Below are 44,702 nucleotides of genomic sequence, written 5' to 3' on the forward strand. Positions count from 1 at the left end.
GTAAGTTCTTCAGGCTTAACATTTTCACCGATGTTTTGGTTTACTTTAAAAACAACACCTTCAGCTTCCATTTGTTTAACTCGCCGGTCGATGTGGGTTTTTTCCATTTTGAAATCAGGAATACCATAACGAAGAAGTCCGCCAATGCGATCATTTTTTTCATATACAGTCACTGTATGTCCAACGCGAGCGAGCTGTTGTGCTGCTGCCATACCTGCTGGACCGGAACCCACAATGGCAATTTTTTTATTAGTTTTATGTGTTGAAATTAAAGGTTTTACCCAATTATTTTCCCAAGCCTTGTCAATAATGGCATGTTCGATCGATTTAATTCCGACAGCATCATCATTGATATTAAGTGTACATGCAGCTTCGCATGGTGCGGGACAAATACGGCCCGTAAATTCTGGGAAGTTATTTGTAGAATGTAAAACTTCTATCGCTTCTTCCCAATTTTGGTTATAAATTAAATCATTCCAGTCAGGGATGATGTTATTAATTGGGCAGCCTGTTGTGCAAAATGGAATGCCACAATCCATACAGCGCGCGCCTTGTTTTTTAGCTTCGTCATCACTTAGATGGAGAACAAACTCTTTATAGTTTTTTAAACGTTCTTGTGGTGGTATGTTTTGTTCGCTGATGCGATCAAATTCCATGAAGCCAGTGACTTTACCCATTATGCAGCTTCCTTTGTAAGTGACGCATGAAGTTCATTTAATGCACGTTTATATTCGTTTGGCATGACTTTAATAAATTGAGGTCTTACTTTATCCCAGTTATCTAAAATAAATTTAGCACGTTCACTCTCAGTGTATTTGAGATGTTTTTCGATGAGTGTTTTTAAAATGACTTCATCAGGCTGATTTAAATGTTGAGGCACTTTGGGTTGTACTTGTTGTGTCTCTACTTTTTCTAATGACACCATAGATGGATTGCAACGTTTGCTGAACAAACCATCTTCGTCATATACGTAGGCTACTCCTCCTGACATCCCTGCTGCAAAATTTTGTCCGGTATTACCTAAAACTACGACAGTACCTCCTGTCATATATTCGCAACCGTGATTACCAAGGCCTTCTACCACTGCGGAGGCTCCTGAATTTCTCACACAGAATCTTTCCCCTGCCACACCACTAAAATAGCTCTCTCCTGTTGTTGCACCATACATCACAGTGTTACCTACAATAATATTTTCATGTGATTTCGCTTTAAATGCTTTAGGAGGTTTGATCACGACCCTGCCGCCACATAAACCTTTAGCAACATAGTCGTTACCTTCGCCAATCAATTCCATGGAAATGCCTTGTGCCAAGAATGCTGCAAAACTTTGTCCAGCGGTGCCATTTAAAGTAATTTGAATGGTATCTTGCGGTAAACCTTCATGACCAAAACGTTTTGCAATTTCATGGGACAACATGGTGCCCACAGTGCGATTTGTATTGGTAATCGGTAAATTAATCGATACTTTTTGACGTTTATCTAATGCAAGTTTTGATAATTTAATAAGTTCATTATCGAGTGCATGTTCAAGACCATGCGATTGTTCTTCTGTATGACGACGTGAAACTTCTTTTTCAACATTAGGTTGATGGAAAATTTTACTGAAATCAAGTCCTTGAATTTTCCAGTGCTCAATGCCAGCTTGTGTATCAAGCAGATCGGTGCGGCCAATTAGATCATCAAATTTTCTAATGCCAAGTGATGCCATCCACTCACGCACTTCTTCAGCCACAAAGAAGAAATAGTTCACGACATGTTCAGGTTGACCTGTGAAACGTTTACGTAATTCTGGATCTTGAGTTGCCACACCGACTGGGCATGTATTCAAATGACATTTACGCATCATGATGCAACCTTCAACCACAAGCGGTGCTGTCGCAAAACCAAATTCATCTGCACCTAACAGGGCACCGATGACGACATCGCGACCTGTTTTCATTTGCCCGTCGACTTGAACAATGACACGTCCGCGTAAACGATTTAATACTAACGTTTGTTGTGTTTCAGCGAGTCCAATCTCCCAAGGCGTGCCAGCATGTTTAATCGATGAAATAGGCGAGGCTCCTGTACCACCGTCATGGCCTGCAATCACAATATGATCAGATTTGGCTTTTGCAACACCGGCAGCGACAGTTCCTACACCTGTTTCAGATACAAGTTTGACTGAAATACTTGCACTTGGATTTGCATTTTTTAAATCATGAATGAGTTGAGCTAAATCTTCGATCGAATAAATGTCGTGATGCGGTGGTGGTGAAATAAGACCGACACCTGGAACTGAGAAACGAAGTTTTGCAATGTAAGGGCTCACTTTGTGACCTGGTAATTGGCCGCCTTCACCTGGTTTTGCGCCTTGTGCCATCTTGATTTGAATTTGATCGGCTGAACTTAAATATTCTGCAGTCACGCCGAATCGACCGGAAGCGACTTGTTTAATTCGCGAGCGAAGTGAATCCCCTTTTTTAAGTTTAATATCACTTTCAATTAAGTTAAGGCCAATCACATTTGCAACGGTATTGTCTTTATCTAAAGTTAAGAAGCGTTTTGCGTCCTCACCACCTTCGCCGGTATTGGATTTACCACCAATACGATTCATCGCGATCGCTAATGTTGTATGGGCTTCTGTTGAGATTGATCCTAAAGACATCGCCCCCGTTGCAAATCGTTTGACGATTTCTTTCGCCGGTTCTACGTCATCTAAGGAAATTGCTTTGTCATTCGTTTTTAATTTAAATAATCCACGTAAAGTCATTTGACGTTTCGTTTGATCATTAATGAGGGCTGCATATTCTTTATAAGTACTATATTGGTTCGTTCTTGTCGCATGTTGTAATTTTGCAATCGAGTCAGGTGTCCACATATGTTCTTCGCCTCTAACTCTAAAGGCATATTCACCACCTGCATCTAATGCATTAACTAAGACTGGGTCAGCTCCAAAAGCGGATTGATGAATACGCATAGTTTCTTCTGCAATTTCTTCAATACCGATACCTTCGATATTGGTGGCTGTACCTTTAAAGTAAGCATTAATGAGTTGAGAGTTAAGGCCCACTGCTTCAAAAATTTGTGCGCCACAGTAAGATTGGTAGGTTGAAATACCCATCTTAGACATGACTTTGTAAAGACCTTTACCAATCGATTTAATAAAGTTCTTGTGAGCGAGAACATGGTCATTTGTCATGGCATGCATAGATTCATATGCCAACCAAGGACAAATTGCCTCCGCACCATAACCACCTAAAAGAGCAAAGTGATGAACTTCACGAGCAGAACCTGTATCCACCACTAGGCCTGTATTGGTGCGCAAACCTTCGCGCACTAGATGTTGATGTATAGCCGAAGTGGCTAACAATGCTGGGATCGCCATACGATCTTTGGATTGATTGCGATCCGATAAAATCAGAATGTTGTAACCATCCTTCACTGCTTTATAGACATCTTGCCGAAGAGTGTCGATTGCTTTTTTCATACCATACGCGTCGTCTTTTTTAAGACCCTTCACATCGTATGTAATATCAAGTACTAGAGATTTGTATGCATCTTTTGTGAGTTTAGAAATATTTTTTAATTGTTCTAAATCGTCAAGTGTTAAAACAGGCTGACTTGTTTCAAGTCTTGTAGTTGGTTTTGTTTCATCGACTGCTAATAAATTAGGCTTGGGTCCAATAAATGTCACGAGCGACATCACCAACTCTTCACGAATAGGATCGATCGGTGGATTCGTAACTTGTGCAAATAATTGTTTAAAGTAGTTGTAAATAAGTTTTGGTTTTTTTGAGAGTACTGGAAGTGCAGCATCATTGCCCATCGAACCTGAGTTCTCTTCCCCATTTGCCACCATAGGTTGCAAAATAAATTTAATATCTTCTTGTGTGTAACCAAAACTTTGTTGTGTATCGAGTAAGGTCTCTTTAAGTTCAGTCTTACTATTTGTTTTTGGGAAGTCACCCAGGAAGTAACGAGAGCTATCAATCCACTCGCGATAAGGTTTATGTGTTGCGAGTTCTTTTTTCACTTCTTCATCATCAATGATGCGGCCTTTTTCCATATCGATAAGAAGCATTTTGCCTGGTTGCAAACGCCACTTCTTAATAATTTTTTCTTGTGGGAATTGCAGTACACCCATTTCAGATGCCATCATGACGACACCATCGTCGGTCATTAAATAGCGTGCGGGACGTAATCCATTTCGATCTAGGGTGGCACCAATCATACGACCATCGGTAAATGCAACTGCTGCTGGACCATCCCAAGGCTCCATCAATGCAGCGTGATATTCATAGAATGCACGACGATTTTCATCCATCATAGGATTACCTGACCATGCTTCAGGAATTAACATCATCATTGCATGCGGAAGACTGTAACCACCTGCAACTAACAACTCTAAACAATTATCAAAACATGCGGAGTCAGATTGGCCTTCGACAATGAGTGGCCATAACTTTTCTAAGTCATCACCTAATAATGCGGATTGCATACTTTCATGTCTTGCACGCATCCAATTGACATTGCCTTGCACCGTATTAATTTCTCCGTTGTGCGCAATCATTCTAAATGGATGTGCTAAATCCCATGCAGGGAACGTGTTCGTTGAGAAACGTTGATGAACTAAAGCCAATGCCGATGTCACACGCTCGTCTTTTAAGTCTGGGTAGTAAGTATCCACTTCGTTTGCAAGGAGCATGCCCTTATAAACAATGGTGCGACTTGAAAGAGATGGAATATAAAATTGTGCAGGATCGTCAAGCCCTAACTTTTTAACGCTATGTTCAATGCGTTTACGAATGACAAATAGTTTTCGTTCGAAATGGTTTTGATCTTTGATCTCGCGGCCCTGACCAACGATGACTTGTTTGATCTTTGGTTCAAGTGCTTTCGCAGCATCTGCGATATTAGAATTATTGGTAGGTACATCTCGCCAAGCTAAAAATGTTTGGCCTTCTTCTTTGATAATGTCAGTGATGATCTTTTCACATTGAGTGCGATGCGAATTTGATTGTGGGAAAAAAATAAGACCACATGCATATTGACCAGATAGAGGTAAATCAACAGATAATTTTTTAGCCTCATCTCGAATGAGACCATCTGGCATTTGAATGAGGATACCAGCACCATCACCTAATTTTGGATCATAGCCTGTCGCACCACGATGCGTTAGGTTGGTTAAGATCTGAAGACCCTGAGCCACAATGGTGTGACTTTTGGTGCCATGAATGTTAGCCACAAAGCCAACGCCACAGGCGTCATGCTCATTTTTGGGGTTATAGAGACCTTGTTGCTCAGGTCTTTCGAATTGAGTCATAAACTGCATTAAAAAGATTAAACGGAACCTTCAATAATAAAGCCTAACGCCCTGTAATTCAACAATTATTGAGCTTATTTAAGGACTTGAAAGACTTCTTTTGCGGCTTCAACCGTTTGATGAATATCCTGATCTGTATGGGCTATAGATACGAAGCCTGCCTCGAATGCTGATGGGCCAAAGTAAAAACCTGACGTTAACATGTGATGGAAGAATTGATTGAAATGTTCTTTATTACTTTTCATGATTTCATCGAAGCTTGTGGGCGCTTCTTCACTAAAATAAATGCCGAACATACCACCTACAGATTGCGCACTGAATTTAACATCTAAATCATGTGCGGCTTTTGTTAAACCATCCACAAGTAATTTGGTTTTTTTCGTTAAGTCCTCGAAGAAATTTGGGGCTTGTACAAGTTTCAGTGTTACAAGTCCTGCTGCAACTGCCACAGGGTTTCCAGACAATGTGCCCGCTTGGTATACCGCACCTATGGGGGCTAAACATTGCATAATATCGCGTCGTCCGCCAAAAGCACCCACAGGTAAGCCACCACCAATCACTTTACCCAGTGTCGTCAAATCAGGCGTAATGCCATAAAGCGCTTGAGCGCCACCTATATTGACTCTGAAGCCTGTCATCACTTCATCAAAAATGAGTACAGCGCCATGTTTGGTGCATAACTCACGAAGTGTTTTTAAGAATTCCATGTGGGGAATAATGAGATTCATATTGCCTACGACTGGCTCAATAATGACCGTCGCAATCGTGTCGCCTTTTTCTTTAAAGAGCGTTTTTAAGGCTTCGACATCGTTATAAGGTAACGTTAAAGTATGTTTTGCAACATCTTCTGGAACGCCTGCGGAACTTGGTTCTCCAAAGGTTAAGAGTCCTGAACCTGCTTTAACTAATAGCGCATCTGCATGACCGTGATAACACCCTTCGAATTTAACTAAAGTATCTCGCTTGGTAAATCCACGTGCGACACGAATCGCACTCATCGTAGCTTCCGTGCCTGAACTCACGAGTCGCACTTGTTCAATACTGGGAACAAGTTTCACGAGTAATTCCGCCATCTCGAGCTCTCGTTTTGTGGGAGCGCCAAATGACAAACTATCGAAAGAAGCTTCTTGAACTGCTTTTAAAACTTGTGGGTGTGCGTGGCCTAAAATCATAGGGCCCCAAGAATTGATGTAGTCGATATATTCGCGTCCATCTTCATCCCATAATTTGCTACCTAAGCCTTTTTTGAAAAAAATCGGTGTGCCTCCAACCGACTTAAATGCTCGAACGGGAGAATTGACGCCACCTGGAATGACTTTTTGTGAACGTTCAAATAGCGTTTTATTTTGACTCATAACGATTTAATGAAACATCCTTAAAAATGTTTCTGCAGTTTCCTTAATGGTTTTAGCTTCGTAAAGACTGGTAATGACAGCGATCGCGTCGATCCCTGTCTCAATCACATCATGAGCATTATTCACGGTGATGCCCCCAATTGCAACGATAGGAATGTGAATCTCACGCTTTGCTTCTTTTAAAAGCGCTAAAGCAGCTCTCGGAGCATTAGGTTTTGTGGGAGTTGGGAACATTGCCCCAAAAGCAACATAGCTCGCACCCTCTTTTTGGGCCTGTTTTGCACGACTTAATTGGTTATAACATGAGCTTCCAATGATGGCATCTTCGCCTAAAATGTGCCTAACTTCGGCGATATTGTCATCATTTACACCTAAATGAACACCATCTGCCTCCAAATTAAGGCACATCTCCACATCGTCATTCACAATGCATGGCACATCATATTGGCGACAAAGACGTAAAATAGCAGCACATTGCTGCATTTTAACGTCACGATCCTGTATTTTACTGCGATATTGCACCATAAAAGCGCCACCTTCAATGGCTAATTGCGTTTTATGGATAAGTGTATTTAAGTCCGCCATATCTGGAGTGATGGCGTATAAACCTTTAATGATGAATGAATCGCGCATATTCCAATTCATCATCATGAGCCCAAAAGAGTCGATCTGGAATAAATTGGCCCATGCCAGGCTTATACCCATGCTTTAAAGACTGCCAAGTAAAGCGCTGTCCTTCTTGTATCGCCTCTTCTAAGGTGGATCCTAATGCCATACATCCGGCAATTGCTGAAGCCAAAGTACAACCTGAGCCATGATAACTCCCTGCTAATCTTTCCCAGTTATAACTTTTCACTTTGCCGTTCTCATTATATAAAGTGTTAATGACTTCGGTCGTCACTTCATGGGTACCTGTAATTAAAGCCAATTGACAACCCGTATTAAGAAGTCGCTCTGCACATTCATCCAAACTTGCCTCACCAAAATCGTCACCATCTTTAAATGCTAAGCGTCTTGCTTCAATGCTATTTGGTGTAATAAGTGTTGCTTGCGATAGCAACAAGTCTGACATTGCATTAATCATTTCATTGGTGACTAATGCATCACCTCGACCCGAAGCCAATACAGGATCGATGATGAGTGGAATTGTGGGATAGTCCGCCACAATTTCTGCAATCATCGCGATCGTTTCAACACTCCCTAATAAACCCAATTTAAATGCGGAGACTTCCATGTCCTCTAATAAGGTGCGTGCTTGATCATTTACCCAGTCCGCATCAAAAGCCATCATGCTTTCAACGCCTGAAGTATCTTGCACGGTAATGGCTGTAGTGACAGACAAAGGATGACAACCTAAACTGGCTAGCGTTAAAACGTCAGCCTGAAGTCCAGCGCCGCCCGTCGGATCGGTCGCTGAAAATGTCATGACACATGGAGGATTTTTTTTCATGATTTAATGTGTTTTAGAACTTATAGTTTCAGTAGTATTATGAATTAATTAAACGCTCAAAAGTTTAAAGATGAAAATTATTTTCTAAGTTGTGTGTTTTTTATCCTTTGCTACTTTTGCCACATCAAAAATAAATTAAATAATTAATTTAATTCAAAGTTGTTTATAATTTTGCAATAAACTATTTTAAAAGGCCTATTAAAATGAACATCAAATACATTCTAATATTAATTACAGCGATTTTTATATCTGCCTGTAGCTCTATGACATACACAACCAAACAAGAATCATCTGAAAAAAATAAACCGGTAATTCATGAAATTAAATGTGTGACTCTCAGTGGATGTGAAGCAAAAGCTGCTGAATTATGCGCCGATGGGTATAACGTTCTGAGCACATCTGAATCAGTACCATATGTATTAAATAAAATGGAAATTTCATGTAAAACAAAAACACCTCCTGTAGTAGAAAAGAAGGAGGAGTTAGAAAAGAAAGAGGACTCAAAGCTAAATGATGCAATCATCGAAATTGAAAAAGAAATGAAAAAATAAAAATGAAACTTAAATTACATTTTTTTAGTTTCTTTGTACTAATTTTCATTTCTTCATTAGTCATTGCTGCATCAAAAGAAGAAATTGACGCTAAAACTCAGGAAACACTTCAGACTTTTTATAACTTTTCGAGTGCTGGTAAAGTCCTCTCTGATAAAGCCGCTGGTATTTTAATTTTTCCAAGCATTGTGAAAGCTGGTTTCTTTTTTGGTGGTGAATTTGGTGAGGGTGCCTTGATAATTGATGGCAAAGTTTCGGATTATTACAATACAGCCTCTGCATCATTTGGCTATCAATTGGGGGTCCAAGAAAGGTCCCAGGTTATTTTGTTTATGGACAAAACAACGCTAGATAAATTCCGTTCTAGTGATGGATGGGATGCAGGCTTAAATGGCAGTATAGCAATTACAACGCTAGGTGCAGGTAAAGACTTCAGTATTGAAAATATAAAAGAACCGATTATTGCATTTGCATTTTCTCATAAAGGTCTTATGGGCAACATTACGCTCGAAGGCACTAAAATTACAAAAATAAAAAAATAGCTTCTTAAAATTCCAATGGGTCAACATCAACGACCCATTTTACTTTCTGACCTAATTTGTTCTCACGTAAATAAGGCACCCATTCGTCAAGCAATTTTTGTAATGCAACGCGAGAACTTGCTTGTAAGACTAATTGAGCCCGCTCCATGCCCTTTAATCTTTCCATCATAGGTCGCACTGGATTATAAACAGTCACATGGGTACTTAAATTTTGTGCATTGATCATGGCATCATTGAGGAATTGCATCACATGCGTCAATTGATGCGCCTCTCCCTTTAGAAGAACGAGAAATGCAAAAGGACTTAGCTCTGCTAATTCTCTTTCTTTTAAAAGCTCATTCGCAAAATTTTCATAATCATGTGTTTTTAATGCTTCAAATATGGGGTGATTTGGAAATGCAGTTTGTATATAAACTTCGCCTTTTGTCTTTGCGCGTCCTGCACGGCCGCTTACTTGCATCAATTGTGAAAACAAACGCTCACTCGCTCTAAAGTCGGGACTATATAAAGCCTGATCCGTATCCAATACACCAACTAAACTTAAATATGGAAAGTCGTGACCTTTAGATAGCATTTGAGTGCCAATCAAAATATCAATCTCACGATTTTTCATTTTTAAAAATAAATCGTTGAGCGCTTCTTTTGTTTTTGTGGAGTCTCGATCTACTCTTAAAATGCGTGCTTCAGGAAAAAATTCTTTTATTGTTTCTTCAACGCGCTGCGTACCTAATCCGGTTGGATAAAGATCAGTATTGCCGCATGACGGGCATTGCAGTGGCATTTTTTCATCATGGCCACAATGGTGACAACGTAATCGTTTTTGATTTAAATGCACCACTAAGCGGCTGCTGCAACGATGGCAACGGCCTGTCCACTGACATGATGAGCATAAAAGAACCGGTGCGAAGCCTCGCCGATTAATAAAAATAAGGCTCTGTTCTTTTTTGTTTAAACGATCACGAATCGCCTCAACAAGATAAGGTGAGAAACCTTTTGTGACCGTCGACTTCGAAATATCAATACACTTAATTTCAGGGAGTGTTGAATCTAGAACCGCACGCGAAGTTAATTTTAAAAAGCCGAATTTTTTGGCGTCTTTGGTTTTGGTCGCATTAAACCAAGTTTCTAGGGATGGCGTTGCAGTACCCATCACAATGGGAATATTTTCTGATTTTGCCCTAAAGATTGCGACATCCCTTGCGTGATAACGTAAACCTTCTTGTTGCTTAAAGGATGCATCGTGTTCTTCATCAATGATGATAAGAGATAAATGTGGCATGGGTGTAAAAATACTTAAACGTGTCCCAATCACAATTTGAGCCTGGCCCTCTTTAGCAAGTCGCCAATGAGTTAAACGTTCGTTATCTGTTAAGTGACTATGCAGCGTCACAAGCATATATTTTTCAAAACGCGCTCTAAAACGACTCTCAAGTTGCGGTGTTAAATTAATTTCAGGGACGAGCACCAGCACTTGTGCATGTTCTTTTTTTAACGCTTCTTCAATTAAACGAATATAGACTTCGGTTTTGCCGCTTCCTGTAATGCCATAAAGCAACCAAGCTGCAAAAGTTTTATTTGTTTTTGAAATTTCATCGAATGCTTTTTTTTGTTCATCATTCAATGATGGAATAGGCGCTTGTATATAGACTTTATCGTCTAAGGTGATCTCTTCTTTTTCAATCCAACCCATCTCATCCAACGTTTCGATTGATTTTTTCCAAGCGCTACTCATAGAACGAAGACTCGCTTCATCAAGAAGCGTCGCATCAATTAAGGCCATCACAATGCGTTTTAAAGTCGTTTGTCGAGATGGTAATTGATCGACCCCTAGCTCTATAGCCTTGGGCGTTAAACGATATAGATATTTTTTCGCCATCGCCTTTGTATTTATCTTTTTTAATCTAGATGGCACGGCGGACAAAATGGTTTGCCCTAAGGGATAATGATAATACTGACTGCAGAATTGAAAAAGCTTAAAGCTTTGCTCATCAAAAATCACTTCAGGATCTAAACGGATAATAGACTTTAATTTTTTAGATTCAATGGCTGTCGTATCAGAAATACCGACCACGACACCGATCATTTTGCGAGCACCAAAAGGCACCACCACATACTGTCCAATTTGAGTATTGGGTTTATCCGTCCTATAGTCAAACACTCGATCGAGTGGGACATCGAGGGCGACTTTGAGAATATGAAGTGCGTCAGTCATAGTATTAGTTTTTAAGGGGAGTCCATCAATTCTAAGTTAAAATAAACGCTTTAATCCTTACCTATCATTCTAAGACGTGAAATCACATCTTCTACAATTATTGTTGCCCGTCGCACAATCGATATATCCTGAGATTTTAGCGAATTCTATTCAATTAGATCGTCCTAAATCGATCGAACATGGAGATTTTTCAAGCAACTTGGCGATGGCGCTCGCAAAGAGTTTGAAAAAAAATCCGCGTGAATTAGCAGCCCTCATTATTGAAAAGCTACCCGCCTCACCTTTAATTGAAAAAGTTGAAATTGCCGGTGCAGGTTTTATAAATTTCTATTTAAGTCATAAAGCACGTACCTTCATTATCCATGAGATTTTAAAAAGTCCGGATAGCTTCGGACAAAATACTTCGGGGCACAATGAAAAAGGTGAGTCGCAAAAAGTCCAAATTGAGTTTGTATCAGCCAATCCCACAGGCCCGCTTCATGTAGGCCATGGTCGAGGGGCTGCCATTGGGGACTCATTGGCTAGACTTCTAAAATTTAATGGCTGGGATGTGACGCGCGAATTTTATTATAACGATGCGGGTGCGCAAATTGATAATCTTACAAAATCAGTGCATGCCAGGTGTCACAATATGGATCCCTCGGATCCTGCATTTCCTGAAGATGGTTATCGAGGTGAATATATTGTCGAAATAGCCAATGCTTTTTTGAGCAAAAGTAGCATTGAATGTGAAGGTAAAATGATCCATGCGTCTGGCCTAATGGACGACTTAGAATCTATTCGACAATTCAGTGTCGCTTATTTAAGACATGAACAAGATCAAGATTTAAATGCATTCCAAATTAAGTTTGATGTGTTCACTTTAGAATCTTCTTTCTACCAAAATGGGCACATTGAAAAAGTAGTCGCGTCTCTCATCAAAAATGGTTTTACCTATGAAGAAGACAATGCGCTTTGGTTAAAAACGACAGAGTTTGGTGATGACAAAAATCGTGTTATGAAAAAGTCTGATGGGAGCTACACCTATTTTATTCCTGATGTGGCTTATCACTTCAATAAATGGGAACGTGGATTTAAACGCGTCATCAATGAACAAGGTTCAGACCACCACAGCACAATTACTAGGGTCAGAGCAGGGCTTCAAGCTTTAAAAGCTGGCATTCCTGAAACTTATCCTGAGTATGTGTTGCATCAAATGATCACAGTCATGAAGGGCGGGGAAGAAGTTAAGCTTTCTAAGCGCGCAGGAAATTATGTCACATTGCGCGATTTGATTGATGAAGTCGGTTGCGATGCCACACGCTACTTCTTAGTTGCTCGTAAACCTGATTCACAACTCGTCTTTGATATTGATTTAGCTAAAACACAAAATTCGGATAACCCTGTCTATTACATTCAATATGCGCATGCCCGTATTGCAGGCGTTTTAAGACAATGGGGTGGAGATATCAATCAATTAAATCACGTTAATATTGATGATCTTAAATCGACACAAGAACTGATCCTTATTAAACGCTTAAACGAATTTCCAGAAATAGTTTTACATGCCGGTGTTGAATTAGCACCACATACGATTGCAACTTATTTAAAAGACTGTGCGGCCGATCTTCATAGCTATTATAATGACACTAAGTTTTTGGTTGAGAATGAAAATGAAAAGTTAGCGCGCTTAAGTCTCATCCGTGCCACACAAATTGTATTAAAAAATGGTCTATATCTTCTCGGTGTCAACGCTCCGGAAAATATGTAGCTTAAAAGGTAAATATGGAAAAAGGTAAATCAGGTAGCTCTTTTATGAACGGCCTTTTTATGGGCATTCTTGTAGGTATTGGCTTATCTATTGGTATTACCGTTTTTATTACTAATGGTAAAAGTCCTTATGCAAGTAAAGATACGAACGGAGCCTGTATTGAAATTCAGGGCGCTAAACCTGAGGGAGAAAACTCAGCAGATAATGCTATCCAAGATCAACCGACTAAATTTGATTTTTATAATATCCTGCCTAATAACGATAAAGATATCTCAGATCGAGAAGCAACACAGGCTTTAAAAAATCCAGCTAGCATTCCACAAAAAGAAGTGTACTTTTATCAAGTAGGTTCATTTAATACAGATAAAGACGCTGATAATACGAAAGCAAAATTGGCACTTTTAGGATTTGAAGCGGTCGTACTTACAGCGCCTTCACAAAATAATGAAGTAGTCCATAAAGTACGAGTAGGTCCTTTGACAGATGATGCACAAATTATGAAAACAAAAAACGATCTCGTTAAAAATGGCTTTAAACCTATTTTAGTGAGGGCAACACTTAACAATACGAATACAAATAATTAAGGATATTTTATGAAAAAAATCTTAATCACTTTTTTAATGCTTTTTAGTTCACTTTCGTTTGCGATAGAACCTCAAGTGGGAGTCAATTTTGATAAAACAGTACAAGTGGTCCCCACAGATAACAAAGATAAAATTGAAATCACGGAACTCTTTTGGTACGGATGTATTCATTGCTACCAAATGGATCCCATGTTGAGTGACTGGGTAAAAAAATTACCTAAAGATATTTACTTTAAACGTATGCCTGCTATTCCTCGTCCTGATTGGGCGCCGATGGCACGAGCCTTTTACGCCATGGAAACATTAGGTGTAGCTGACAAGCTACACCTAGCTATATTTGATGCAGTTCATAAGGACCGCACACTTAACCCAAGTGACGAAAAAGCGATTCTTCAGTGGGTCACATTAAAATCAGGACTTGATCGTAAAAAAGTAGAGGATGCTTTTAACTCGTTCTCTATGAATGCTTCCTTAAATAAAGCTGCTCAAGTTTTTAGAGCATCAGGTGCTACCGGTGTGCCTACACTCATGATTGATGGTAAATACATTACTTCAAGTACGATGGCAGGTGGCAATAGTGAAGCGCTTCAGATCGCTGATTTCATCATCAACAATGTCAGAAAAGATCGCAATAAAAAATAAAGCTTTAAAAGTTTTTATCACCGGTGCCACAAGTGGTATCGGTGAATCATTAGCTAATCAGTATGCGAAAGAGGGTGCCATCCTAGGATTAGTGGGGCGTCGGCTAGAGCTTCTTAAAAAAATAAAAGCAAAGATTCATGTGCCTTGTGAAATTTATGCAGTGGATGTCTCAGATCAAAAAGGTCTTCAAAAAGCTGCAAATCATTTCATTAAAAAATATGGTTCTCCTGATATTGTGATTGCCAATGCAGGGGTGAGTACTGGGACACTTGCGGGTGAAAAAGAAGATCTTCATACATTTAAGCGTGTCATTGAGATTAATTTATTTGGTGTGATTCACACATTCCTTCCTTTTATTAAGGTTTTTAAAAAACAGAAATCAGGACAACTCGTAGGGATCGCAAGTGTGGCTGGTATTAGAGGCTTACCTGGTTCGGGCGCTTATAGCACTTCAAAAGCGGCTCTCATTAATTATCTAGAAAGTTTACGTATTGAGATGAAGCCTTTTGGTATTCATGTGACAACCATTGCACCAGGCTACATTCATACGCCTATGACAAAACATAATCGCTATACCATGCCTTTTATTTTAGATGCAGACGTGGCGGTGAGTCGCTTTATCAAAGCCATTCAAAATAAAAAAAGCTTTGTGATCATTCCTTGGCAAATGAAAATCGTCGGCATTATCATGAAATTTCTTCCCACGTCCGTTTGGGACTTTTTAGCTAAGGGAGGACCTAAAAAAATTAGGAAAACGATTCAATAGTTGTCCATATCACGTATATCCATTAAACGTAAAATAAATTAAAATGCTACTTATTTACTACATTTTTAATTTATGTCAAACCTAGAATACAACGGTCAAGTGCTTACAAACACGCGTCGCGAACTAAAACTTAAAATAGATGATATCGCAACAGAATTATGTTTATCTGTGCAACAAGTTCAGGCGATCGAGAGCAATCGTGGTACTTTTTTTCATTCAAATAAATTAAAACAAGCAGTCATCAAGCGTTATTGTCGGTTTCTTAACATCGATATAAATGCTGTTATTACTCAATATGAAATAGATACAACTGATAATAATTTTCAAAGAGCTAAAAAGGATAGTTTAGGTAAAAGCTTTAAAAAATATCTTTATATTTTTATGGCAGCATTTATAACAACGCTCGCCTGGAAGTTCTTTGCATAATGCTACAAATGTTAAAGGCAATATTTTTCCGATTTAGGACTAGGCATTTTAAATTTATAGAATTCAGAAAGTCATTGCGTTTTAATACCTCTGGTTACTATCCCTATCAAATTATGGGAATTGGTGAGAGTTTTTTAATTGATAATGCAAATATAGAGGCAATTCATAAAAAACATATAACGATTAATAAAGAGTTAGGTAAAACTTTTTTAGCTAAAATAGAAGCTGATAGTGTCCGAATAACCCGTATTAAATAATAAGGAAAACAAAATGGAATTTGATCAAAAAGAAGAAACGCCTTTTAATATCCCTGAGAAAAAGAAAACAAACAAAAAAACATTAGCGATTTATATTGGCGCGGGATTGATTACGATAAGCTCACTCATTTACGGTTATGCAAGTTATCAGGCGACTTATTTTAAAGATTTAGAAATTAAAAATCTTAAGGCGCAATTAGATGATGCAAGCACTAAATTACAGCGCATTGATATTCTTGAGAATCAAGTCAAAGAACTGGAAGCATCGTTAGTTGCTAAAAGTACTGCTAAACCGTCAGCAATCAAGAAAACAAAGATATTGTCTAAAAAAGAAACTAAAAAAGTAGCTCCTTCGAAAAAGGCGGCTAAGAAAACAAAACCATCTAAAGCTAAAGAAAAGAAGCCGATTAAAAAAGTAAGTTAATCAGTGAAGTTTTTTCTTAATTAATTAGGGGAACACACCTAAGCCCTCTGCAACCCCCACAAATACTGTAAAATATTACTTTCTGGGGGATTAGCTCAGTTGGTATAGCGGCGGACTCTTAAGTATTATGTAATTAAGGATTGTTATGAAGGTTAATGGTGAAGATTTTCAGACAATATGGCTTGATTCAACTGAATCTATAATTCATATTATTGATCAAACGAAGTTACCTCATCATTTCACGACCAAACCCCTTCATTCTCTCGATGAAGTTATCAATGCAATTAAAATTATGGAAGTTCGCGGCGCTCCCTTAATAGGCGTTACCGCAGCATTTGGTATTGCATTCGCTATGAAGAATAATTCTTCAGATGATTCATTGAAAGATGCGTCATCGCGTCTTTTTCAGTCAAGGCCTACCGCTGTTAATCTTCAATGGGCACTCAATCGAATGAATAAAGAACTGATGCCAATCACTTCTGAAAAACGTTTTGAAGCGGCATGGTCTTTATGTCAAACAATATTAGATGAAGACATTAAAACAAATCAATCCATTGGAAAACACGGACTTGATCTTATTGAAAATAATTTCAATAAAAAAACACTGCAAATATTAACGCATTGCAATGCAGGATGGCTTGCAACCGTTGATTATGGCACGGCCCTAAGCCCTCTTTATTATGCATATAATAAAGGAATTGATTTTCATGTGTGGGTTGATGAAACAAGACCACGCAATCAAGGTGCGCATTTAACAGCTTGGGAATTAGGACAACACAAGATTCCCCATACTTTAATTAGCGATAATGCTGGTGGACATTTAATGCAAAAAGGTGAAGTAGATTTTGTGATTGTAGGTGCTGATCGCATTTCTATGCACGGTGATGTATGTAATAAAATTGGTACCTATTTAAAAGCCGTTGCCGCTTTTGAAAATAACATTCCATTTTATGTGGCAGCACCTAAATCTACTATCGATAGGGATGCTACAAAAAACTTTTTTGATATCCCCATAGAATCAAGACATGAAGAAGAAGTTTTAATGATGCAAGGATTAAATAGCAATAATGAATTAACTAATATTCAAATAGCACCAAAAGGCACACGTGCGTTTAATCCAGCGTTTGATATTACCCCTCATAAATACGTCACTAAAATTATTACGGAAGATGGTGTTTATTCGCCGCAAGAATTAAAATCTATTTACTCATGAAAACCTCACAACAACAATTGCTTGAATTAGCATTGCACCTTCAAACATCAGGCTTAAATGAAGGCTCTTCTGGAAACTGCAGTATTCGAGATCGTGATGGATTTTATATCACTCCTTCAGGACTTAATCCTGAAGCAATGTCTATCGATGACATGGTATTTATGGATTTTAAGGGAACGATGCAATCTGCACAAAAACCTAAACGCGAACCATCAAGTGAATGGCGTTTTCATCATGACATTCTAAAGTCTCGCAAGGATATGAATGTGGTGATTCATACACATTCAACTTTTGCCACAACGCTCAGTCTTTTTAGAAAAGATATTCCTGCGTTTCATTATATGATCGCTGTGGCTGGAGGTAATTCAATTCGATGCAGCCCTTATCAGCTCTTTGGCACTCAAGCACTCTCTGATGCAGCCCTTAAAGCATTAATTGAACGTAAGGCTTGTTTGCTTGCTAATCATGGAATGATTGTTATAGGTCGAGATATTGAAGAGGCATTAAATATTACACATGAAGTTGAAAGGCTTTGCGAGCAATACAGTTATGCTCTTCAAATTGGTTCCCCTGTCATTCTGTCTGATAAAGAAATGAATGAAGTTATCGAACGATTTAAATCCTACGGAAACTGGGATAAGCAATAGCTATAACCGTCAAAAGTTTTGATTCTTCTTTAATCTAGGAGTAGATTAAAAAAATTTAATTGGAATATAGGATTATGAAAAAACTATTTATTGATAGCGATAAAAGAAAAAAACCTCTCAAAGTGGGTGGATTTGATATCACAGTTCTTGCGTCAACTCACGATACGATGGGATATGAGATTTTTGTTCAAAAAGGCCAGGAAGGTAAAGGCCCTGGACCCCACTTCCATCCATGGGATGAAACTTTTTATATATTAAATGGCAAACTGCATTGCGGTATAGATGAAGATGAATTTGTAGCTCTTCCCGGTACCCTTGTTCATATTCCGGGAGGTAAGACGCATTGGTTTAAATTTGGTGTAGGTGGGGCTGAATTTTTAGCTATCACTTCAAAAGGCAATGCTTCAGAGATGTTCACCGAATTTGATAAAGGAATTAACTGGGCTAATCCAGATAAAAATAAATTAGTTGAATTAGCAGCGCAATATAATCAGACTGTCATTACAAATAAATGAAGCGTTTAATTTAAATTTATATACCAATTAGAGATTGAATTTTTTGATCCTGAAATTTTTTACGTTCATTTTCTGCTTGAGATGATGAATCAGTAATTGAAAATATGTAAGTCATAAAAAAAGTAACTGTCATTGAAAATAAAGCAGGATATTTATAAGGGAAAAAAGGTTCTGGAAAATGCAACATATCAACCCATACTGTTGAACTAAAAATCACAAGCAGAATGGCAGTTATTAATCCTAAACCTCCACCAATAATCGCTCCTCTTGATGTTAAATTCTTCCAGTAAATTGAAAGTAATAACACAGGAAAATTTGTACTTGCGGCGATTGCAAAAGCAAGACCGACCATAAATGCTACATTTTGATTCTGAAAAAGAATTCCTAGTAATATGGCCAATAAGCCTAAAATTAATGAGGCAATTTTTGATACTCTCATTTCTTTTTTTTCATCTAATGTTTTTTTTGAAACAAAAAGTGGGAACAAATCATGAGAAATAGCAGACGCTCCAGCCAATGTTAGGCCAGAAACTACAGCTAAAATAGTAGCGAATGCCACAGCTGAAATGAAACCCAGAAGCATACTGCCACCAACAGCATGTGACAAATGGACAGCAGCCATATTAATGTCTCCTATTAACTTACCATCTTCAGTCATATAAGTTGGATTATTTGTAAGAAAAATGATTGCTCCAAATCCAATAATAAATGTAAGAATGTAAAAATATGCCATAAAACTTGTGGCGTAGATGACAGACTTCCTTGCATCTTTTGCATTTTTTACTGTGAAAAAACGCATCAGTATATGTGGCAGTCCAGCTGTTCCGAATAAAAGCGCAAGTCCTAAAGATATAGCAGAAATAGGGTCAGTAATAAGCCCACCTGGGCCCATAATTGCAATTTTTTTTGGGTGCAATTGAATTGCTTGATTAAAAAATGCTGTTAAATCAAAGTGAAAATTAAATAATACTAGAAATGCAATTATAGAAGCCCCTAATAAAAGTAAGATTGCTTTTATAATTTGCACCCAGGTTGTGGCGAGCATTCCACCAAAAGTTACATATAGCACCATCATTGAACCCACAATTATTACTGAAAAATTGTAGGGTATGCGAAATAACATCTCTATTAATTTTCCAGCCCCCACCATCTGAGCGATTAAATAAAAAATAATTGTGGTAAGAGCACCGCATGAAGCTAAAATACGTATAGGTTTTTGTTTGAGTCGAAAAGATACACAATCTGCAAAGGTATACTTTCCAAGATTACGAAGTGGCTCTGCTATTAAAAGTAAGACTATCGGCCATCCGACCAGGAAGCCAATGGAATAAATTAATCCATCGAAACCAGCGCTAAATACCAATCCTGAGATACCGAGAAAGGAAGCGGCTGACATAAAATCTCCAGAAATTGCTAATCCATTCTGCAGTCCAGTTATATTTCCACCTGCCGCATAAAAAGTCTTTAAATTTGATGTACGTCTGGCGGCCCAAAAGGTCACTATCAATGTGAGTGATATAAAAATAAAAAACATAAATATAGCCATAGTTTATTTTTGCGATTTCTTAATTAAATAATTTTTATTGGGCTTTCTTAGCTGATTAATAAGAGGTTCAATCAATTTGTTAGTCAAAACTGCATATAACGCCGTCACAAATAAGATAATGAAAATTAAACCTAATCCCAGAACTAAGCCTAAAGAAATAACAGAAGTTCCAAGTGATTGTGAAAGAACTTGTGGCATATATGCGATTAATAATATAAACCCCATGTATGTAGAAATAGTAACAATTAATAAGGGAAGTTTTATATATAAACTTCTCCGAATAAGTTTTCTATAAACAGTCTGTTTTGTAATGTCCATCAATGACAAATAGCTTACTTTCTTAAATTAAGTCTTATCAACCAGTTGTGTTATATACCAGATTTGTGTTGTACCTTTAACGCCTTGCTCAGACATTATGTTCTTTAGATCTTCCGAAAAAAAGCCACTGCTAAGAGTGGCTTTCTATGAAACTAATAAAATATAGGCTTTACTCAGCGTCCTTGAAAACAGCTATAGCACCTATTAACTTACCATCTTTATCAGTAAGTGGTGCTACCTTTGAATCAACTAGCTTACCAAATAACATTAACCTACCGTTATAAGATTTTTTCTTAAGCAATGCCTTGTATCCTGGATAGTTCCGATCCATCTTAGTATTGATTGCAGGATTACCATTTTCATCGATCAAGGTGGTATCAGTACGAATAAAATCTTGGCCGTCAAAAGAAAATATAGAGCTGCCTAATTCTGCAAAACTTAATGTGGAAAAACAAAACAAACAGATAAAGATAATTTTTTTCATGATATTTACCTTAATATATAGAATACAAAAAAGCCACTACAAAGAGTGGCTTTTTTATTTTTTACCTAATTTACTTTCCACCCCATGTAAGCGAATTAAAAATTGTTGTAGATGATGCTTTTGTCACCTTACACTTTTTTAGCCACGCATCAAATTTGGGCCAATCTTTCCAGTCAGGTGTTCTAGCAAAGTGATCTTCAACACCAGCAGGCGATTCATAAATTTCAGATAAGATAAAAACCTTTTTTCCAGTAGTTTTTGATTTCAGATCTGTTGGATTTGAGAGTTCATCCATTTCTGAAACATCATAACTTAAGAGTGCTTTTGGTCCAGAGCGGCTGTGTGTAGACTTCATCCATGTTGCATGTGAAAGAAATAATTGTTTACCTTCCTGCGATAAACTTCCAGGAGCTACGATTGTGAAAGTCAGCTTGGTTTTACCCATAGTATCTTGCTCACCAGCGAAAACTTGGTTCGTAAATGATATGAATAACAAAAACAATAAACTAGTAATTCTTTTCATTTAAATCTCCTTTTTTGATTATTAAATGTAGTATAAATTTTATAAACTAACCCTGAGCACGTTAAGCTGAGGCTATAAATTACTATATACCTATAGTTTTGCATGTCTACAATAATTAGCATTATTTTGACGCTTTACAACACACCCCTATTCCACCCAGGCCAAAAAGCCCACACCTACCCCCTCTACAACGCCCACAATTACTATAAAATATCACTTTCTGGGGGATTAGCTCAGCTGGTAGAGCAGCGGACTCTTAATCCTGTAAATTTAATCAAATTTCAAAAAGAACCTTATGACAATACATGCACTTTATAGTCCATATAATTTAGGCAATTTAACTCTCAATAATCGTTGCGTTATGGCACCATTAACGCGGAATCGTGCTAATGCAGACCGTGAACCTATAGATATGAACGTCACTTATTATGAACAACGTGCAAGTGCTGGTTTAATCATTGCGGAAGCCACACAAATTTGCCCTGAGGGTCAAGGCTATATTTCAACACCTGGTATTTATTCTGAAGGGCAGATTCAAGGCTGGAAAAAAATTACCAACGCCGTACATCAAAAGAATGGGAAGATTTGTTTACAACTTTGGCATGTCGGTCGTATTTCACATAGCGAACTATTACCGAATAACATTGCACCTCAAGCACCTTCAGCGATTAGGGCCAAAGCAAAAACATTTAATAGTAAAGGTTTAGTCGATGTATCAGATCCTAAAGCGTTAGAGGTTAATGAAATTAAATCTTTAACAAAAAAATATGTAGAAGCTGCTTTAAATGCAAAAAAAGCTGGGTTCGATATGATTGAAGTGCATGCGGCAAATGGATATCTGATTGATCAATTTTTAAGAGATAAAACAAATCATCGAACTGATGAATTTGGTGGCTCGATCGAAAATCGTGCGCGCTTTTTGTTAGAAGTGATCGATGAAATTATTAAGGTATATCCAGCCAATTTAATTGGTTGTCGAATTTCACCTGCATCCACATTTAATGACATTGATGATTCAGATCCACAAAGCTTATATAGCTATGTCGTGTCTGAATTAGGTAAACGAAAAATTGCTTATCTCCATATCATTGAAGGTGAAACAGGTGGGCCTCGAGATGCCAATCCGAAAGTTAATTTTGCTGAGTTGAAAAAATTATTTAAATCTCATGGTGGCATGAATATCATGACAAACAATGGTTATCACAAAGCCATGGCTGAAAGTGCGATTGATAATAACGAAGCTGATCTTATTGCTTTTGGTGTGCCTTTTCTTGCAAATCCAGATTTAGTTAATCGGTTGGAGAATAATTATCCGCTTAATAAGCCTGATCAAAAAACATTTTACGGTGGCACAGAAAAAGGTTATACCGATTACCCTTTTTATAGCAGTTAGATAATTTTCTTTTTTGTAGGCGTTTTTTCTGAAGATTTTTTAGGGTCGTTACCTAGATGAAGATCGACGCCTTTGACTAAATTTTTAAACTCGTCTGTATACGTAATTTTTTTATTTTGGGGTTGTCTGCCGTAAAATGAAATCGCAGAAAAAATTAGGGCATATAAAAGAATCACTGTAGCGACCACTGTAGTCTCAAAAAAGTAATCACGCACTAAAATCAAAACAGGGTCTAACCACAACCAGCCATCTTTCACCTGATACTCAAGATTTTCTACCCAAACCGATTGAATGGTATGCAAATATTCAAATAAAGCCGTCATGATGAACTCCTCTTATATAAATCAAATTATAAGTGAAATCCGCATCCATAAAAGACAAGCCTTAAACAAAAGAGGTAAAATATAGCTTTAAATACAACGAATTATTATGAAAATTACAGTTGTTGGGACAGGGTATGTGGGTTTAGTGGGTGCGGCATGTTTAGCCGAGGTGGGTAATCATGTCTTAGGTCTTGACGTAAACGCAGAAAAAATCCGGATTCTAAAAGAAGGTGGCATTCCTATTCACGAACCAGGACTTTTGGAAATTGTGCGTCGTAATGTTGAAAATGGTCGTCTTTCTTTTACCACTAATATCGAAGAAGCTGTTCACTTCGGTGAAGTGCAATTTATAGCCGTTGGAACACCCCCCGATGAAGATGGGTCTGCTGATCTTCAATACGTGACAGAAGCTGCGCGAAATATTGGTCGCTTTATGACTTCAGAAAAAGTGATTGTGGATAAATCAACTGTACCCATTGGTACGGGAGACAAAGTCAGAGCAGCTGTAACAGAAGAATTAAAAAAAAGAAATGTCGATATACATTACAGTGTTGTTTCTAATCCAGAATTCTTAAAAGAAGGGGCTGCAGTTGAAGATTTTATGCGTCCTGACCGAATTGTCATTGGGACTGAAGATCCAAAAGCGATCGAAGTCATGAAACAAGTTTATGCTCCCTTTCAAAGAAATCACGAAAGACTGGTAGTCACTAACCTAAGAAGCGCTGAACTCATTAAGTATGCAGCTAATTCAATGTTAGCTACACGAATTAGTTTTATGAACGAATTAGCTAATTTAGCTGAAATTGTAGGCGCTGACATCGAGATGGTAAGACAAGGCATTGGTTCTGATCCGCGAATTGGCTATCACTTTTTATATCCAGGTTGTGGTTATGGCGGTTCATGTTTTCCAAAAGATGTGAAGGCTTTAATTAAAACCGCTAAAGATGTGGCTGGTTTCGATTTGAAGTTACTTAAAGCCGTTGAAGAAGTGAATGATCTTCAAAAATTTGTATTGCCTAAAAAAATTAAAAAGCAATTTGGTGAAAGTTTAAAAGGCAAACATTTTGCATTATGGGGCTTAGCATTTAAACCGAACACTGATGATATGCGAGAAGCTTCAAGTCGCGTGCTAATTGATGAATTGATTAAAGTAGGGGCTACTATCACAGCCTACGATCCTGTCGCAATGGATGAAGGAAAACGTATTTTTAAAGATGAAAAAAATATAACTTTTGCTGATACACAAGATGAAGCACTTAAAAATGCAGATGCACTCATCATCGTCACAGAGTGGACGGAATTTCGAAGTCCAGATTTTGCTTTAATTAAAGCCTCACTTAAATCTCCCATGATTTTTGATGGTCGCAATCTTTATGATCCAAAAGCCGTTCGTGCACTTGGATTTAACTACTTTCCTATTGGACGTTAAATGAAAATATTGGTGACGGGTGTAGCCGGTTTTATTGGCATGCATAGCGCCAAAAAACTTCTTGATGATGGTCATGAAATTATTGGTATTGATAATCTGAATGATTATTACGATGTCACTTTAAAAAAAGATCGGCTTAAATTATTAGAAAGTTATAAACATTTTCGTTTTATAAAGATTGATATTAAAGATCAAAAAGATGTACTCGAACTTTTTAAAAAAGAAATGCCTCAACGAGTCCTTCATCTTGCAGCACAAGCAGGTGTGCGTTACTCCATTGAAAATCCATATGTATATATTGATTCCAACATTCAAGGATTTATTAATATTTTAGAAGGTTGTCGCACAATTAAACCTGAACATCTTGTATTTGCAAGCAGCTCGAGTGTATATGGCGGAAATGAGAAGGTGCCTTTCAGCGAACATGATAATGTCGATCATCCAATAAGCCTTTATGCTGCGACAAAAAAAGCTAATGAACTCATGGCACATACTTATAGCCATCTTTATCAAATCTCTACAACAGGTTTACGTTTTTTTACGGTGTATGGTCCATGGGGAAGACCGGATATGTCGCCTATGTTATTTACGAAGGCTATTTTAGCTAATGAGCCTATTCAAGTATTTAATCATGGCGATATGATGCGTGACTTTACTTATATTGATGACGTAACAGAGTCTGTCAAAGAAACATTATTCAAGTCTGCAACACCTAATGCCAATTTTGATGCAAAAAATCCCGATCCAGCTTCAAGTCATGCACCTTATCGTATTTTCAATATCGGCAATAGTCAACCTGTCCCATTGATGCAATTCATCGAAACGCTTGAGGAAGCTTTAGGTAAAAAAGCAATTAAGAAAATGATGGATATGCAGGCAGGGGATGTTAAAGAAACTTCAGCAGATACTTCTGAACTTAATCGGTGGGTCAAATTTAAACCTAACACCTCCATTAAAGAAGGCGTTAAGCGATTTGTTGAATGGTATAAAATCTACTACTAAGTTATTTCTTTTTAGAAGCTTTATGTGCTTTATGAGATTTTTTATTCGCCTTAGTTTTAGCTGAAGCTTTTGCTGGTGCAGATGCTTTTGTTTTTGTTGCTAATTTTGCTTCTAAATTTTTTACTTCCGTCTGAAGCGCCTTATTTTGATTGATCAGCTCTTCATTTTGAGCAGCCTGATCGGTTAATACTGCCACTTGATTTTGTAATACTTTAATTTCGCCTGCTTGATCGGTAATTTTATCCTGTGCATTGTAAGCCGTGAATAATGAGCCTACTACAATAACGCCAGCAACTGCATACTGCACAATTGTTTTAGTTTCCATTTAAGTTAATGTCCTTTTTTATGTAAATAAACTTCTAAGTAATATTTTATCCTTTTTACGAAGACCTTTAAATTATTTTTTTGATAGGTATTAGTTTTGTTGAATAAATAAGGGTGCCGGAGATTGAAGGTTATCATTCAACCGTGACAGACTTTGCTAAATTGCGTGGCTTATCTACGTCTGTACCTTTAATAAGAGAAACATGGTAAGCCAATAATTGAACTGGGATAGAGTGGATAATCGGGGACAAAACACCTGTATGTCTTGGGGTTCTTATTACCCGCACACCAGGACTTTCCAAAAAATGACTGTCAGCATCTGCAAATACAAAAATTTCTCCGCCACGCGCCTTGACTTCTTGCATATTAGATTTTACTTTTTCGAGTAAATTATCATTTGGTGCAATGACTACGACTGGCATATCGTTATCTACTAACGCTAAAGGGCCATGCTTTAATTCACCTGCGGGATAAGCTTCTGCATGAATATATGAAATCTCTTTTAATTTTAATGCTCCTTCCATAGCAATGGGGTAATGAATACCTCTGCCTAGAAATAGCGCATGTTTCTTTTTAGCAAATAATTTTGCCCACTCTTTAATTTGTGGTTCTAAATTCAGTGCTTGTTGAATACTGCCTGGTAACTGTCTCAAATTTTCTAGATAGCTTTTTTCCTCTGTTTTATTAATCAGCTTTTTAAAAGAAGCAATCGTGACTGCTAAACTAAAGAGAGATACTAATTGTGTCGTAAAAGCTTTAGTTGATGCCACACCAATTTCAGCCCCCGCTCTGGTATATAAAACAAGCTTCGATGCCCGCGCAATAGCGCTTTCTTGAACATTACAAATTGCTAAACTTAAATGCTGGCCTAAAGATTTGGCATGCTTTAAAGCTTCCATCGTATCTAAGGTTTCGCCAGACTGCGAAACAGTGAGTATCAATTGATTGGGATTAGGCACCGAATCTCGATACCTGTATTCACTTGATATTTCAACGGTGGTTGGTATTTTTGCAATACCTTCTAACCAATACTTAGCTGTGACTCCTGCGTAATAACTTGTCCCTGCCGCCAAAATTAAAATACTATCTATTTTAGAAAATACATCTTTAGCGTCTTGTCCGAACAGACTTACATCAAAATGACCTTCATCAATAATGGCTTCAATTGTATCTGTCAATGCGCGAGGCTGTTCATAAATTTCTTTTTGCATGAAGTGATCATATGGGCCTAGCTCCATGGAAGACAAAGTAACGTCACTGATATGTGTTTTGCGTGTAATCAGTTTTTTTTCTTTGTCGAAAATTTGAATACCATCTTTTTTAACTTGCACAACATCACCGTCTTCAAGATAGATCACTTTTTTAGTGACCGCCAAAAGCGCTGAGATATCAGATGCAATGAAATTCTGTGTATCACCTAATCCAATAATGAGTGGGCAACCTAATCTCGCGCAAATCATTTCATCAGGATTTTTGAGAGAGATCACCGCAATAGCAAAAGCTCCTCTTAATTCGTGACCTAACATTTGCGTTGCTTCTAGAAGAGATTTATTTTTATGTTTAATAAAATAATGAATGAGGTGTGCAATAACTTCAGTATCCGTTTGTGATTCAAACTTATACCCTAGTTTCTTAAGGCGCTCACGCTCTTCCTCATAATTTTCGATAATGCCATTATGAACGACTGCAATTTCTCCTTCAGACACATGAGGATGCGCATTGAGTTCAGTGACGCCTCCATGCGTTGCCCATCTTGTATGGCCTATGCCTAAAAATCCTTCTAACTTTTGATCTTTCACCATAGTTTCAATTTCAGCGACACGGCCTACAGATCGAACACGCTCAATACCGTTTCGCAATACCGCAATACCTGAAGAATCATAACCACGATATTCGAGTCGACTTAATCCTTCGATTAAATTTGGAACGATATTTTTATTTGAGATTGCACCTACAATGCCGCACATATATTTAAGTCTCTTTATTTTTTGTAGGTTTAGTCCAACCAGAAATACTGGTTTGTTTTGAACGAGCCACCGTAAGATCTCCTGGAGGAGCATCTTTAGTGATGGTCGATCCTGCCCCAATCGTGGCGCCCTTACCAATTTTCACTGGGGCCACCAAAGCAGTGTTTGAGCCTATAAAAACATCATCTTCAATCTTAGTGGGATGTTTATTAGCACCATCATAATTACATGTTATGGTCCCGGCACCGATATTCACCGATTTACCTACAAGACTGTCGCCCACATAACTTAAGTGATTGATGTTGGTGTGATCATTAATTTCGCTATTTTTAATTTCAACAAAATTTCCAATGTGCACATGGCTTTGAAGCTTCGTACCGGGTCTCAATCTTGCAAATGGACCAATACGACAATGACTACCCACTTTACTTTCATCAATATGTGAATAAGGTTCAATCGAGGAGTGGTCTCCGATAATGCTATCTTTTATATGTGAGTAGGCTGCAACTTTCACGTGATTACCTAGAACGACCTTGCCTTCAAAAATGCAACCCACATCAATCGTCACATCTTTTCCTGCTGTGACTTCGCCTCTAATATCAATGCGGCTTGGATCTATAATCGTGACACCTTGGTCCATCAATGTTTTTGCTGTCATAAGCTGATAGTCTCTTTCCATGTTTGCTAATTCAGATTTCGAATTAATCCCGGTAATGGATACTTCATTATCCGCAGATTCACTTAATACTTCAATGTTATCTTCAATAGATAGCCCTACAATATCTGTCAAATAATATTCTTTTTGAACATTCTGATTGGTCAGCCTTTTAAGCCAATTTTTTAAGAGATGATTGGGCGCGCACATAATGCCCGTATTAATTTCTTTGATATTTTTTTGTGATTCATCACAATCTTTTTCTTCTACAATTTTTTGTATTCGGTCATCTTTCCTTACAATTCTGCCGTAGCCTTTTGGATCTTTTTTTGAGTAAGTTAGAACAGCTAAATTTTTTTGACCTTTTATTACTAGGCGTTCAATCGTTTTTTGGTCAATTAACGGTACATCGCCATATAAGATGAGTGTATTACCCTCATCTTTGATTAAAGGAGCGGCTTGTTGCACAGCATGACCTGTGCCTAATTGTTCTTTTTGCTCTACCCATTGAATATGGGGAGATGGAAATGTTTTTTTGACGAGATCACCACCATATCCATAAACCACCACAAGCTCTTTGGGCTTGAATGACATAGAAGCATCAATGACATAACCGAGAAGCGGTTTATGAGCAAGCGGTTGCAAGACTTTGGGTAAATCAGAACGCATGCGCGTCCCTTTGCCTGCAGCTAAAATCACAATAGATAAAGACATCTTTGCTATTTTATCGTTTATTTGTCATCACATGACATAAAAAAAGCAGCTTAAAAGCTGCTTTTAATAGTTTTGTAAGTTTTGTACCTTAGTGTTTTTGTCGTAATTTTTGAATCGCTTGAATTTGAGCAATCGCTTCAGCTAATTCAGCTTGTGCTTTTGCATAATCCACATCAGATGATCGATTTTTCATTGCTTCTTCAGCCGCTTTTTTAGCTGCATTCGCTTGCGCCTCATCAAGATCATGTCCACGAATCGCTGTATCCGCTAACACGGTAACTACCCCTGGCTGAACTTCTAAAATACCACCTGAAATATAAATGAGCTGCTCTTCATTTTTATCCGCTAATTTGATGCGAAGCGCGCCGGGTTTAATCGATGTAATCATCGGTGCATGATGCGGATAAATACCCACTTCACCCATTTGTGCCGGTGCCGCGACGAATTCAGCTTCACCTGAAAAAATAGATTCTTCAGCACTTACTACATCAATATGAACCGTTGCAACCATGTCGTTTTTACCTAATCGATTAAGATAATGTTTTTGCTTTTGCTACAGCTTCTTCGATGCTGCCTACCATATAGAACGCTTGTTCTGGTAAGTGATCATATTCACCACTCACGATCGCTTTAAAACCTTTGATCGTATCTTTCAGTGTCACATATTTACCAGGAGCGCCTGTAAAGACTTCAGCGACGTGGAATGGTTGTGATAAGAAACGTTGAATTTTACGTGCACGACTCACTGCTAATTTATCTTCTGGTGATAATTCGTCCATACCAAGAATTGCAATAATGTCGCGTAATTCTTTATAGCGTTGTAATGTCGATTGGACAGAACGAGCCACTTGATAATGTTCTTCGCCAACGACCTGCGGATCAAGCTGACGTGATGTTGAATCTAATGGATCTACCGCTGGATAAATACCAAGGGATGCAATATCACGAGATAACACAACTGTTGAGTCCAAATGTTGGAATGTCGTTGCAGGTGATGGGTCTGTCAAGTCATCGGCTGGCACATACACCGCTTGAATTGAAGTAATTGAACCTGTTTTTGTTGAAGTGATACGTTCTTGTAAACGACCCATTTCGTCAGCGAGTGTTGGTTGATATCCTACCGCTGAAGGCATACGTCCAAGAAGCGCTGATACTTCAGTACCTGCGAGTGTGTATCGATAAATATTGTCTACGAAGAAAAGAACATCACGACCTTCGTCACGGAATTTTTCAGCCATAGTTAAACCTGAAAGCGCTACACGAAGTCGATTGCCTGGTGGTTCGTTCATTTGGCCAAACACCATCGCTACTTTTGATTCTTCCATGTCATCTAATTTAATCACGCCTGCATCTGACATTTCATGATAGAAGTCGTTACCTTCACGTGTTCGCTCCCCCACACCTGCGAATACAGATAGTCCTGAGTGTTGTTTAGCAATGTTGTTGATGAGTTCCAACATGTTCACAGTCTTACCTACACCTGCGCCACCGAAGAGGCCGACTTTACCGCCTTTAGCAAATGGACAAACTAAGTCAATCACCTTAATACCTGTTTCAAGTAGATCGACAGATGGTGATAGATCTTTAAATTCTGGTGCTTTTTGGTGAATGGAACGGAATTCTTTAGATTTAATTGGACCTAATTCGTCAATCGGACGACCAAGCACATCCATGATACGGCCTAGCGTGCCTGTACCCACTGGCACATTGATCGCTGCACCGGTAGATTTAAATGCAGTGCCGCGTGCAAGTCCGTCAGACGAACCCATCGCAATCGTTCTAACAATACCGTCACCTAGCTGTTGTTGCACTTCAAGTGTCAACCCTGCTTCAGCTTGTGAGTCTTTGTCATCTATGATTAATGCATCAAATACTTTTGGCATTTGATCGCGAGGAAACTCGACGTCAACCACCGCTCCGATACATTGCACTACTTTTCCGATTTGTTTGCTAGCCATTTTTTTTCCTTGAAGACTCTAAATAATTAATTCAATGTTATGCAACCGCAGCTGCACCACCCACAATTTCCGAAATTTCTTTTGTAATTGCCGCTTGACGCGCTTTGTTATAAATCAATTTCAATTCGCCAATCACATTCTTCGCATTATCTGAAGCAGACTTCATTGCAACCATTCGTGCGGATTGTTCTGACGCCATATTTTCTGTGACGCCGTGATAAATCAAAGATTCGATATAACGCGTTAATAATTGATCGATCACACTTTGTGCATCCGGCTCATAGATATAATCCCATGGACCTTCTGGACTTCCAATTTTATCCCCTGAGAGTGGTAACAATTGATCCACAACAGGCTCTTGCTTCATCGTATTAATAAATTTGGTATAGCAAATAAAGAGCTGGTCAACTTCACCATTCACATAGGCATCTAACATCACTTTAATTGCACCGATGAGTTTTTCAACATGAGGTGTATCACCTAAGCCTATGATGTGTGATTTCACATTCGCGTTAATACGCGTCATGAAACCTAAGCCTTTATTACCTAATGCACTCACATGTACTTTTTTACCTTGTGATTCCCATTGCTTCATCTGATTGACAGACATTCTTAATACGTTGGTATTAAGTCCGCCACACAAACCTTTATCTGAAGTAACCACAATTAAACCAATATTTTTTACTTGGTCTTTTTTCACAAGGAATGGATGTTTATATTCCGATTGTGCGTAGGACAAATGTGCTGCCACATTTCTGATTTTCTCAGCATAAGGACGAGCTTGACGCATACGCTCTTGCGCTTTACGCATCTTTGACGCTGCGACCATCTCCATCGCTTTGGTGATCTTTCGTGTATTTTCTACACTCTTGATCTTGGTTCTAATTTCTTTACTACCGGCCATAATGACTCTTTATATTAGTAAGCGTTACTTGATTTGAAATCTTCAATAGCTTTTTCAAGTGCTTTTTCATTGTCACCTGATAAGTCAGCTGTTTTTTCGATGTCTTGCATAATCTTTTTGTATTTAGAATTCATAAAGCCATGCAATGCATTTTCAAATGCCAATACTTTAATCGTTGGAACATCATCAAAGTAACCTTTGTTTGCTGCAAATAATGTCACAGCCATTTGCGAAACACTTAAAGGGGCATATTGTGATTGCTTCATAAGCTCTGTAAACATGCGACCGCGGTCAAGTTGTTTACGTGTGGCTTCATCAAGATCAGATGCAAATTGCGCGAACGCTGCTAACTCACGATATTGAGCTAAAGCTAAACGTACACCACCACCTAATTTTTTAATTACTTTAGTTTGCGCAGCACCACCCACGCGAGACACAGAAATACCTGCGTTGATCGCTGGACGAATACCTGCATTAAATAAATCTGTTTCAAGGAAGATCTGACCGTCAGTAATTGAAATTACGTTTGTCGGCACGAATGCTGATACGTCACCTGCGGCTGTTTCAATGATTGGCAATGCAGTAAGTGAACCTGTTTTTCCTTTCACTTTACCTTTTGTAAATTTTTCTACATATTCTTCATTCACACGTGCTGCTCTTTCAAGTAAGCGTGAGTGAATATAAAAGACGTCGCCAGGATAAGCTTCACGGCCTGGTGGACGACGCAAGAGTAATGAGATTTGACGATAAGCAATCGCTTGTTTTGTTAAGTCATCATAAATAATAAGAGCATCTTCGCCACGGTCACGGAAATATTCACCCATCGTGCAACCCGCGTAAGGTGCTAGGAATTGTAATGCTGCTGAATCAGAAGCTGAAGCTGCAACGATAATCGTGTATTCCATCGCGCCGTGTTCTTCAAGTTTTCTAACAACGTTAGCGATGGTTGATGCTTTTTGACCAATCGCCACATAGATACAGGTCATGTTTTGACCTTTTTGATTAATAATTGCATCTGTTGCTACAGCTGTTTTACCTGTTTGACGATCGCCAATAATCAATTCACGTTGGCCTCGTCCGACCGGCACCATAGAGTCCACAGATTTCAAACCTGTTTGAACTGGTTGAGATACAGATTTACGCGCAATCACGCCAGGTGCTACTTTTTCAAGCTTGTCAGTTAGTTTTGTTTTAACTGGGCCTTTACCATCGATGGGTTGGCCAAGAGCATTTACCACGCGACCAATTAATTCTGGGCCTACAGGCACTTCTAAAATACGACCTGTACATTTACATACATCACCTTCAGTAATGTGTTCATAATCACCTAACACCACAGCACCCACAGAATCACGTTCAAGATTCAATGCAAGCCCATATGTGTTTCCTGGGAATTCGATCATTTCACCAGACATCACATTTGATAATCCGTGAATACGAACGATACCGTCAGTCACTGATACGACTGTACCCTGTGTTCTCGCTTCAGCGGTTGTCGAGAAATTCTCTAATCGACTTTTGATGAGTTCACTAATTTCTGATGTTGATAACTGCATTACTATCTCCTGATAATGATTAGCTTACGACTTCAACGCGTAGGCTAAATTTTGTAATTGCTCACGAACTGAAGCATCAATCACGGTGTCGCCCACAATCACTTTAATACCACCAATGATTGCTTCATCAATCGTTACTTTTGCATCAATTTTTTTATTAAATTTCTTTTCTAAGCTTTTCACTAATGTATCGACTTCTTTATCTGTCGGCTTTGATGCAACAATAATTTCAGCATCAAGCGTTCCTTCATCCGTCGCTTTTAATGTTTCAAAAAGCTCACTGATTTGAGGTAACACATTAAGCCTCTTATATTCAATCAAAAGCTTAATAAGATTTTCACCATAAGCATTAAGTTTTTTTTCGGCAATTTTAATGAGTGTCTTTTCACGATCCTCATCTGATACTTTTGAATCATTAATGAAAGCATGCATGCGTTCATCTAAAGATACTTGCGCTAAAAATTCCAACATCTCAGACCACTCTGTAAGAGATTTTTTTTCTTTAGCAAGATTAAATGCTGCAACTGCATAAGGTCTTGCGATGGTTGAAATTTCTGCCATATGGATCCTAAAGTTCTTTCGCTAATTTACTTAACATATCGCTATGTGCTTTTTTATCAATTTCTTTTGATAAGATTTTTTCTGCACCCGCGATAGCAAGTGTTGACACTTGTTCACGTAAAGATTCTTTCGCGCGATTTACTTCTTGATCAATCTCTGCTTTCGCACCTAAGATAATACGATCGCCTTCGGTTTTCGCTTGATGCTTTGCTTCTTCTAAAATTTCTGAGGCTCTTTTTTCAGCTTGAGAAATAATTTCAGATGCTTTCTGTTTGGCTTCGTTAAGTTGTTGTGTTGTTTTTTTTGCAGCCACTTCTAAAGAAGCTTTACCTTCTTGTGCTGCAGCTAAACCGTCGGCAATTTCTTTTTGACGCGTTTCAATTGCATTTAAAAGAGGCGGCCACACATACTTCACGGTAAACCAAATGAGAATCGCAAAAGCAATCGCTTGGGCAATTAACGTAAAATTAATATTCATTTTTGCTCCTGTCTAAGTTCGGTTAAAAGAACCTAAACAATTATTTTGCGATTGCACTTAATAATGGATTTGCAAATGCAAACATCATCACGATACCAACGCTAATAATGAAAGAAGCGTCAATCAAACCTAAAAGTAAGAATACTTTACCTTGTAATTGAGGAATCATTTCAGGTTGTCTTGCTGCGCCTTCTAAGAAACTCGCACACATAATACCGATGCCGATACATGCGCCTAAAGCTGCTAAACCAATCATCAAACCTAGGCCAATTGCTGTGTAAGATTGAATCATTGCTAAATATTGTATATGTTCCATGTTTACTTCCCTTTCAGTTAAAAATACTTAAATAAAAAAACTAATGGCCTTCATGCGCCATCGATAAATACACCACCGTTAACATCATGAAGACAAATGCTTGTAGCCCCACAATTAGAATATGGAATATGGACCAACCTGCGCCCAATAATGCTCCAAAAAATACGCCTGTCACACTCGTTGACGCTAGTAAGCCGAGGAGTAAGAAAATTACTTCTCCTGCGTACATATTTCCGAAAAGTCGGAGTGAGTGAGATAAAGGTTTAGAAATGTATTCGATGATATTAAATAAAAAGTTTGCAGGCCATACCCAAACTTTGCTACCAAAAGGGGCTGTAAACAATTCATGAAGCCAACCACCAAAACCTTTCACTTTAATACCAAAATAAATCATAAGAATCCACACTGCGATCGCAAGTGCAAATGTTGTGTTGATGTCTGAAGTGGGGACGCTGCGCCACTCATGAATGCCTAAAGGTGCATAAATAAAATGTGCCATCACATCAATAGGGAGAAAGTCCATAGAGTTCATCACAAGGACCCAAATAAAAACTGTTAATGCAGCAGGGGCAATAAAAGCATGACGATCGCCATGGAATATATTTTTAACTTGATCGTCAATGAAACCAAACATAAGCTCTACAAATGCCTGGCCTTTTGAAGGAACGCCAGCTGTTGCTTTTCGAGCAACCATCCAGATCAAAGCCATTGAAATAATACCAAGCAAGACACCCATAACAAGTGAGTCAATATTAATTGCCCAGAATGCACCTTCACCAATAGCCTTCGTATTAAAGGTTAAATGGTGGGTAATATATTCACTCGGTGTTAATGTGCCTTCAGTTGCCATAGCTTCCAATATTTCCTAACGACTTTTATTTGTCTTCATTTAATTTTGTAATCGATGCGCCTGAAATAATGGCTGACAATACAAGCCCCGCAATCAGTGCAAATGGCACAAGCGCTGTATAAAACTTAAACGCTGACCAAAGCGATACAAGTACTACAAAAATTTTTACGGCTTCAGCTTTTAATACATTAATAATGATAGCTGCGGGCTCTTTACTCAAAGCCGTTTTGTGAGCAATTTTTGAGGCGAGAAGTACACCGAATATAACGGAGACACTACCGATCAACGCAGAAACACCTGCATGCTTTCCAAATACTGCTGCAACTAAAACCGTTAATATGCCAGCGGCTTTAACCTGCAAACTCAACATTTTTTGAATGATTTGAGGGAATCGCTTCATTCTTTCAGTGATTTCATCAATATCAGACATTTATGCTCACTGAATGCAAAACTTTGAGTTACAAAGGGTTGAATTTTCCCTGTAATTGGCGGTTCCGTCAAGGGTAAAGCGTACTTTATCCTTTGATTTTTTTAAGAATCTCATCCAATTGCTCCAAATTGCGATAATGCACTTTTAAAGTACCCGAACCATTCTTTTTAGCATCAATAGTGACTGACGCGCCCAGGGTTTCTGCTAGAGAGTCCTCAAGCTGACGCACGTCCGCATTCGTCTTTTTCGGGGGGGCTTTTTGAGTATCGGTTTTGTAACTATTCTGTAAGTTTTTAACGAGCGCCTCAACTTCGCGCACAGATAGATTTTTTTGAATCGCTTCTTCGCACAACATAATCTGTTGGCTGCCCTCTAGGCCAATCAGAGCTCTTGCATGGCCCATATCAATTTTTCCACTTAATAGTCGATCTTGAACAGGCTTTGTTAAAGTTAAAAGTCTTAATAAATTAGAAACGGTGACGCGCGATTTGCCAACCGCATCTGCCGCTTCTTCATGCGTCATATCAAACTCATCAATCAAACGCTTAATGCCGATCGCTTCTTCTAATGGATTTAAATCTTCACGTTGAATATTTTCAATCAATGCCATTGCGAGCGCTGATTCATCTGGAATATTTTTGATGATGACAGGCACTTCACTAAGATTTGCCAATTTTGCAGCGCGCCATCTTCTCTCGCCTGCGATGATTTCGTATTGATTGTTCCCCACAGGTCGCACAATAATAGGCTGCATGACGCCTTGTTTTAAAATAGATTGTGAAAGCGCATGTAAAGCTTCTTCTTGCATGATGCTTCGAGGTTGATATTTACCAGGTTGTAATTCACTGATCAATAAAGTCTGAAGTGAGCCTTCGTTTTTTTGAACATCTTCCTCGCCACTTAATAATAATGCATCAAGTCCGCGACCTAATCCTTTAGCTTTAACCATGTGACTTCCTCATTTCTTTTTCTATAATTTCTTCAGCAAGTTTTAAATAAGCAACGGCTCCTCTAGATGATCGGTCATACATTAAGATAGGCATGCCGTGACTTGGCGCTTCTGCCAGTCTTACATTTCTTGGAATAATCGTTTCATATACCTTATCGCCAAAGTGGGCGGTGAGTTGATCCGACACTTGTTGAGCTAACATATTGCGCTTATCAAAGAGCGTTTTTAATAAACCCTCAATTTCAATTTTAGGATTTAAATTACTCCTTACTTTTTTGATCGTGTTAACTAAATCTGATAAACCTTCTAACGCATAATATTCACATTGCATGGGAATTAAAACGGCATCTGCAGCAGTCAATGCATTTACTGTGACTAAATTGAGCGCGGGTGGACAATCTAATAATACATAGTCGTAATCTTTTTTTAAATGTTGCAACGCTTCTTTTAATCGTGTTTCGCGTTTACTTTCATTGACAAGTTCAACTTCAGCACCTGCAAGATTTCGATTTGACGGAGCCAAATCAAAACCACCGCGTTCGCAATGAATCACAATATCTTTAAATGATTTACTTTGAATCAAGACATCATAAATTGATGTTTTAATACTCGATTTATCTATACCTGAGCCTGTCGTTGCATTGCCTTGTGGATCAAGATCAATGAGAAGCACAGATTTATTTTTCGCAGCTAAGCTTGCGGCTAAATTTACCGATGTAGTGGTTTTACCTACGCCGCCTTTTTGATTCGTCACCGCTAATATACGCATAACTAAAAAACTTCTTTCTTCAATTGAACTAAATATCGTTCAGCATTAATAAAGGGCACTTCAAGCGGAACCATTGTGTATTGATTCTTTTCGAATGCTTCCAATTCTTCTTTGACATCTTTTGATTTCATCGCCAACCACATACCATTTTTTTGCAATGTATGTTGTGTAAGTGAGATCATATTTTTTAAATTTGAAAACGCTCTTGACGTCACCGCATCAAAAAGTATTGTCGGCTGATATTCCTCAACGCGACCATTCACTACATTTAAATTGGTAAGTGATAATTCACTTTTCACCTGTTGCATGAATGTCGTTTTTTTATTAACCGAATCCATCACAGTTACTTTCATTTCAGGCTTTACAATTGCCAATACAACGCCTGGGAATCCTGCACCACTTCCGACATCCAACAAATTTTTTACATTGACATAATTTAAAATAGATAAGCTATCGAGAAAATGCAGTTTAATCATTTCATCACGGTCGCGAATCGCAGTTAGGTTGTACACACGATTCCATTTTTCAACTAAGTTTAAATACGCCATCAGCTGATCATTCATTTGATCAGATAAATTTAAGCCCATATGACGTGACCCCTCGATCAACAGATCGCGGTCTTTTTTTATTACCTCATTCATGCCACTTTTTCTGGACGCTTCGTTATTATTTTTTTAGGTTTATTTTTACGCTTAACAAACACTAAAAGTAATGAAATAGTTGCTGGGGTAATACCAGAGATTCGTGATGCTTGTCCTAAATTTTCCGGCTTATGCAAATTTAATTTTTGTTGCGCTTCAACACTCAATCCATGTACTTCTTTGTAATCAAGATCGATAGGTAATGGAATATCTAATTGATCTCGACTTCGATCTACCTCTTCTTGCTGTCTCACAATGTAACCTTTATATTTCGCTGAAATTTCTACTTGCTCTCTGACAGCAGGGTCAATCAAACCTGCATCTTCTTGCATGAGTTCTTTTACGCCCTCAAAACTCACTTCGGGGCGTCTTAATAAATCAAATAAGTTATATTCGTGATCAATCACTTTCCCAATAATGGCTTGTTGTTTTTCAATTGAAATATCTTGTGGCCTTACAAAGAATTTTTTTAATCGTGCTTCTTCTGATTGGATAGTCTCTTTTTTTTGATGAAACATATTCCACCGCTCATCATCGACCAACCCTAAATTGCGGCCTATTTCTGTCAATCTTAAATCGGCGTTATCTTCTCTTAACATCAAGCGGTATTCAGCTCTGCTTGTAAACATTCTGTATGGCTCAGAAACCCCGCGAGTAATAAGGTCATCTACTAAAACACCCAAATATGCCTCATCACGCTTAGGGCACCAAGATTCTTTATCTTGTGTCATTAAAGCGGCATTTGTTCCTGCTAATAATCCTTGAGCCGCAGCCTCTTCGTAACCCGTCGTGCCATTAATTTGTCCTGCAAAGAATAGTCCTTGAACGGATTTCGTTTCCAAGCTGGATTTCAAATTACGTGGATCGAAATAATCATATTCAATCGCATAACCGGGTCTTAAGATGTGTGCATTCTCTAACCCATTGATTGAACGGACTAATTTGTACTGGATATCAAATGGAAGGCTAGTTGAGATACCATTTGGATAAACTTCATTTGTATCTAAACCTTCCGGCTCTAAAAAAATCTGGTGCGAATCTTTGTCTGCAAATCGATGAATCTTGTCTTCAACGGATGGACAATATCGTGGGCCCACACCTTCGATTACCCCGGTATACATAGGGGATCGATCTAAACCGCTTCGAATAATGTCATGCGTAGATTCATTCGTATGTGTAATCCAACAAGACACTTGTTTTGGGTGTGTTGTTTTTTTGCCATAAAAAGAAAAATAAGGGGTCGGACTATCGCCAGGCTGCTCTTGCATCACAGCATAATTAATGGTGCGCCCATCAATTCTTGGCGGTGTTCCGGTTTTGAGTCGGCCTACAGGCAATCCAATTTCTCTTAAACGATGGGCCAAAGAAATGGAAGGTGGATCGCCTGCGCGACCTGCCTGATAATTTTTCAAGCCCACATGAACAAGTCCGCCTAAAAATGTACCAGCGGTTAAAACAACGGTTTTAGATTTAAATTGAATGCCAATTTGCGTAACAACACCAGCTACACGATCCTTGTCCAAAAGAATGTCGTCGACTGCTTGTTGGAAAAGCCAAAGATTGGGTTGATTTTCAAGACGATGTCGAATTGCGGCTTTATATAAAATACGGTCTGCTTGAGCGCGAGTGGCTCTTACTGCAGGACCTTTACTACTATTTAAAATACGAAACTGAATACCAGCTTCATCCGTCGCAATGCCCATGGCACCACCTAAGGCATCAATCTCTTTAACCAAATGCCCTTTGCCAATCCCACCAATAGATGGATTACAAGACATTTGACCTAAGGTTTCAATGTTATGGGTTAAAAGCAAAGTCTTTTGCCCCATGCGAGCGGAAGCTAAGGCTGCCTCTGTACCAGCATGCCCTCCACCCACCACAATGACATCAAAATTATGCGGAAATTCCATGGTTTTACGTCAGTTAGAAAAGGTGTAATTTTACTTTATTCTGGGGTGAATCACTATGAAAACCATTGTTTCACGTGAAACATTTGCTTAAAAAAGAAGAAAAAGTGTTCCACGTGGAACCAAGAATTACTTTCCAATACAAAAGCGACTGAAAATCTCACCCAGAAGGTCGTCTGGAGTAAATTCGCCAGTAATGGAAGCTAATGAAGTTTGTGCTTGTCTTAACTCTTCGGCGACCAATTCAGGGGACTGAATCTGATTCACCGATTCATTTAAATGTTTTGAGACAGTATTAAGTGCATCTAAATGCCTTTGTCTCGCCATAAAAACACCTTGATTTCCGTCCTTACTAAATTCAACACCGGCCATTTTTAATAAAGTCGTTTTAAGCTGAGCCAAACCTTCTCCATTTTTTGCTGAAATAAAAAGATGATGCTCGCCGTCAATCATTTCAGATGAGGCTTTTTTGGATAACAAATCAATTTTATTGTGAACCCACACCTTAAAAACGTCTTTTGGAATGCGATTTAGAATGATTTTCTCGTAATCGGTAATACCCTTGCCAGCATCCACTAAAAATAATGCGATATTGGCCTTTTCTATCGAAATCCATGTTTTTTCGATGCCCATTTTTTCAATTTCATCATGGGTATCTCTTAATCCGGCGGTATCAATCACATGAATCGGGATGCCATCGATTTGAATTTCACTTTTAATAGGGTCACGAGTTGTGCCTGGAATAGAAGTCACGATCGCCTGGTCATTGCCTGACAATTGATTGAGTAAACTCGACTTACCCACATTGGGCTGACCTACCAATACAACGGTCAAACCTTCGCGCAATAAGTGGCCTTGTTTGGCAGATAAAATTACTTCATCCATACGTAACTTTAGACTTAAAAGCTTTTCTTTAACTTTGCCAGTCGTAATAAAATCAATTTCTTCCTCGGGAAAATCTAGACAAGCTTCAATATACATACGTAAATCGATGAGTTCTTTAAGTAAGTCATTGATTTTATTCGAAAAATAACCATTTAAGGAAAGCATAGCGCTTTTTGCAGCCTCAGAGGTTGAAGCATTGATTAAATCTGCAACAGCTTCCGCCTGAGCCAAATCAATTTTGTCATTAAGATAAGCGCGCTCGGTAAATTCTCCAGGCATTGCCAGTCTCGCACCACATTCTATGCATCGCGCCAATAAAAGCTGCATCACAGCAATACCGCCATGGCCTTGAAGCTCTAAAATATCTTCACCAGTATATGAATGGGGGGATTTAAAAAAAAGTGCGATGCCACGATCAATCACTTGACCATTTACATCTAAAAAAGATAGGTAAGACGCTAAACGATTTTCAGGACAAACACCCAAAAGATGTTTCGCAACATCGCTCGCTTTTGGGCCTGATATTCTCACGACCCCAATGCCGCCAGCACCCGAAGGTGTTGCAATGGCGGCAATGGTATCTAAATTATTTGCGAGCTGCATTGCCTTTCTTAGCTAATGCGGCTGCATGAATGGATCGATTGATCATCCATTGTTGAAGAATAGACAATACGTTATTAATCACCCAATAGAGTACTAAGCCTGCGGGAAAGAAAAAGAAAAATACACTAAATACCACCGGCATGATCATCATCAATTTTGCTTGCATCGGATCCGTAGGTGCTGGATTAAGTTTTGTTTGAATGATCATGCTGATGCCCATAATAATAGGCAATACATAGTAAGGGTCTTTTACAGAAAGATCGGTAATCCATAACATGAAAGGTGCGTGTCTTAATTCAACAGCACCCATCAACACCCAATAGAGGGAAATGAAAACAGGGATCTGAATAAGAATAGGTAAACAACCACCCATCGGATTAATTTTTTCTGTGCGATAAAGCTCTAACATAGCTTGCTGAAATTTAGCTTTGTCATCTCCAAATTTTTCTTTCATGCTTTGCAAGCGCGGACTTAATTCACGTAATTGAGCCATTGATTTATAACTTGCAGCTGAGAGCGGATAAAAGAGAATCTTAATTAAGACAGTCAAAAGAATAATTGCACCGCCCCAATTATTTACTAATTTATGAATCCAATGGAGCACCATAAACAATGGTGAAGCAATAAAAGTTAACCAACCATAGTCCACTGTATAACTTAGCCCTGGTGCTGCTTTTTCAAGCTCCTCTTGAATTTGCGGTCCCGAATAAAGTTTAGTTGAAAATTCTTTTTTCTCGCCAGATTGAATAGTTGGAAGCTGAGTCAACACACCTGATGAATAAATATTTTGCGTAACTTCTTTTGTATAAAATTCACGCTTTTGGTTGCCAGGCAAAATCCATGCGCTCGCAAAATAATGTTGCACAACACCAATCCAGCCATCGAGCGAAATCAAAGATAGGTCATGTTTTTTCATATCTTTAAAATTAATTTTTTTAAACTTATCAGCTTCGTTATAGTAAGCGCCGCCAATAAATGTAGGTGTAATTTTACTTTCTTGAGCAGAGCCATCATCATGCACAAGCTGGTAATAAGCTGATGGCGTAATCGCTGATTTACCATGATTCATAATTTCATAACGCACTGCTATTTGATAGCTACCGCGATCAAAAGAAATAATTTTTGAAACTTCAACATCTTGATTTTTGTAATTCAATTTGACATCTAAATGATTTTGTCCATTTTCTAAAACATAATTTGTTTTTTCAGATGTGAATGTTGATTTGTGTGTTGGTAAATCATTACCAATAAGTCCAGTTTGTGCCACATAAAATAATGGCTTTTGTGAGTCATCTAATAACACAAATTTATCTTGCGCATTATCAGCCAAATGATTATTTAAAAGTAAACGGCGAATATCGCCGCCGATCGTATCAATTTCAATCTGGTATAAATCAGTAGCCACTTTGATACGCGAACCTGTTTCTAATTTGAAATTAGAATCGGGTGCAATAGTTTTAGTGTCAATGGAATTTAATTTTTGTGATGACGGAACACTCGCATCTTGTTGGGTTGCAACTTCAGCGACTGGAGTATGTTTGCGTTGCCATGAATCCCACAGCAAAAGAATTGAAAAAGAAAATACAACAAACAGTATTAAACGCTTCGTATCCATAAATTATAAAATTCCAAAATTAAATAACAGGGTCATGACCACCCTTGCACCATGGATGACATTTACCTATTCGTTTCATTGATAAAAAAATACCTTTTATGACACCTTTTTTATCTATCGCATCAATAGTGTATTGCGAACATGTAGGTGTAAAACGACATTGCTGACCAAAAAAAGGGCTTAATAATAATTGATAACATCTGACAAATAAAATTGCGATTGATTTCACTTTTTTAATCTTGCAATCATCTGGTCAACTTCTGTTTCAATCTCAACAAAATCGTTTCGATAAAACGATTTTTGAATGCGTATCACTATATCAAAATTTAAGAGTTGTTCTTGTTTTTTTCGCATTAATTCGCGCAAGACGCGTCTCATATAATTACGCTTCACAGCTAATTTCTGTGTTTTTTTGCCCACGACCATACCCAAACGAAACAAAGACAGAGTATTAGGTTGATAGTGAAAACTGAGGTGCTGAGATGAAAGTCGCTTACGGAAATTAAAAACGGATGAAAATTCATCCGTTTTTGTAAGTTTGGTTAATTTAGTTTGCAAATTATGAAGAATTTGCCAGATGGGTCTCTATAGACCGATACGAGCACGGCCTTTAGCACGGCGGGCTGATATTACAGCGCGTCCTGCACGAGTCTTCATGCGTACTAAAAAACCATGCGTGCGAGCACGTTTTACTTTGGATGGTTGATAGGTACGTTTCATTGTGTTTCTCCAGCTATAATTCGATAAGGATCGCGCAATTTACCGTACATACCGCCCTGTGTCAACGATTATTTGTTTAAGAAGTCTTAAAACGCCTGTGGATAACTTTGACCGGTTCAGTTAAGATGACTTCCGTAAAGCAATCATTCCTAAAAAGCATTTTTACACCAATCCGGTTCTCTAAAATGCTAAACCAAGAAGAAATTGTAATTTTAATACTATATATATTGGATTTTGCCGTTA

General features: G+C 38.3%; 47 protein-coding genes (1 of these 47 only partly in view). 15 read left to right on the forward strand and 32 right to left on the reverse strand.

Annotated elements, in window-relative coordinates:
• The 5 genes from FIT70_RS06640 to thiD form a co-directional block, all read right to left on the reverse strand.
• A protein-coding gene (locus tag FIT70_RS06640; RefSeq protein ID WP_139874945.1) for a glutamate synthase subunit beta crosses the window boundary here: on the reverse strand, window positions 1–677 show its 5' end (the start). 751 nt of this gene lie to the left of the window's left edge; 677 of the gene's 1,428 nt are visible here — the first part of the coding sequence; it begins with the start codon at window positions 675–677; the stop codon falls past the left edge of the window.
• A complete protein-coding gene (locus FIT70_RS06645) occupies window positions 677–5,305 on the reverse strand; it encodes a glutamate synthase-related protein (protein WP_420897683.1) in 4,629 nt (1,542 codons plus the stop codon). The genes FIT70_RS06640 and FIT70_RS06645 overlap by 1 nt, the downstream gene beginning before the upstream one ends.
• Before the next feature lie 74 nt (window positions 5,306–5,379).
• On the reverse strand, window positions 5,380–6,660 hold the full coding sequence (gene hemL, locus FIT70_RS06650) for a glutamate-1-semialdehyde 2,1-aminomutase (protein WP_139931328.1): 1,281 nt from the start codon (window positions 6,658–6,660) through the stop codon (window positions 5,380–5,382).
• 6 nt (window positions 6,661–6,666) lie between these two features.
• Window positions 6,667–7,293 carry a thiamine phosphate synthase gene (gene thiE, locus FIT70_RS06655; RefSeq protein ID WP_139931411.1) on the reverse strand — a complete coding sequence of 209 codons (627 nt, stop codon included), beginning with the start codon at window positions 7,291–7,293 and terminating at the stop codon, window positions 6,667–6,669.
• On the reverse strand, window positions 7,271–8,110 hold the full coding sequence (gene thiD / locus FIT70_RS06660; protein ID WP_139874949.1) for a bifunctional hydroxymethylpyrimidine kinase/phosphomethylpyrimidine kinase: 840 nt from the start codon (window positions 8,108–8,110) through the stop codon (window positions 7,271–7,273). Before thiD ends, thiE begins: the two co-directional genes overlap by 23 nt.
• Window positions 8,111–8,313: 203 nt before the next feature.
• Between thiD and FIT70_RS06665 the strand changes: the two genes are divergently transcribed.
• Window positions 8,314–8,661, forward strand: a complete 348-nt coding sequence (locus tag FIT70_RS06665) for a hypothetical protein (RefSeq protein ID WP_139870782.1) — start codon at window positions 8,314–8,316, stop codon at window positions 8,659–8,661.
• A gap of 2 nt (window positions 8,662–8,663) precedes the next feature.
• Window positions 8,664–9,203, forward strand: coding sequence for a lipid-binding SYLF domain-containing protein (locus tag FIT70_RS06670; protein WP_139870783.1), 540 nt, complete (start codon window positions 8,664–8,666; stop codon window positions 9,201–9,203).
• Window positions 9,204–9,207: 4 nt separating this feature from the next.
• Here FIT70_RS06670 and FIT70_RS06675 read toward each other — a convergent pair whose 3' ends face one another.
• Window positions 9,208–11,415: a primosomal protein N' gene (locus FIT70_RS06675; RefSeq protein ID WP_139931330.1), complete on the reverse strand. Its 2,208-nt coding sequence runs from the start codon at window positions 11,413–11,415 to the stop codon at window positions 9,208–9,210.
• Window positions 11,416–11,491: 76 nt separating this feature from the next.
• Here FIT70_RS06675 and argS point away from each other — a divergent pair, with 76 nt between their 5' ends.
• From argS to FIT70_RS06725, 10 genes are all read left to right on the forward strand, one after another.
• Entirely contained in the window at window positions 11,492–13,165 is a 1,674-nt protein-coding gene (argS, locus tag FIT70_RS06680; protein ID WP_139874953.1) for an arginine--tRNA ligase, read from the forward strand.
• A 14-nt stretch (window positions 13,166–13,179) separates the two neighbouring features.
• A complete protein-coding gene (locus FIT70_RS06685; RefSeq protein ID WP_139931332.1) occupies window positions 13,180–13,749 on the forward strand; it encodes an SPOR domain-containing protein in 570 nt (189 codons plus the stop codon).
• Between the two features lie 9 nt (window positions 13,750–13,758).
• Window positions 13,759–14,391, forward strand: a complete 633-nt coding sequence (locus tag FIT70_RS06690) for a thiol:disulfide interchange protein DsbA/DsbL (protein ID WP_139929250.1) — start codon at window positions 13,759–13,761, stop codon at window positions 14,389–14,391.
• Window positions 14,363–15,157 carry an SDR family oxidoreductase gene (locus FIT70_RS06695; RefSeq protein ID WP_139931334.1) on the forward strand — a complete coding sequence of 265 codons (795 nt, stop codon included), beginning with the start codon at window positions 14,363–14,365 and terminating at the stop codon, window positions 15,155–15,157. The genes FIT70_RS06690 and FIT70_RS06695 overlap by 29 nt, the downstream gene beginning before the upstream one ends.
• 72 nt (window positions 15,158–15,229) lie before the next feature.
• Window positions 15,230–15,583: a helix-turn-helix domain-containing protein gene (locus FIT70_RS06700; RefSeq protein ID WP_139931336.1), complete on the forward strand. Its 354-nt coding sequence runs from the start codon at window positions 15,230–15,232 to the stop codon at window positions 15,581–15,583.
• Complete coding sequence (locus FIT70_RS06705) at window positions 15,583–15,840, forward strand: hypothetical protein (RefSeq protein ID WP_139909555.1); 258 nt, start codon at window positions 15,583–15,585, stop codon at window positions 15,838–15,840. The genes FIT70_RS06700 and FIT70_RS06705 overlap by 1 nt, the downstream gene beginning before the upstream one ends.
• A gap of 13 nt (window positions 15,841–15,853) precedes the next feature.
• Entirely contained in the window at window positions 15,854–16,264 is a 411-nt protein-coding gene (locus FIT70_RS06710; protein WP_139874956.1) for a hypothetical protein, read from the forward strand.
• Window positions 16,265–16,409: 145 nt separating this feature from the next.
• Complete coding sequence (gene mtnA / locus FIT70_RS06715; protein ID WP_139931338.1) at window positions 16,410–17,477, forward strand: S-methyl-5-thioribose-1-phosphate isomerase; 1,068 nt, start codon at window positions 16,410–16,412, stop codon at window positions 17,475–17,477.
• The gene (locus tag FIT70_RS06720; RefSeq protein WP_139931340.1) at window positions 17,474–18,124 is read left to right on the forward strand and encodes a class II aldolase/adducin family protein; all 651 of its coding nucleotides are present in this window, start codon (window positions 17,474–17,476) and stop codon (window positions 18,122–18,124) included. The genes mtnA and FIT70_RS06720 overlap by 4 nt, the downstream gene beginning before the upstream one ends.
• Window positions 18,125–18,198: 74 nt before the next feature.
• A complete protein-coding gene (locus tag FIT70_RS06725) occupies window positions 18,199–18,639 on the forward strand; it encodes a cupin domain-containing protein (RefSeq protein ID WP_223257733.1) in 441 nt (146 codons plus the stop codon).
• A 16-nt stretch (window positions 18,640–18,655) separates the two neighbouring features.
• On the opposite strand, the gene actP is transcribed toward FIT70_RS06725, so the two are convergent.
• From actP to FIT70_RS06745, 4 genes are all read right to left on the reverse strand, one after another.
• Complete coding sequence (actP, locus tag FIT70_RS06730; RefSeq protein ID WP_139931341.1) at window positions 18,656–20,185, reverse strand: cation/acetate symporter ActP; 1,530 nt, start codon at window positions 20,183–20,185, stop codon at window positions 18,656–18,658.
• Window positions 20,186–20,188: 3 nt separating this feature from the next.
• Complete coding sequence (locus FIT70_RS06735; RefSeq protein WP_139931342.1) at window positions 20,189–20,503, reverse strand: DUF485 domain-containing protein; 315 nt, start codon at window positions 20,501–20,503, stop codon at window positions 20,189–20,191.
• A gap of 169 nt (window positions 20,504–20,672) precedes the next feature.
• Window positions 20,673–20,987 (reverse strand): Cache 3/Cache 2 fusion domain-containing protein, encoded by a 315-nt coding sequence (locus tag FIT70_RS06740; RefSeq protein WP_139931344.1) that lies wholly within the window; start codon window positions 20,985–20,987, stop codon window positions 20,673–20,675.
• A 70-nt stretch (window positions 20,988–21,057) separates the two neighbouring features.
• Window positions 21,058–21,510 (reverse strand): hypothetical protein, encoded by a 453-nt coding sequence (locus FIT70_RS06745; protein ID WP_139931346.1) that lies wholly within the window; start codon window positions 21,508–21,510, stop codon window positions 21,058–21,060.
• 295 nt (window positions 21,511–21,805) lie between these two features.
• Here FIT70_RS06745 and FIT70_RS06750 point away from each other — a divergent pair, with 295 nt between their 5' ends.
• Window positions 21,806–22,903 carry an alkene reductase gene (locus FIT70_RS06750; RefSeq protein ID WP_139931348.1) on the forward strand — a complete coding sequence of 366 codons (1,098 nt, stop codon included), beginning with the start codon at window positions 21,806–21,808 and terminating at the stop codon, window positions 22,901–22,903.
• Here the strand turns inward: FIT70_RS06750 and FIT70_RS06755 are convergent.
• Entirely contained in the window at window positions 22,900–23,226 is a 327-nt protein-coding gene (locus FIT70_RS06755) for a hypothetical protein (RefSeq protein ID WP_139874959.1), read from the reverse strand. The two genes, FIT70_RS06750 and FIT70_RS06755, sit on opposite strands and share 4 nt — an antisense overlap.
• 106 nt (window positions 23,227–23,332) lie before the next feature.
• Between FIT70_RS06755 and FIT70_RS06760 the strand changes: the two genes are divergently transcribed.
• Together FIT70_RS06760 and FIT70_RS06765 are read left to right on the forward strand one after the other, a co-directional pair.
• Window positions 23,333–24,655, forward strand: coding sequence for a UDP-glucose dehydrogenase family protein (locus FIT70_RS06760; RefSeq protein ID WP_139874960.1), 1,323 nt, complete (start codon window positions 23,333–23,335; stop codon window positions 24,653–24,655).
• Complete coding sequence (locus FIT70_RS06765; RefSeq protein WP_139874962.1) at window positions 24,656–25,657, forward strand: NAD-dependent epimerase; 1,002 nt, start codon at window positions 24,656–24,658, stop codon at window positions 25,655–25,657. It begins immediately after the preceding gene.
• Window position 25,658: 1 nt separating this feature from the next.
• Here FIT70_RS06765 and FIT70_RS06770 read toward each other — a convergent pair whose 3' ends face one another.
• The 21 genes from FIT70_RS06770 to rpmH form a co-directional block, all read right to left on the reverse strand.
• Window positions 25,659–25,982 carry a hypothetical protein gene (locus tag FIT70_RS06770; protein ID WP_139870798.1) on the reverse strand — a complete coding sequence of 108 codons (324 nt, stop codon included), beginning with the start codon at window positions 25,980–25,982 and terminating at the stop codon, window positions 25,659–25,661.
• Window positions 25,983–26,115: 133 nt separating this feature from the next.
• A complete protein-coding gene (gene glmS / locus FIT70_RS06775; protein ID WP_139870810.1) occupies window positions 26,116–27,948 on the reverse strand; it encodes a glutamine--fructose-6-phosphate transaminase (isomerizing) in 1,833 nt (610 codons plus the stop codon).
• A gap of 4 nt (window positions 27,949–27,952) precedes the next feature.
• Window positions 27,953–29,317 carry a bifunctional UDP-N-acetylglucosamine diphosphorylase/glucosamine-1-phosphate N-acetyltransferase GlmU gene (gene glmU, locus FIT70_RS06780; RefSeq protein ID WP_139909559.1) on the reverse strand — a complete coding sequence of 455 codons (1,365 nt, stop codon included), beginning with the start codon at window positions 29,315–29,317 and terminating at the stop codon, window positions 27,953–27,955.
• An 88-nt stretch (window positions 29,318–29,405) separates the two neighbouring features.
• Entirely contained in the window at window positions 29,406–29,828 is a 423-nt protein-coding gene (locus tag FIT70_RS06785) for a F0F1 ATP synthase subunit epsilon (protein WP_139868752.1), read from the reverse strand.
• A gap of 19 nt (window positions 29,829–29,847) precedes the next feature.
• Complete coding sequence (gene atpD / locus FIT70_RS06790) at window positions 29,848–31,275, reverse strand: F0F1 ATP synthase subunit beta (protein WP_139868754.1); 1,428 nt, start codon at window positions 31,273–31,275, stop codon at window positions 29,848–29,850.
• Between the two features lie 37 nt (window positions 31,276–31,312).
• Window positions 31,313–32,179, reverse strand: a complete 867-nt coding sequence (atpG, locus tag FIT70_RS06795; RefSeq protein WP_139868756.1) for a F0F1 ATP synthase subunit gamma — start codon at window positions 32,177–32,179, stop codon at window positions 31,313–31,315.
• 14 nt (window positions 32,180–32,193) lie between these two features.
• A complete protein-coding gene (gene atpA, locus FIT70_RS06800; RefSeq protein ID WP_139868758.1) occupies window positions 32,194–33,735 on the reverse strand; it encodes a F0F1 ATP synthase subunit alpha in 1,542 nt (513 codons plus the stop codon).
• 24 nt (window positions 33,736–33,759) lie between these two features.
• Window positions 33,760–34,296 (reverse strand): F0F1 ATP synthase subunit delta, encoded by a 537-nt coding sequence (locus tag FIT70_RS06805; RefSeq protein ID WP_139874966.1) that lies wholly within the window; start codon window positions 34,294–34,296, stop codon window positions 33,760–33,762.
• Between the two features lie 7 nt (window positions 34,297–34,303).
• Window positions 34,304–34,774 (reverse strand): F0F1 ATP synthase subunit B, encoded by a 471-nt coding sequence (locus FIT70_RS06810; RefSeq protein ID WP_139868762.1) that lies wholly within the window; start codon window positions 34,772–34,774, stop codon window positions 34,304–34,306.
• A gap of 40 nt (window positions 34,775–34,814) precedes the next feature.
• Complete coding sequence (gene atpE / locus FIT70_RS06815; protein ID WP_046489109.1) at window positions 34,815–35,090, reverse strand: F0F1 ATP synthase subunit C; 276 nt, start codon at window positions 35,088–35,090, stop codon at window positions 34,815–34,817.
• A 40-nt stretch (window positions 35,091–35,130) separates the two neighbouring features.
• On the reverse strand, window positions 35,131–35,940 hold the full coding sequence (gene atpB, locus FIT70_RS06820) for a F0F1 ATP synthase subunit A (RefSeq protein WP_139874968.1): 810 nt from the start codon (window positions 35,938–35,940) through the stop codon (window positions 35,131–35,133).
• A 25-nt stretch (window positions 35,941–35,965) separates the two neighbouring features.
• Window positions 35,966–36,370: an ATP synthase subunit I gene (locus FIT70_RS06825; RefSeq protein WP_139872292.1), complete on the reverse strand. Its 405-nt coding sequence runs from the start codon at window positions 36,368–36,370 to the stop codon at window positions 35,966–35,968.
• A gap of 85 nt (window positions 36,371–36,455) precedes the next feature.
• Window positions 36,456–37,319 carry a ParB/RepB/Spo0J family partition protein gene (locus FIT70_RS06830; RefSeq protein ID WP_139874969.1) on the reverse strand — a complete coding sequence of 288 codons (864 nt, stop codon included), beginning with the start codon at window positions 37,317–37,319 and terminating at the stop codon, window positions 36,456–36,458.
• Complete coding sequence (locus FIT70_RS06835) at window positions 37,312–38,088, reverse strand: ParA family protein (RefSeq protein ID WP_139870816.1); 777 nt, start codon at window positions 38,086–38,088, stop codon at window positions 37,312–37,314. Before FIT70_RS06835 ends, FIT70_RS06830 begins: the two co-directional genes overlap by 8 nt.
• A gap of 2 nt (window positions 38,089–38,090) precedes the next feature.
• Window positions 38,091–38,729 carry a 16S rRNA (guanine(527)-N(7))-methyltransferase RsmG gene (gene rsmG, locus FIT70_RS06840; protein ID WP_139874970.1) on the reverse strand — a complete coding sequence of 213 codons (639 nt, stop codon included), beginning with the start codon at window positions 38,727–38,729 and terminating at the stop codon, window positions 38,091–38,093.
• Window positions 38,726–40,639, reverse strand: a complete 1,914-nt coding sequence (gene mnmG, locus FIT70_RS06845; protein WP_139872298.1) for a tRNA uridine-5-carboxymethylaminomethyl(34) synthesis enzyme MnmG — start codon at window positions 40,637–40,639, stop codon at window positions 38,726–38,728. The genes rsmG and mnmG overlap by 4 nt, the downstream gene beginning before the upstream one ends.
• Window positions 40,640–40,765: 126 nt before the next feature.
• Complete coding sequence (mnmE, locus tag FIT70_RS06850) at window positions 40,766–42,124, reverse strand: tRNA uridine-5-carboxymethylaminomethyl(34) synthesis GTPase MnmE (protein WP_139874971.1); 1,359 nt, start codon at window positions 42,122–42,124, stop codon at window positions 40,766–40,768.
• Window positions 42,108–43,739, reverse strand: coding sequence for a membrane protein insertase YidC (gene yidC / locus FIT70_RS06855; protein WP_139931350.1), 1,632 nt, complete (start codon window positions 43,737–43,739; stop codon window positions 42,108–42,110). Before yidC ends, mnmE begins: the two co-directional genes overlap by 17 nt.
• A 19-nt stretch (window positions 43,740–43,758) precedes the next feature.
• Window positions 43,759–43,968: a membrane protein insertion efficiency factor YidD gene (yidD, locus tag FIT70_RS06860; protein ID WP_139870821.1), complete on the reverse strand. Its 210-nt coding sequence runs from the start codon at window positions 43,966–43,968 to the stop codon at window positions 43,759–43,761.
• Window positions 43,965–44,297, reverse strand: coding sequence for a ribonuclease P protein component (gene rnpA, locus FIT70_RS06865; RefSeq protein WP_223254726.1), 333 nt, complete (start codon window positions 44,295–44,297; stop codon window positions 43,965–43,967). Before rnpA ends, yidD begins: the two co-directional genes overlap by 4 nt.
• A gap of 27 nt (window positions 44,298–44,324) precedes the next feature.
• Entirely contained in the window at window positions 44,325–44,459 is a 135-nt protein-coding gene (rpmH, locus tag FIT70_RS06870; protein WP_082092862.1) for a 50S ribosomal protein L34, read from the reverse strand.
• Window positions 44,460–44,702 lie beyond the last annotated feature (243 nt).

Origin of the sequence: Candidatus Methylopumilus universalis (assembly GCF_006364435.1) — a bacterium.
Taxonomy (GTDB): Bacteria; Pseudomonadota; Gammaproteobacteria; order Burkholderiales; family Methylophilaceae; genus Methylopumilus; species Methylopumilus universalis.

Coding starts and splice junctions, on each gene's coding strand:
- FIT70_RS06765 (WP_139874962.1), top strand. CDS start 24,656: ATGAAAATATTGGTGACGGGTGTAGCCGGTTTTATTGGCATGCATAGC.
- FIT70_RS06695 (WP_139931334.1), top strand. CDS start 14,363: ATGTCAGAAAAGATCGCAATAAAAAATAAAGCTTTAAAAGTTTTTATC.
- atpE (WP_046489109.1), bottom strand. CDS start 35,090: ATGGAACATATACAATATTTAGCAATGATTCAATCTTACACAGCAATT.
- FIT70_RS06705 (WP_139909555.1), top strand. CDS start 15,583: ATGCTACAAATGTTAAAGGCAATATTTTTCCGATTTAGGACTAGGCAT.
- hemL (WP_139931328.1), bottom strand. CDS start 6,660: ATGAGTCAAAATAAAACGCTATTTGAACGTTCACAAAAAGTCATTCCA.
- atpB (WP_139874968.1), bottom strand. CDS start 35,940: ATGGCAACTGAAGGCACATTAACACCGAGTGAATATATTACCCACCAT.
- FIT70_RS06685 (WP_139931332.1), top strand. CDS start 13,180: ATGGAAAAAGGTAAATCAGGTAGCTCTTTTATGAACGGCCTTTTTATG.
- FIT70_RS06770 (WP_139870798.1), bottom strand. CDS start 25,982: ATGGAAACTAAAACAATTGTGCAGTATGCAGTTGCTGGCGTTATTGTA.
- FIT70_RS06670 (WP_139870783.1), top strand. CDS start 8,664: ATGAAACTTAAATTACATTTTTTTAGTTTCTTTGTACTAATTTTCATT.
- FIT70_RS06755 (WP_139874959.1), bottom strand. CDS start 23,226: ATGACGGCTTTATTTGAATATTTGCATACCATTCAATCGGTTTGGGTA.
- glmU (WP_139909559.1), bottom strand. CDS start 29,317: ATGTCTTTATCTATTGTGATTTTAGCTGCAGGCAAAGGGACGCGCATG.
- FIT70_RS06745 (WP_139931346.1), bottom strand. CDS start 21,510: ATGAAAAGAATTACTAGTTTATTGTTTTTGTTATTCATATCATTTACG.
- thiE (WP_139931411.1), bottom strand. CDS start 7,293: ATGCGCGATTCATTCATCATTAAAGGTTTATACGCCATCACTCCAGAT.
- FIT70_RS06720 (WP_139931340.1), top strand. CDS start 17,474: ATGAAAACCTCACAACAACAATTGCTTGAATTAGCATTGCACCTTCAA.
- FIT70_RS06645 (WP_420897683.1), bottom strand. CDS start 5,305: ATGACTCAATTCGAAAGACCTGAGCAACAAGGTCTCTATAACCCCAAA.
- mnmG (WP_139872298.1), bottom strand. CDS start 40,639: ATGGAATTTCCGCATAATTTTGATGTCATTGTGGTGGGTGGAGGGCAT.
- FIT70_RS06700 (WP_139931336.1), top strand. CDS start 15,230: ATGTCAAACCTAGAATACAACGGTCAAGTGCTTACAAACACGCGTCGC.
- mnmE (WP_139874971.1), bottom strand. CDS start 42,124: ATGCAGCTCGCAAATAATTTAGATACCATTGCCGCCATTGCAACACCT.
- FIT70_RS06825 (WP_139872292.1), bottom strand. CDS start 36,370: ATGTCTGATATTGATGAAATCACTGAAAGAATGAAGCGATTCCCTCAA.
- FIT70_RS06725 (WP_223257733.1), top strand. CDS start 18,199: ATGAAAAAACTATTTATTGATAGCGATAAAAGAAAAAAACCTCTCAAA.
- FIT70_RS06735 (WP_139931342.1), bottom strand. CDS start 20,503: ATGGACATTACAAAACAGACTGTTTATAGAAAACTTATTCGGAGAAGT.
- yidC (WP_139931350.1), bottom strand. CDS start 43,739: ATGGATACGAAGCGTTTAATACTGTTTGTTGTATTTTCTTTTTCAATT.
- atpA (WP_139868758.1), bottom strand. CDS start 33,735: ATGCAGTTATCAACATCAGAAATTAGTGAACTCATCAAAAGTCGATTA.
- FIT70_RS06810 (WP_139868762.1), bottom strand. CDS start 34,774: ATGAATATTAATTTTACGTTAATTGCCCAAGCGATTGCTTTTGCGATT.
- FIT70_RS06830 (WP_139874969.1), bottom strand. CDS start 37,319: ATGGTTAAAGCTAAAGGATTAGGTCGCGGACTTGATGCATTATTATTA.
- FIT70_RS06690 (WP_139929250.1), top strand. CDS start 13,759: ATGAAAAAAATCTTAATCACTTTTTTAATGCTTTTTAGTTCACTTTCG.
- FIT70_RS06710 (WP_139874956.1), top strand. CDS start 15,854: ATGGAATTTGATCAAAAAGAAGAAACGCCTTTTAATATCCCTGAGAAA.
- atpG (WP_139868756.1), bottom strand. CDS start 32,179: ATGGCCGGTAGTAAAGAAATTAGAACCAAGATCAAGAGTGTAGAAAAT.
- glmS (WP_139870810.1), bottom strand. CDS start 27,948: ATGTGCGGCATTGTAGGTGCAATCTCAAATAAAAATATCGTTCCAAAT.
- FIT70_RS06760 (WP_139874960.1), top strand. CDS start 23,333: ATGAAAATTACAGTTGTTGGGACAGGGTATGTGGGTTTAGTGGGTGCG.
- FIT70_RS06665 (WP_139870782.1), top strand. CDS start 8,314: ATGAACATCAAATACATTCTAATATTAATTACAGCGATTTTTATATCT.
- atpD (WP_139868754.1), bottom strand. CDS start 31,275: ATGGCTAGCAAACAAATCGGAAAAGTAGTGCAATGTATCGGAGCGGTG.
- FIT70_RS06740 (WP_139931344.1), bottom strand. CDS start 20,987: ATGAAAAAAATTATCTTTATCTGTTTGTTTTGTTTTTCCACATTAAGT.
- rpmH (WP_082092862.1), bottom strand. CDS start 44,459: ATGAAACGTACCTATCAACCATCCAAAGTAAAACGTGCTCGCACGCAT.
- FIT70_RS06835 (WP_139870816.1), bottom strand. CDS start 38,088: ATGCGTATATTAGCGGTGACGAATCAAAAAGGCGGCGTAGGTAAAACC.
- rsmG (WP_139874970.1), bottom strand. CDS start 38,729: ATGAATGAGGTAATAAAAAAAGACCGCGATCTGTTGATCGAGGGGTCA.
- thiD (WP_139874949.1), bottom strand. CDS start 8,110: ATGAAAAAAAATCCTCCATGTGTCATGACATTTTCAGCGACCGATCCG.
- FIT70_RS06805 (WP_139874966.1), bottom strand. CDS start 34,296: ATGGCAGAAATTTCAACCATCGCAAGACCTTATGCAGTTGCAGCATTT.
- FIT70_RS06675 (WP_139931330.1), bottom strand. CDS start 11,415: ATGACTGACGCACTTCATATTCTCAAAGTCGCCCTCGATGTCCCACTC.
- mtnA (WP_139931338.1), top strand. CDS start 16,410: ATGAAGGTTAATGGTGAAGATTTTCAGACAATATGGCTTGATTCAACT.
- FIT70_RS06785 (WP_139868752.1), bottom strand. CDS start 29,828: ATGGTTGCAACGGTTCATATTGATGTAGTAAGTGCTGAAGAATCTATT.
- actP (WP_139931341.1), bottom strand. CDS start 20,185: ATGGCTATATTTATGTTTTTTATTTTTATATCACTCACATTGATAGTG.
- FIT70_RS06750 (WP_139931348.1), top strand. CDS start 21,806: ATGACAATACATGCACTTTATAGTCCATATAATTTAGGCAATTTAACT.